52 protein-coding genes, 2 pseudogenes and 1 riboswitch (1 of these 55 running past the window's edge) are annotated in these 55,841 nt (G+C 63.2%); of the genes and pseudogenes, 32 read left to right on the top strand and 22 right to left on the bottom strand.

Going from position 1 to position 55,841, the window contains the following annotated elements; translation table 11 throughout:
* The 3 genes in view from prmC to murI are tightly spaced (each overlapping or abutting the next) and all read left to right on the top strand, a layout consistent with a single transcriptional unit that may run on beyond the window.
* A protein-coding gene (gene prmC, locus PFU01S_RS20120; protein WP_028688102.1) for a peptide chain release factor N(5)-glutamine methyltransferase crosses the window boundary here: on the top strand, nt 1-403 show its final stretch. The gene continues 428 nt to the left of window position 1, outside the view; the window shows 403 of its 831 coding nt (coding positions 429-831); its start codon lies off the left edge, out of view; its stop codon occupies nt 401-403.
* Entirely contained in the window at nt 397-1,152 is a 756-nt protein-coding gene (locus tag PFU01S_RS20115) for a molybdopterin-synthase adenylyltransferase MoeB (RefSeq protein WP_028688103.1), read from the top strand. The genes prmC and PFU01S_RS20115 overlap by 7 nt, the downstream gene beginning before the upstream one ends.
* A complete protein-coding gene (gene murI, locus PFU01S_RS20110) occupies nt 1,145-1,942 on the top strand; it encodes a glutamate racemase (RefSeq protein ID WP_027916621.1) in 798 nt (265 codons plus the stop codon). The genes PFU01S_RS20115 and murI overlap by 8 nt, the downstream gene beginning before the upstream one ends.
* Before the next feature lie 43 nt (nt 1,943-1,985).
* On the opposite strand, the gene PFU01S_RS20105 is transcribed toward murI, so the two are convergent.
* From PFU01S_RS20105 to PFU01S_RS20085, 5 genes and pseudogenes are all read right to left on the bottom strand, one after another.
* Nucleotides 1,986-2,687 (bottom strand): SDR family NAD(P)-dependent oxidoreductase, encoded by a 702-nt coding sequence (locus PFU01S_RS20105; RefSeq protein WP_033737269.1) that lies wholly within the window; start codon nt 2,685-2,687, stop codon nt 1,986-1,988.
* A gap of 21 nt (nt 2,688-2,708) precedes the next feature.
* Nucleotides 2,709-4,127, bottom strand: a complete 1,419-nt coding sequence (gene phrB / locus PFU01S_RS20100) for a deoxyribodipyrimidine photo-lyase (protein WP_027916619.1) — start codon at nt 4,125-4,127, stop codon at nt 2,709-2,711.
* Nucleotides 4,118-5,018: pseudogene (locus PFU01S_RS20095) on the bottom strand (MerR family transcriptional regulator). The gene phrB and the pseudogene PFU01S_RS20095 overlap by 10 nt, the downstream one beginning before the upstream one ends.
* Complete coding sequence (locus PFU01S_RS20090; RefSeq protein WP_027916618.1) at nt 5,008-5,976, bottom strand: YbgA family protein; 969 nt, start codon at nt 5,974-5,976, stop codon at nt 5,008-5,010. The pseudogene PFU01S_RS20095 and the gene PFU01S_RS20090 overlap by 11 nt, the downstream one beginning before the upstream one ends.
* 97 nt (nt 5,977-6,073) lie before the next feature.
* The gene (locus PFU01S_RS20085) at nt 6,074-7,060 is read right to left on the bottom strand and encodes an NAD(P)/FAD-dependent oxidoreductase (protein WP_027916617.1); all 987 of its coding nucleotides are present in this window, start codon (nt 7,058-7,060) and stop codon (nt 6,074-6,076) included.
* 187 nt (nt 7,061-7,247) lie between these two features.
* Here PFU01S_RS20085 and PFU01S_RS20080 point away from each other — a divergent pair, with 187 nt between their 5' ends.
* The gene (locus PFU01S_RS20080; RefSeq protein WP_027916616.1) at nt 7,248-8,153 is read left to right on the top strand and encodes a TIGR01777 family oxidoreductase; all 906 of its coding nucleotides are present in this window, start codon (nt 7,248-7,250) and stop codon (nt 8,151-8,153) included.
* A 13-nt stretch (nt 8,154-8,166) separates the two neighbouring features.
* Nucleotides 8,167-9,183: a ferrochelatase gene (hemH, locus tag PFU01S_RS20075; protein WP_028688105.1), complete on the top strand. Its 1,017-nt coding sequence runs from the start codon at nt 8,167-8,169 to the stop codon at nt 9,181-9,183.
* 55 nt (nt 9,184-9,238) lie between these two features.
* Here hemH and PFU01S_RS20070 read toward each other — a convergent pair whose 3' ends face one another.
* On the bottom strand, nt 9,239-10,513 hold the full coding sequence (locus PFU01S_RS20070; RefSeq protein WP_023534705.1) for a uracil-xanthine permease family protein: 1,275 nt from the start codon (nt 10,511-10,513) through the stop codon (nt 9,239-9,241).
* Between the two features lie 2 nt (nt 10,514-10,515).
* Nucleotides 10,516-11,154, bottom strand: a complete 639-nt coding sequence (upp, locus tag PFU01S_RS20065) for a uracil phosphoribosyltransferase (protein ID WP_027916614.1) — start codon at nt 11,152-11,154, stop codon at nt 10,516-10,518.
* A gap of 163 nt (nt 11,155-11,317) precedes the next feature.
* Here upp and PFU01S_RS20060 point away from each other — a divergent pair, with 163 nt between their 5' ends.
* From PFU01S_RS20060 to PFU01S_RS20050, 3 genes are all read left to right on the top strand, one after another.
* Nucleotides 11,318-11,875: a hypoxanthine-guanine phosphoribosyltransferase gene (locus tag PFU01S_RS20060; protein WP_027916613.1), complete on the top strand. Its 558-nt coding sequence runs from the start codon at nt 11,318-11,320 to the stop codon at nt 11,873-11,875.
* Nucleotides 11,876-11,939: 64 nt separating this feature from the next.
* Nucleotides 11,940-12,410, top strand: coding sequence for a hypothetical protein (locus tag PFU01S_RS20055; RefSeq protein ID WP_028688106.1), 471 nt, complete (start codon nt 11,940-11,942; stop codon nt 12,408-12,410).
* Nucleotides 12,411-12,477: 67 nt separating this feature from the next.
* Nucleotides 12,478-12,774: a PA4642 family protein gene (locus PFU01S_RS20050; protein WP_027916611.1), complete on the top strand. Its 297-nt coding sequence runs from the start codon at nt 12,478-12,480 to the stop codon at nt 12,772-12,774.
* 39 nt (nt 12,775-12,813) lie between these two features.
* On the opposite strand, the gene mqo is transcribed toward PFU01S_RS20050, so the two are convergent.
* Complete coding sequence (gene mqo / locus PFU01S_RS20045; protein ID WP_028688107.1) at nt 12,814-14,322, bottom strand: malate dehydrogenase (quinone); 1,509 nt, start codon at nt 14,320-14,322, stop codon at nt 12,814-12,816.
* 604 nt (nt 14,323-14,926) lie between these two features.
* On the bottom strand, nt 14,927-15,160 hold the full coding sequence (locus PFU01S_RS20040; protein ID WP_027916610.1) for a hypothetical protein: 234 nt from the start codon (nt 15,158-15,160) through the stop codon (nt 14,927-14,929).
* Nucleotides 15,161-15,326: 166 nt separating this feature from the next.
* Between PFU01S_RS20040 and PFU01S_RS20035 the strand changes: the two genes are divergently transcribed.
* Nucleotides 15,327-15,908 (top strand): YajG family lipoprotein, encoded by a 582-nt coding sequence (locus tag PFU01S_RS20035; protein ID WP_023534676.1) that lies wholly within the window; start codon nt 15,327-15,329, stop codon nt 15,906-15,908.
* Between the two features lie 67 nt (nt 15,909-15,975).
* Here PFU01S_RS20035 and PFU01S_RS20030 read toward each other — a convergent pair whose 3' ends face one another.
* Entirely contained in the window at nt 15,976-16,182 is a 207-nt protein-coding gene (locus tag PFU01S_RS20030; protein WP_027916609.1) for a hypothetical protein, read from the bottom strand.
* Nucleotides 16,183-16,342: 160 nt separating this feature from the next.
* Here PFU01S_RS20030 and PFU01S_RS20025 point away from each other — a divergent pair, with 160 nt between their 5' ends.
* Nucleotides 16,343-16,603, top strand: coding sequence for a hypothetical protein (locus PFU01S_RS20025; RefSeq protein ID WP_027916608.1), 261 nt, complete (start codon nt 16,343-16,345; stop codon nt 16,601-16,603).
* A gap of 59 nt (nt 16,604-16,662) precedes the next feature.
* Here the strand turns inward: PFU01S_RS20025 and PFU01S_RS20020 are convergent, their stop codons facing one another.
* A complete protein-coding gene (locus PFU01S_RS20020) occupies nt 16,663-17,829 on the bottom strand; it encodes a 1-acyl-sn-glycerol-3-phosphate acyltransferase (protein WP_027916607.1) in 1,167 nt (388 codons plus the stop codon).
* A 127-nt stretch (nt 17,830-17,956) separates the two neighbouring features.
* Between PFU01S_RS20020 and PFU01S_RS20015 the strand changes: the two genes are divergently transcribed.
* From PFU01S_RS20015 to PFU01S_RS20000, 4 genes are all read left to right on the top strand, one after another.
* Nucleotides 17,957-18,142 (top strand): CPXCG motif-containing cysteine-rich protein, encoded by a 186-nt coding sequence (locus PFU01S_RS20015; RefSeq protein ID WP_023534664.1) that lies wholly within the window; start codon nt 17,957-17,959, stop codon nt 18,140-18,142.
* The gene (locus PFU01S_RS20010) at nt 18,142-18,402 is read left to right on the top strand and encodes a putative signal transducing protein (protein ID WP_027916606.1); all 261 of its coding nucleotides are present in this window, start codon (nt 18,142-18,144) and stop codon (nt 18,400-18,402) included. The genes PFU01S_RS20015 and PFU01S_RS20010 overlap by 1 nt, the downstream gene beginning before the upstream one ends.
* Nucleotides 18,403-18,417: 15 nt before the next feature.
* The gene (locus PFU01S_RS20005) at nt 18,418-19,038 is read left to right on the top strand and encodes an SOS response-associated peptidase (protein WP_027916605.1); all 621 of its coding nucleotides are present in this window, start codon (nt 18,418-18,420) and stop codon (nt 19,036-19,038) included.
* Between the two features lie 124 nt (nt 19,039-19,162).
* Nucleotides 19,163-19,981, top strand: a complete 819-nt coding sequence (locus PFU01S_RS20000) for a M48 family metallopeptidase (protein WP_023534677.1) — start codon at nt 19,163-19,165, stop codon at nt 19,979-19,981.
* A gap of 58 nt (nt 19,982-20,039) precedes the next feature.
* Here the strand turns inward: PFU01S_RS20000 and PFU01S_RS19995 are convergent, their stop codons facing one another.
* From PFU01S_RS19995 to PFU01S_RS19985, 3 genes are all read right to left on the bottom strand, one after another.
* A complete protein-coding gene (locus tag PFU01S_RS19995; protein WP_023534668.1) occupies nt 20,040-20,624 on the bottom strand; it encodes a TMEM165/GDT1 family protein in 585 nt (194 codons plus the stop codon).
* Nucleotides 20,625-20,711: 87 nt separating this feature from the next.
* Nucleotides 20,712-20,852: riboswitch (yybP-ykoY riboswitch) on the bottom strand.
* 42 nt (nt 20,853-20,894) lie between these two features.
* Nucleotides 20,895-21,890, bottom strand: a complete 996-nt coding sequence (locus tag PFU01S_RS19990) for a methyltransferase (RefSeq protein ID WP_028688108.1) — start codon at nt 21,888-21,890, stop codon at nt 20,895-20,897.
* A gap of 50 nt (nt 21,891-21,940) precedes the next feature.
* Nucleotides 21,941-22,906, bottom strand: a complete 966-nt coding sequence (locus PFU01S_RS19985; RefSeq protein WP_028688109.1) for a 2-hydroxyacid dehydrogenase — start codon at nt 22,904-22,906, stop codon at nt 21,941-21,943.
* A 205-nt stretch (nt 22,907-23,111) separates the two neighbouring features.
* Between PFU01S_RS19985 and PFU01S_RS19980 the strand changes: the two genes are divergently transcribed.
* The 7 genes from PFU01S_RS19980 to PFU01S_RS19950 all read left to right on the top strand — a co-directional run bounded on the left by PFU01S_RS19980 (nt 23,112) and on the right by PFU01S_RS19950 (nt 34,660).
* Nucleotides 23,112-24,794: a fatty acid--CoA ligase gene (locus PFU01S_RS19980; protein WP_027916602.1), complete on the top strand. Its 1,683-nt coding sequence runs from the start codon at nt 23,112-23,114 to the stop codon at nt 24,792-24,794.
* Nucleotides 24,795-25,100: 306 nt separating this feature from the next.
* Nucleotides 25,101-26,987, top strand: a complete 1,887-nt coding sequence (locus PFU01S_RS19975; protein ID WP_028688110.1) for a DUF1302 domain-containing protein — start codon at nt 25,101-25,103, stop codon at nt 26,985-26,987.
* Between the two features lie 25 nt (nt 26,988-27,012).
* Nucleotides 27,013-28,377, top strand: a complete 1,365-nt coding sequence (locus PFU01S_RS19970; RefSeq protein WP_027916600.1) for a DUF1329 domain-containing protein — start codon at nt 27,013-27,015, stop codon at nt 28,375-28,377.
* A 270-nt stretch (nt 28,378-28,647) separates the two neighbouring features.
* Nucleotides 28,648-31,362, top strand: coding sequence for a winged helix-turn-helix domain-containing protein (locus PFU01S_RS19965; protein WP_028688111.1), 2,715 nt, complete (start codon nt 28,648-28,650; stop codon nt 31,360-31,362).
* Nucleotides 31,363-31,520: 158 nt separating this feature from the next.
* Entirely contained in the window at nt 31,521-33,128 is a 1,608-nt protein-coding gene (locus PFU01S_RS19960) for a tetratricopeptide repeat-containing response regulator (protein ID WP_028688112.1), read from the top strand.
* Complete coding sequence (locus tag PFU01S_RS19955; protein WP_027916597.1) at nt 33,125-33,817, top strand: sensor histidine kinase; 693 nt, start codon at nt 33,125-33,127, stop codon at nt 33,815-33,817. Before PFU01S_RS19960 ends, PFU01S_RS19955 begins: the two co-directional genes overlap by 4 nt.
* Nucleotides 33,818-33,943: 126 nt before the next feature.
* Complete coding sequence (locus tag PFU01S_RS19950) at nt 33,944-34,660, top strand: YiaD family glycine zipper/OmpA-like lipoprotein (protein ID WP_028688113.1); 717 nt, start codon at nt 33,944-33,946, stop codon at nt 34,658-34,660.
* 34 nt (nt 34,661-34,694) lie between these two features.
* On the opposite strand, the gene pta is transcribed toward PFU01S_RS19950, so the two are convergent.
* Both pta and PFU01S_RS19940 read right to left on the bottom strand, forming a co-directional pair.
* Nucleotides 34,695-36,782: a phosphate acetyltransferase gene (gene pta / locus PFU01S_RS19945; protein ID WP_027916595.1), complete on the bottom strand. Its 2,088-nt coding sequence runs from the start codon at nt 36,780-36,782 to the stop codon at nt 34,695-34,697.
* Between the two features lie 31 nt (nt 36,783-36,813).
* Nucleotides 36,814-37,116 (bottom strand): DUF3565 domain-containing protein, encoded by a 303-nt coding sequence (locus PFU01S_RS19940; RefSeq protein ID WP_027916594.1) that lies wholly within the window; start codon nt 37,114-37,116, stop codon nt 36,814-36,816.
* Here PFU01S_RS19940 and PFU01S_RS19935 point away from each other — a divergent pair.
* Both PFU01S_RS19935 and PFU01S_RS19930 read left to right on the top strand, forming a co-directional pair.
* A complete protein-coding gene (locus PFU01S_RS19935) occupies nt 37,115-37,600 on the top strand; it encodes an FKBP-type peptidyl-prolyl cis-trans isomerase (protein ID WP_027916593.1) in 486 nt (161 codons plus the stop codon). The genes PFU01S_RS19940 and PFU01S_RS19935 overlap by 2 nt on opposite strands.
* A gap of 145 nt (nt 37,601-37,745) precedes the next feature.
* Nucleotides 37,746-38,228 carry a glutathione peroxidase gene (locus PFU01S_RS19930; RefSeq protein ID WP_027916592.1) on the top strand — a complete coding sequence of 161 codons (483 nt, stop codon included), beginning with the start codon at nt 37,746-37,748 and terminating at the stop codon, nt 38,226-38,228.
* 38 nt (nt 38,229-38,266) lie between these two features.
* Here the strand turns inward: PFU01S_RS19930 and PFU01S_RS19925 are convergent, their stop codons facing one another.
* Nucleotides 38,267-39,457, bottom strand: a complete 1,191-nt coding sequence (locus PFU01S_RS19925) for a glycosyltransferase family 4 protein (protein ID WP_028688114.1) — start codon at nt 39,455-39,457, stop codon at nt 38,267-38,269.
* Nucleotides 39,458-39,591: 134 nt separating this feature from the next.
* Between PFU01S_RS19925 and PFU01S_RS23000 the strand changes: the two are divergent.
* Nucleotides 39,592-40,407: pseudogene (locus tag PFU01S_RS23000) on the top strand (PAS domain-containing protein); the annotation flags it as partial.
* A complete protein-coding gene (locus tag PFU01S_RS22995; protein ID WP_371920344.1) occupies nt 40,402-40,947 on the top strand; it encodes a methyl-accepting chemotaxis protein in 546 nt (181 codons plus the stop codon). The pseudogene PFU01S_RS23000 and the gene PFU01S_RS22995, both read left to right, overlap by 6 nt.
* 114 nt (nt 40,948-41,061) lie before the next feature.
* On the opposite strand, the gene PFU01S_RS19915 is transcribed toward PFU01S_RS22995, so the two are convergent.
* On the bottom strand, nt 41,062-41,277 hold the full coding sequence (locus PFU01S_RS19915) for a TIGR02450 family Trp-rich protein (RefSeq protein ID WP_028688116.1): 216 nt from the start codon (nt 41,275-41,277) through the stop codon (nt 41,062-41,064).
* A 43-nt stretch (nt 41,278-41,320) separates the two neighbouring features.
* On the bottom strand, nt 41,321-42,085 hold the full coding sequence (cysZ, locus tag PFU01S_RS19910) for a sulfate transporter CysZ (RefSeq protein WP_028688117.1): 765 nt from the start codon (nt 42,083-42,085) through the stop codon (nt 41,321-41,323).
* 288 nt (nt 42,086-42,373) lie between these two features.
* Between cysZ and trxB the strand changes: the two genes are divergently transcribed.
* On the top strand, nt 42,374-43,336 hold the full coding sequence (gene trxB / locus PFU01S_RS19905; protein WP_027916588.1) for a thioredoxin-disulfide reductase: 963 nt from the start codon (nt 42,374-42,376) through the stop codon (nt 43,334-43,336).
* 32 nt (nt 43,337-43,368) lie between these two features.
* Here trxB and nadC read toward each other — a convergent pair whose 3' ends face one another.
* The gene (gene nadC / locus PFU01S_RS19900) at nt 43,369-44,217 is read right to left on the bottom strand and encodes a carboxylating nicotinate-nucleotide diphosphorylase (RefSeq protein WP_028688118.1); all 849 of its coding nucleotides are present in this window, start codon (nt 44,215-44,217) and stop codon (nt 43,369-43,371) included.
* 241 nt (nt 44,218-44,458) lie between these two features.
* Between nadC and PFU01S_RS19895 the strand changes: the two genes are divergently transcribed.
* The 3 genes from PFU01S_RS19895 to ampE all read left to right on the top strand — a co-directional run bounded on the left by PFU01S_RS19895 (nt 44,459) and on the right by ampE (nt 48,094).
* Complete coding sequence (locus tag PFU01S_RS19895) at nt 44,459-46,612, top strand: DUF1631 domain-containing protein (RefSeq protein ID WP_028688119.1); 2,154 nt, start codon at nt 44,459-44,461, stop codon at nt 46,610-46,612.
* A 72-nt stretch (nt 46,613-46,684) separates the two neighbouring features.
* Nucleotides 46,685-47,251, top strand: a complete 567-nt coding sequence (gene ampD, locus PFU01S_RS19890) for a 1,6-anhydro-N-acetylmuramyl-L-alanine amidase AmpD (protein ID WP_027916585.1) — start codon at nt 46,685-46,687, stop codon at nt 47,249-47,251.
* A 3-nt stretch (nt 47,252-47,254) separates the two neighbouring features.
* Nucleotides 47,255-48,094, top strand: coding sequence for a regulatory signaling modulator protein AmpE (gene ampE / locus PFU01S_RS19885; RefSeq protein WP_027916584.1), 840 nt, complete (start codon nt 47,255-47,257; stop codon nt 48,092-48,094).
* A 24-nt stretch (nt 48,095-48,118) separates the two neighbouring features.
* Here the strand turns inward: ampE and PFU01S_RS19880 are convergent, their stop codons facing one another.
* Nucleotides 48,119-48,907, bottom strand: a complete 789-nt coding sequence (locus tag PFU01S_RS19880; protein ID WP_028688120.1) for a TatD family hydrolase — start codon at nt 48,905-48,907, stop codon at nt 48,119-48,121.
* Nucleotides 48,908-48,909: 2 nt separating this feature from the next.
* A complete protein-coding gene (gene cra / locus PFU01S_RS19875; protein ID WP_028688121.1) occupies nt 48,910-49,905 on the bottom strand; it encodes a catabolite repressor/activator in 996 nt (331 codons plus the stop codon).
* 284 nt (nt 49,906-50,189) lie between these two features.
* Between cra and ptsP the strand changes: the two genes are divergently transcribed.
* The 3 genes from ptsP to PFU01S_RS19860 are packed head-to-tail and all read left to right on the top strand — an operon-like array spanning nt 50,190 to nt 55,720.
* Complete coding sequence (ptsP, locus tag PFU01S_RS19870; protein WP_028688122.1) at nt 50,190-53,042, top strand: phosphoenolpyruvate--protein phosphotransferase; 2,853 nt, start codon at nt 50,190-50,192, stop codon at nt 53,040-53,042.
* Nucleotides 53,043-53,990 (top strand): 1-phosphofructokinase, encoded by a 948-nt coding sequence (pfkB, locus tag PFU01S_RS19865; RefSeq protein ID WP_028688123.1) that lies wholly within the window; start codon nt 53,043-53,045, stop codon nt 53,988-53,990. It begins immediately after the preceding gene.
* Entirely contained in the window at nt 53,987-55,720 is a 1,734-nt protein-coding gene (locus PFU01S_RS19860; RefSeq protein ID WP_028688124.1) for a PTS fructose-like transporter subunit IIB, read from the top strand. The genes pfkB and PFU01S_RS19860 overlap by 4 nt, the downstream gene beginning before the upstream one ends.
* Nucleotides 55,721-55,841 lie beyond the last annotated feature (121 nt).

Below are 55,841 nucleotides of genomic sequence, written 5' to 3'. Positions count from 1 at the left end.
GGCCGCCGCGTTGGCCGAGCGCAATCGCCAGCGGCTTGGCCTGGCCAACGTCCGCATCCAGGTCAGCCACTGGCTTGAGGGGCTTGCCGACGAGCGCTTCGACCTGATCGTCAGTAACCCGCCCTACATCGCGGCTTCAGACCCGCATCTGGTCGACGGTGACGTGCGCTTCGAGCCCAGCAGCGCGCTGGTAGCCGGGGTCGACGGTCTGGACGACCTGCGTGTCATCGCCGCCCAGGCGCCGAGCCACCTCAACCCTGGCGGTTGGCTTCTGCTCGAGCATGGTTACGACCAGGCTGATGCCGTACAGGCACTGCTGCGGGAAAACGCCTTTGTCGAGGTGGGCAGCCGCATCGACCTGGGCGGTCACCAGCGCATCACCTTGGGGCGCTTGCCATGCTGAGCGACCAGGAGCTGCTGCGCTACAGTCGGCAGGTATTGCTGTCCCAGATCGACATCGACGGCCAGCTGCGCCTCAAGCAGAGCAAGGCCCTGATCGTCGGACTCGGTGGCCTGGGCTCGCCTGTGGCGCTGTATCTGGCAGCTGCCGGCGTTGGCGAGCTGCACCTGGCGGATTTCGATACGGTCGACCTGACGAACCTGCAGCGCCAGGTCATCCATGACAGTGCCAGCGTGGGCATGAGCAAGGTCGACTCGGCCCTGCAACGTTTGCAGGCGATCAACCCGGAAATCGACCTGATCGCCCACCGCCAGGCGCTGGATGAAGACTCACTGGTCGCTGCCGTATCGGCAGTGGACCTGGTCCTGGACTGCTCGGATAACTTCGGTACACGTGAGGCGGTCAACGCGGCCTGCGTGGCGGCCGCGAAGCCCTTGGTCAGTGGCGCCGCAATACGCCTGGAAGGCCAGCTGTCGGTGTTCGACCCGCGCCGGGACTACAGCCCCTGCTATCACTGCCTGTATGGCCACGGCAGCGAGGCCGAGCTGACCTGCAGCGAGGCTGGCGTGATTGGCCCCTTGGTGGGGCTGGTGGGCAGCTTGCAGGCGCTGGAGGCCATGAAGCTGCTGGCCGGCTTTGGCGAACCCTTGGTAGGGCGACTGTTGCTGATCGACGCCTTGGGCACGCGCATCCGTGAGTTGCGGGTCAAACGCGACCCTGGCTGCGCGGTGTGTGGCGAGCGCGATGGCTGAGCGCGAGGGGCCGGTCGGGGTGATGGACTCCGGGGTGGGGGGGCTGTCAGTGCTTGCCGAGATTCGTCAACGCTTGCCCAACGAAACGCTCCACTACCTCGCGGATTGTGGCCATGTGCCGTACGGGGAAAAGTCCCCGGACTACATTCGTGAACGCTGCCGCCACATCGCCGCCTTCTTGCATCAACAAGGCGCCAAGGCCATGGTACTGGCCTGCAACACGGCTACCGTGGCTGCGGTGGCTGATCTGCGCGCGCACTATCCTCACTGGCTGATCGTGGGCATGGAGCCGGCGGTCAAGCCTGCCGCAGCGGCCACCCGTTCAGGGATAGTCGGCGTGCTGGCCACGACCGGAACCTTGCAAAGTGCCAAGTTCGCCGCCTTGCTCGATCGCTTTGCCAGCAACGTGCAGGTGATCACCCAGCCTTGCCCCGGGCTTGTCGAACTGATCGAAACGGGAGACCTGAACAGCCCGGTGTTACGCACGTTGCTGGGCAGGTACGTTGAACCGCTTCTGGCGGCGGGCTGCGATACCTTGATACTGGGCTGCACGCATTATCCGTTCTTGAAACCCTTGCTGGCTGAAACGGTGCCCTCCCACGTGGCCGTCATCGATACGGGCGCAGCCGTGGCGCGCCAACTCGAACGCCTGCTCGCGGGTGCTGATCTGCTGGCACCCGGCCCGGCTCGGCCAACGCGGTTCTGGACCAGCGGCGATCCACGCGCGTTGATGGATATCCTTCCGGTGCTGTGGCATACCTCTCAAGACGTGGAACGTTTCACGTCCTGAGCACGTTGCACTGCTTGACTGCACGGTGTGTTGAGCCTCGCAGCTAGTGCTGCGGCAGCGGCCAGAGATTCGACGGGTTCAGCGTCTCGAGCACCAGCTCAGGCTCACGTGCAGGCAAGCGCGCCAGAAGCTCCAGCGCCGCTGTGTCGGCGGTCCAGTCTTCAGGCACCGCGCTGGCAGCCGTCACAGGGTTTTTCAGGGACTGCGGCGCTACCACTGTCAGCGCTATGCCGTTGGCGAGCAACGATGAACGCTGCTCCCTTACCCACTGCACGGCGTTGTTCCAGCCGGCAGGAAACTGCGTCGGCGCGTAGAGCTGCGTGGCGGAGTAGCGGCTGAAAACCGCCATTATCTGGGGCGTATCGCCCTTGGCCAGCAAGGGCGTGGCGTACTCGAGGCAGTGCTGTGCCGCCTGAAGGTTGGTGGTGATCAGATGCTCGAACAACTCGCTGTCCGAGGTACCAGGGAGCAAGTAATCACAGGTGGCGGCATTCAGGATCAAGCCATCCAATGAGCCCCAGGCGTCGCCGATCATGCGGCCTGCCTCGTCAGCATCGGGCTGCTGATGTAATTGGCCTGGAAGCCGCAGCAAGCGATCGCCATGGTGCAAGCACAAGCGATCGAGTTCCTCGCTTGCACCTGCACTGGCGGCGACCCGCTGCCCATTAGCTAAAAGATTGCGGACCAGTGCCAAGCCCAGCCCATCCGTTGCGCCCGTAACCCAAAAACTGCGTGAGCCACCCACGGCATTGCCCTCTATACACGACTAGCGGGGCAACTCCTTGAAAGCCTGGAGCGCCCGCTGTCGACTACTGTGAAGATCGACGATAGGAGTGGGATAGAGGTTAGCATCAATCAAGCCGTGGCATTTTCCGGGGTCGTGGATATTTTTGTCGTCAATGCCCTGCAATTCAGGTACCCACTGACGAATGAAGCGGCCCTTGGGGTCAAAACGTTGGGACTGCGACACGGGGTTGAAGATCCTGAAGTAGGGGACCGAGTCGGTGCCGGTGGATGCGCTCCACTGCCAGCCGCCGTTGTTGGCCGCCAGATCGCCGTCGATCAGATGGCGCATGAAGTGACGTTCCCCCAGCCGCCAGTCGATCAACAGGTTCTTGCTCAGGAACATGGCGGTCAGCATGCGTAGCCGGTTGTGCATCCAGCCGGTGGCCAGCATCTGGCGCATGGCCGCATCGATGATCGGGAAGCCGGTTCGGCCCTGCTGCCAGGCTTCGAATTCCTTGGGTGCCTTACGCCACGGCAACGCCTCGGTGTGCGCACGGAAGGCACGATGCCGAGACACCTGGGGATAGCCCGTCAAGATGTGCTTGTAGAATTCGCGCCAGAGCAGCTCGTTGATCCAGGTCTGGACGCCGCTGCTGCCGCTGTCGAACTCGCCTCGGTTGTGGGCCAGCGCGGCATGCAGGCATTGGCGGGGTGAGATGACCCCCGCTGCAAGGTAGGCTGACAGCTGACTGGTGCCCTCGCGAGCAGGAAGATCACGCAACGTCTCGTAGTCGTCGATGACCTCGTCGGTGAATCGGGCAAGCCTTGCCTGAGCCTCCTGCTCGCCAGCAGGCCAATGCTTGCGCAGCGCGTCTGCGGGCTTTTCGAAGGGGTCGACATGGTGCGCAATCGGGTCGCTCTTGATTGATGTCGGGGCTTGACGTTTAACCGGTGAGGCCATTGAGGGCAGGCTGCGGTGCAAGTGTTCCAGGCAGTTTTTCTTGAATTGGCCGAACACCTGGAAGTAGCCGCCACTGCGGGTCAGCACCGTTCCGGGCCGGAACAGGAGCTGGTCGAGGTGGCTGTGAACCTGAACCTCGGAGGCTTCGAGCAATTGGCGCGTGGCCGTGTCGCGGCGGGCCTCGTTGATGCCGTATTCCTCGTTCCAGTGAACGCTCTGGACATGATGCTTCCGGCAGACGTCGAGCACAGCCTGAGGCGCATCATCCCAGGTGTCTATCGTGCGTATGAGCAATGGGATGTTGAGCGCATCAAGCGACTGGCGCACCTCGCGCAGGTTGCGTAGCCAGAAATCCACTTTGCAGGCCGCATCGTCATGGGCCTGCCATTGACCAGGGCTGATAAGCCACAGGGCCAGGGTTGGGCCACGTTCACTGGCGGCGCTCAGGGCGGTGTTGTCGGTAACGCGTAGGTCACTGCGAAGCCAGGTCAAATGCATGAAATCGGAATCTCTCCAGGCTGGCAGTCACAGGCCTTGCAGTAACTGCAAGGCCGCTTGAGGGGTATCGAAGGTGTGCAGGTGAGGCAGGTCGAGCGAGCCCAGTTGGGCCTGATGCAGCGCCAGCAAGGCTCCCCCGGCAAGGGTGGGCAGCTGCAGGTTCTGGAGCGTGCGCTGCAACGCGCGGGTGTCGATGCGCGGGCCGAGGTTCAGGAGCACCGCGCGCGGCTTCAAGGCCGCAGCTGCACTCTGCAACTGCGCACCGGCCACGGCTTGCTCGAGGATTTCCACCGCAAAGCCATTGCTGGTGAACAGCCATGCGCAGAGCCACAGGCCAGGGTCGAAGCCTCGGTCACTGTCTTCGGCAAGCAGAACCGGTGGGCCCTGTAGCAGCTGATTGTCGTGATACACCCGCGCGCCCAGTTTGCTGCGCAACCACGTATGGAAGAACACCTGCTCAAGCCGGGCGTTGAAGTAATTGCGCCAGCGCAGTTCCAGCAGGTCCAGCAAAGGCAGCAGCAACTGCTCGCATAACGTGACGGCAGGGTAGAGCGCCATGGCCTGGTTCAACTGATGATCCAGCGCCCGTTGCGACAAGTTGGCGATGGCTTCGAGCATCTGGAACTGACGGGTTTGCCAATCCCCGGTGGGTGGGGTGCTGAGTGGCTTGTCCAGCAAATCCCCCACCTGGCTGACCGATGCACCACGCTGCAACCAGGCCAGGATCGCTTCCACTCTCTCGACCTGTTCGACCGGGTACAGTCGATGCCCCTTGGGTGTGCGCTGTGGCTTGAGCAGCCCGTAGCGCCGCTCCCATGCGCGCAGGGTGACCGGGTTGACGCCCGTGCGCCGGGCCAGCTCACCAATTGGTAGAAGAATCTCAGACCGCATTACGTAGTCCCAGGCGTTCAGGATGAGGCTGCAAGTAGGCTTGTTGCAGCAGGTAGGGGTCAGGGTGGTTGCGCAGATGATGCTTGAGCAGGGTCAGCGGTACGATCAAAGGCACGACCCCTTGCTGGTACTGTCCGATCAACGTCTGCAGCTCGGCTTTGTCGGCAGGGGTCAGGGCGTTTTTGAAGTAGCCGCTCAGATGCTGCAACACATTGCCGTGTGTGCCACGGCTGGCACAGCGGCGCAAAGCCTGCATCAGCTCCGAGAAATAGCGCGGGGCGACAACGGCCGTATCGTCGTCCTTGCTCATGCTGCCGAGCATGCGCCCCAAGGTGCGATAAGCCTGCGGGTTGTTCGCCATCAGCAGGTACTTGTAGCGGGAGTGGAAAGCCAGCAGCGCATGGCGACTCAAGCCTTGCTCAAGCAGATGTTGCCAATCGGCGTACGCGTACACGCGGCTGATGAAGTTCTCGCGCAGCACAGGGTCGTGCAGGCGGCCTTCCTCTTCGACCGGCAGGTCTGGCCTTAGCTCGCAAAAAGCCTGCGCATAGGCGCCGCGACCGCGGTTGATGGCCGGGTGACCATTGTCCTGGTAGACCTTGACACGCTCAAGACCGCACGAGGGCGACTTCTGCATGAAGATGTAGCCGCAAACATCATCAAGTTCGGCGGCCATCTGTTTACCGTAATCACGCAGCGGACCCGTATAGTCCAGGTCAGGGTTGCGCGTGCCCACGACTTCAGGATGTTCAGGGTCGCCCACCAGCCGGATTGGATCGCGCGGTACACCCAGGCCAATGGCCATTTCTGGGCACACCGTCGTCCATTCGAAATGTTCTTCCAGTTGGGTGCGGCACAGGTCCGAGGACTTGTGCCCACCGTTGTAACGCACGTTATGCCCGGTCAGGCAGGCACTGATAGCGATGCGCGGCTTGTGGTGAACTGCAGGGTCGTGCATAGCTGCCTCCGTATACCTGTACAACTTATCAGTCATGTACAGGAATATTCCAGCACATAGTGGGTCCGGTGCGAACCCTTAAGGTGTAGATAGCCGATCAGTCCAAGTGTTCAAGTAAACGGCGCGCGGCCTCTTGTCCACTCAACCAGGCACCTTCCACCCGTCCGGACAGGCACCAGTCCCCGCAGGCATATAACCCTTGGTCGGCATCGGCCAGGGCGCCGAATTCGTGATGGCTGCCGGGGCGGGCGTACAACCAGCGGTGGGCCAGGGCAAACGCGGGCTCAGGCACGGCGCAACCGACCAGTTCGGCGAACTCGCCGCGCAGGTGCTCGACGACGTCGTCCTTGGACAGGTCGATGTGTTGTCGGCTCCAGTTGGAAGTGGCGTGCAGTACCCACGTGTCCAGCGTCTCGTCGCGCCCCGGCTTGCTGCGGTTGCGTGCCAGCCAGTCAAGGGGGCTTTCCTGGACGAAGCAGCCTTGCATGGGCGTATCCAGAGGGGCCTTAAAGCCCAGCGCCACCGCCCACGTCGGCTCCATCTGCACCCCGGCGGCCACGGCTGCGAGCTTTGGCGTGGCTGCCAGTAGGGGCGTTGCCTGTGGCGCCGGTACGGCAACCACCACACGGCGGAATGGACCATGGCTGCAGCCCTCGGTGTCCTGCAGGTGCCAGTAGTCCTTGCCGCGAAAGACCTCGGTAATACGGCAGGCGAAGCTAACGGTCATGTCCTTGAGCAGGCCGCGGGTGATGGCGCTCATGCGTGGCACGCCCACCCAGCGGGTCTGTTCATCGGGGGAGGGGGTGAGTGACCCGTCGCGGTAGTTGTACAGCTGTGGTTTCCACTGCGCCGCCCAGCCGGCGGCTACCCAGTGCTGCAGTTCTTCGACGAAGCGGCGGTCACGGGCGGTGAAATACTGCGCCCCCAAGTCCAGTGCACCGGCTTCGCTGCGTTTGCTGGCCATGCGCCCGCCGCTGCCATGGCCCTTGTCGAAAAGGTGCACGGTCTGCCCGGCGCTCTGCAGTGCCTGGGCGGCTGACAGGCCGGCAATGCCAGCCCCGATGATGGCAATAGGTATGGTCATGATGGCCTCTTAAAACCTTGCTATGCGCAGATTACGCTGTCAGGCAAACCTGTACAATCATAAAAATATGTATAAGTATATTCCGCAAGTAACGATTGGTTGGCCTATGTTTATCGGAGAGCATGGGCGCTAGAAAGTGCCTTGATGTTAAAAATAGACCACTGCCTTATTCCATGAGGACACTGCCATGCACATCCTGCTGACAGGCGGCACCGGATTGATAGGCCGGCACTTGTGCCGTCACTGGCTTGCTCAAGGGCATCGGCTCACCGTGTGGAGTCGACGTCCCGAGGCGGTGGCGACGCTTTGCGGCGACGGTGTCAGAGGCATTGCCGAGCTCAATGAACTGGAAGCGGCCGACCCCATTGATGCCGTGGTGAATCTGGCCGGTGCGCCGATTGCCGATCGACCCTGGACGGCCTCTCGGCGCAACCTGCTGTGGTCAAGCCGCATCGCCCTTACGGAGCAATTGCTGGCATGGCTGGGCAGGCGTGAGCAGCGTCCGGGCGTGCTGATCTCAGGTTCGGCCGTGGGATGGTACGGTGACGGCGGCGAACGTGAGTTGACCGAAGACGCCCCGCCGGTGGTCGAAGACTTCGCCAGCCAACTGTGCATCGCCTGGGAGGAAACGGCGTGCCGTGCACAAGCGCAGGGCATTCGGGTGGTGCTGGTGCGTACAGGGCTGGTGCTGGCCAGCGACGGCGGCTTCCTGTCTCGCCTGCGCTTGCCCTTCAAGTTGGGATTAGGTGGGCCGATAGGCAACGGTCGGCAGTGGATGCCCTGGATCCACATAGACGACCAGATCGCCCTGATTGATTTTCTCTTGCAGCGCACCGACGCCAGCGGCCCTTACAATGCCTGTGCACCTGAGCCTGTGCGTAACCGTGAATTTGCCAAGCAGCTGGGCAGGGCGCTGCACCGACCTGCCGTGATACCCCTGCCTGGGTTGCTGCTGAAAGCTGGCCTGGGCGAGATGTCGAACCTGCTGCTCGGTGGCCAGCGCGCCTACCCCACGCGGTTGCTGGCAGCCGGGTTCACGTTCCGCTTCAACGATCTGCAATCGGCGCTGGGCAATTTGTCCAGCCGCCTCTGACATAGGATGCTGCATGACCGATCACGCTTTGCTGCTGGTCAACCTGGGTTCACCGGCCTCCACGTCGGTAGCCGATGTTCGCCGCTACCTCAATCAGTTTCTCATGGACCCCTATGTGGTCGACTTGCCCTGGCCCATCCGGCGCCTGTTGGTGTCGTTGATACTGATCAAGCGTCCCGAGCAGTCCGCCCACGCCTATGCCTCGATCTGGTGGGACGAGGGCTCGCCGCTGGTGGTGCTTACCCGTCGCCTGCAAGCGGCCATGGTCGATCACTGGCCTCACGGGCCGGTTGAAATCGCCATGCGCTACGGTGAGCCAGCCTTGCCCCAGGTACTGGAGCGGCTTGCGGCGCAGGGTATACGCAAGGTCACCCTGGCGCCCCTGTACCCACAATTTGCCGACAGCACAGTAACGACCGTCGTGGAGCTCGCCCGGCAGACCATCACCGAGCAGCGACTGCCGCTGCAGATGCGCGTGCTGCAACCGTTCTACGATGATCCAGACTACATCGACGCATTGGTCGCCAGTGCCCGGCCCTATTTGGAGCAGGACTATGACCACCTGCTGCTCAGCTTCCATGGCTTGCCCGAACGCCATTTGAAGAAACTCTTCCCCAGCGGTACGAAGCATGACCTGCGAGCGCCCGAGTGCTGCGAAGGTGCCAGCGCCCAAGTGCGTGCCGTGTGTTACCGCGGGCAGTGCCTGGCTACGGCCAGGGCGTTCGCGACGAAGCTGGGCATACCAGCGGGCAAGTGGTCGGTCTCCTTCCAGTCGCGGCTGGGCCGGGACAAGTGGATCGAACCCTATACCGAAGCGCGGCTGGACGAACTCGCCCAGGCCGGGGTGAAGAAGTTGCTGGTGATGTGCCCGGCCTTCGTGGCCGACTGCATCGAGACGCTCGAGGAAATCGGCATGCGCGGCAGCGAGCAATTCGTCGAAGCCGGTGGTCAGGAGCTGGTGCTGGTGCCCTGCATGAACGAACACCCGGAATGGGTGAGGGTGCTGGCCAAGCTCTGCGAAAACGCTTGATGGCCCGCCTGGTCTGGCCCCGTCGAGGACGGCGCCAGACCAGGCGACTCAGGCGTCAAGGCAACTGATCATCCTGCTGCTTGTGCTTCCAGGCATCGTTGCCTGGCAGGATGAGGTTGAGCGCGATCGCCACGATGGCGCACAACGCGATGCCCTTCAGGCCCCAGTCGTCGGGACCGTCACCGCTGCCGACCAGCACGCCGCCGATACCGAATACCAGGGTCACCGACACGATCACCAGGTTCCGCGCTTCGGCGAGGTCGACCTTGTGGCGGATCATGGTATTGAGCCCGACGGCTGCGATCGAGCCGAACAGCAGACAGAGGATGCCACCCATCACAGGCACCGGAATGCTCTGCAGCAGGGCGCCGAACTTGCCGATGAAGGCCAGGGTGATGGCGAACACCGCAGCCCAGGTCATGATCTTCGGGTTGTAGTTCTTGGTCAGCATCACCGCGCCGGTCACCTCGGCGTAGGTGGTGTTGGGCGGTCCGCCGAACAGGCCGGCTGCCGTCGTGGCGATGCCGTCACCCAGCAGCGTGCGGTGCAGGCCCGGTGTCTTCAGGTAGTCCCGTCCCGTCACGCTGCCCACCGCGATGACCCCGCCGATATGCTCGATGGCCGGCGCCAAGGCCACGGGCACGATGAACAGGATGGCCTGCCAGTTGAAGGCAGGGGCGGTGAAGTTGGGCAATTCCAGCCAGGGCGCCGCTGCAATCTTCGCCGTGTCGACCACCCCGAAAGCGAATGACAGGGCAAAACCCACCAGCACGCCGGCGATGATTGGCACCAGGCGGAAGATGCCTTTGCCGAACACGGCCACGATCAGCGTCGTCAGCAGGGCCGGCATGGAAATCAGCATGGCGGTGCTGTAGGGCAGCAGCACGCTACCATCGCCAGCCTTGCCCATCGCCATGTTGGCCGCGATCGGTGCCATGGCCAGGCCGATGGAGATGATCACCGGGCCGATCACCACCGGGGGCAGCATACGGTCGATGAAGCCTGTGCCCTTGATCTTCACCATCAGGCCCATGAAGGTGTAGACGAACCCGGCGGCCATGACGCCACCCATGGTTTCTGCCAGACCGAACTGGCCCTTGGCGAGAATGATCGGGGTGATGAAGGCAAAGCTCGATGCCAGGAAAACCGGCACCTGACGCCCGGTCACCAGCTGAAACAGCAAGGTGCCAAGGCCTGCGGTGAACAGCGCGACGTTAGGGTCCAGGCCGGTAATCAAGGGCATCAGCACCAGTGCGCCAAATGCCACGAAGAGCATCTGCGCGCCTGAAACGACCTGACGCCAGAGCGGGTCGTTGTAGCCGTCCTGCATGGTCAGGCGTCCTTTTGCTTGGTGCCGAAGATCTTGTCGCCGGCATCACCCAGGCCTGGGACGATGTAGCCATGTTCGTTCAGGCGCTGGTCGATGGAGGCCGTGTAGATCTGCACATCCGGGTGGGCCTTGTGTACCACGTCAATGCCCTCTGGGGCAGCAACCAGGACCATGGCGCGGATTTCCCGGCAACCGGCCTTTTTCAGCAGGTCGATGGTGGCGACCATCGAGGCGCCGGTGGCCAGCATCGGATCGATGATCAGTGCCAGGCGCTGGTTGATGTCCGGCGCGAGCTTTTCCAGGTAAGTGTGGGCCTCAAGCGTCTCTTCGTTGCGGGCCACGCCCACCGCGCTGACCTTGGCACCCGGCACCAGGCTGAGCACGCCGTCGAGCATGCCGATGCCTGCGCGCAGGATTGGCACGACCGTGATCTTCTTGCCGGCGATCTTTTCCACGGCAACCTTGCCGCACCAGCCGTCGATTTCGTAGGTTTCCAGTGGCAGGTCCTGGGTGGCCTCATACGTCAACAGGGCGCCGACTTCCTGGGCAAGTTCGCGAAAATTCTTGGTGCTGATATCAGCACGGCGCATCAGGCCGAGCTTGTGGCGGATCAGCGGATGGCGGATCTCACGAGTGGGCATAGGGGGGGCTCCGAAAGGCGGGCAAAAAAACCGCGCTAGATTAATCTATTCAGCCTGTGCTGTCGTCTGATCATTTTGCACGTTAGTCCATAAACGCTTGATCTGTGACGAGCGGATGCGTACCTTTGCCCGCTTTTCCAAAATGCACCTCCTGGAGAGCGCCATGTCCGCCGATCTCGAGCATATCCGTCAAGTCATGCGTGAAGCAGACTGCCTGTACACCGAAGCCGAAGTCGAAGCGGCCATCGCCAAGGTCGGCGAGCAGATCTGCCAAGAACTGCACGACAAGAACCCCGTGGTGTTCTGCGTGATGAACGGCGGCCTGATCTTTGCTGGCAAGCTGTTGACCCACCTGCAGTTCCCGCTGGAAGCCTCGTACCTGCACGCCACCCGTTACCGCAACCAGACCAGTGGCGGCGAGCTGTTCTGGAAGGCCAAGCCGGAAGTCTCGTTCATCGACCGCGATGTGCTGATTGTCGATGACATTCTCGACGAGGGCCACACCCTCAGCGCTATCATCGACTTCTGCAAGCATGCCGGCGCCCGCGCCGTGCACACGGCCGTGCTGATCGACAAGGACCACGACCGCAAGGCCAGCCCGGACCTCAAGGCCAACTACGTGGGCTTGCCGTGCATCGATCGTTACATCTTCGGCTATGGCATGGACTACAAGGGCTACTGGCGCAACGCCAACGGCATCTTCGCCGTCAAAGGGCTCTGAGCGCAGCCTGCCTGCCGCCCGCGTGCAGCATGCTAGAGTGCTCCTTCAAGCCAAGGAGCCTCACATGCGTGCGTTCATCCCGTTCCTGCTGGCAGTCAGCCTGCCCCTGGCTGCCGCGCCGATGCACAGCCAATTCTTGCCGCCCGACGACCAGTCCCTGCGCCAGGCAGCGCCCACCGCCCAGCAGCTCCTTCAGGTCACCGACTACACCGTGGTGGTCGGCGCCCAGCGCCAATCGGACCAGCAACCCATTCCGATCACCTCTTCCTTGCAGGTGCGCCTCAAAGGCAAGCCTCTGAGCAAGGCGGCCAGCATCACCCAGGTGCTGCTGACCTTCGACGGCGAGGCGGCCAAGAGCCTGAAAAAGCCGCTGTACGACGAGAAGACACGCACGCTGAGCTTGAATTACCCGCTCAGCGATTACCGGGTCATCATGGACCTGCTGCGCAACGAGACCCTGTATGTGCAGTTTCTCACCTATGCCAACGGGCACATCTGGGCGGACCTGCACACCGGCACCGTACGTACGCGTTGAGGCTCGCGCGCGGCGGAAGGTACACTGCCGCCTTTTGAACATCGTGATGGTCCAGTTGGAGTCGGCAATGCGTAAAGACAAGAAACAGGTAATCGGTGACGAAATCAGCGACGACTACATCAAGGCGTTTCTCCAGTTCGAGCCCGCCGATGAGGTCACCTCGCCCTCGCTGCACAAGCTGGTAAAGGCTTACCGCGGCTTGCGCGTGGATGACTTCCGGCGTTTCGTTGGCTTCTTCGTCGAAGCAGGCTTGGACCTCGATGGCAAGGACGAGCACGGCAAGACGTTCGCCGAGCAGATCGCCGATCAGCGCAATGGCGAGGAGTACATCGAAATCATCGAAAACGCCCGCTCACGGGCATGAAAAAACGCCCCGAGGGGCGTTTTTCATTGGCCGGGCGGCTTAGGCGTAATGCTTGGCTGCCGGGCTGCTTTGCACCAGATCCAGTGCCGCATCGTTGTCGGCGCTGATCTTCTGGTAAAGCGCAGCGTCGGTGGCCAGGGTCTTCTCGCGCGCCGGGAAGATCTCCTTGAGCTTGGCTGCCCAGGCACCTTTTGCCTGCTCCGGGAAGCAGCGCTCGATCAGTTCCAGCATGATCGAGACCGTCACCGAAGCACCGGGCGATGCGCCCAGCAGCGCTGCCAAGCTGCCGTCCTCGGCAGACACCAACTCGGTACCGAACTGTAGAACGCCGCCTTTCTTCGGGTCCTTCTTGATGATCTGCACACGCTGGCCAGCCACTTCCAGGCGCCAGTCTTCGGCCTTGGCCTCGGGGTAGAAGCGGCGCAGGGATTCCAGGCGCTGCTCCATCGACTGCATCACCTCACTGACCAGGTACTTGGTCAGGTCCATGTTGTCTCGGGCCACCGCCAGCATCGGGCCAAGGTTGCCCAGGCGTACCGACAGGGGCAGGTCCAGCAGCGAACCGTGCTTGAGGAACTTGGTGGTAAAGCCGGCATACGGCCCGAACAGCAGGGATTTCTTGCCGTCGACCACGCGCGTGTCCAGGTGCGGCACGGACATGGGCGGCGCGCCAACGGCGGCCTGGCTGTAGACCTTGGCCTGATGCTGACTGACGATTTCCGGATTGTCGCAACGCAGCCACTGGCCACTGACCGGGAAGCCGCCAAAGCCCTTGCTTTCGGGGATGCCGGAGGCCTGCAGCAGCGGCAGGGCAGCGCCGCCGGCGCCGAGAAACACGAAGCGGGCGTCCACTTCGCGGCTGCCGCCGCTGTTGACGTCCTTGATGCTGACCGTCCAGCCGGCGCCGTTGCGACGCAGGCCCACGACCTTCTTGCAATACTTGACCTGCGCGTCGGGCGCGTCGCCCAGCAACTTGAGCAGTTTGTTGGTCAGGGCCCCGAAATTGACGTCGGTCCCCTTGAGCACCCGGGTGGCGGCAATGTGCTGGTCAGCCGGGCGGCCCGGCATCATCAGCGGCATCCACTCGTTCATCACGGCCTTGTCGTCGGTGTACTCCATCTCGGCAAAGGCGTGATGCTGCTTGAGCAGTTCATAGCGCTTTTTCAGGAAGGCGATGCCCTTGTCACCCTCGACGTAGCTCAGGTGCGGTACCGGGTTGATGAACGCCCGCGCCGGGCCGAAGTTGCCTTTCTTGCTCAAGTAGGCCCAGAACTGGCGAGACACCTCGAACTGGGTATTGATGTGCACGGCCTTCTTGATGTCGATGCTGCCATCAGCGGCCTGGGGCGTGTAGTTCAGCTCGCACAAGCCGGCGTGGCCGGTGCCTGCGTTGTTCCAGGGGTTGGAACTCTCTGCGGCCCCGGAATCCATCGCCTCGACCACTTCGAGTTTCAGGGTCGGGTCGAGCTCCTTGAGCAGTACGGCCAGGGTGGCACTCATGATACCTGCGCCTACCAGTACTACATCAACCGATTCGTTCTGCGCCATTTAACGCGTCTCCACAATCTACAGCTACCTAATTGACAGCACAGGATCACCGGGTTCTCCAGGATCGCCATGTCCGACTTTTCGCAGTTCATGCAACGTCCGCGGACACCGCCAACCAGTCTTTGGGTTCGCCTATTGAACCCTGTTTGCCCCAGGTGCGGCAATTCGACTTATGGTCAACGACCGTCGGATGCGCTACGCAAGCCGCTCAGACACGCATCCAGCTTGGGGCCATTTGCCGCCTGTTCAGGGCTGTAGGGGACACACCTGCCGCTTTTGCACATGCCAGATTGTTCATTTGCTCGCCACACTCTTGTGAAGTAGTGAAAACCGTTTTTTCACGCTCTTTTGGAGACGTGAACCTCAAAAGGGGACTGCGCGATGGCAACCCACAGGTTCTTTGCAGTGTGACGGCCATGGAAGCAGGCACGACAGCCGATGCAAGACCTGAGTGGAAGGCTCTCTGTGGGCGAGGCGGGTAGATTTGCCGTGGTCAGACGGCGGATGCGGGGCCCGATCAGGAGACGTCCTTATAATCGGGGGGAGATTATAGCGATGTCGCAGCCAGAAATGTCGCCATTTCGCGGTTTTATTGCGGGGTTTTTCAGGCAGCCAGGATGCGTTGGTGCCAACGACGACTTGTCGGCTTGCAAACCCGGGCATCGTCCGGCAGTGCATGACCCAGCCAGGCAAGCTGCACCTCTTGCACCTGCACCCAGCCATCGCCCTCGGGTGCTTGCGAGCAATGCTTGAAGGCCAGGCACGTGCCATTCGCGTCGAGCAGGGCGTAGGCGGTGTGGCGAGGAGCAGGCAACAGCAGGTGCAAAAGCGAGGCCATGGCAGATGTCCTGTGCAGGTGAACGTGCTGCCACCTTAAGTGTCGCCGGTTAAGCGTTTGTGACAACCCCGGGCCTACCGGGCGCAAGCGGTGCAAGCCGCTTGTAGCCAGGCCCTTGCCGCTGGGTATACTGTGCGCCATCGCCGCATTTTCTGGAGAATCGCGCATGTTGCAACGACTGTTGTTCGGTTTGATCACCGTAGCCAGCCTCAGCCTGGTCGGTTGTGCCCACAGCCCGCAACAACTCAATCCGCAGCCCAAGCTCACGGCGCAACTCACCCCGGTGGGGCAGGGCCAGCCGGTGGTGGTGCGAGTGGTAGACGGCAGGCCTTCACCGTCGCTGGGCACCCGCGGTGGCATGTACCCGGAAACCAGCACCATCAGTGTCAGCGGCAACCAGGTGGTGCCCAAGCTGCAGGCCCAGGCCGAGGCTGCCGTGCGCCTGCTGGGCTTCACGCCCACCACCGCAGGCAACGCGCCCCAGTTGACCGTTACCCTGGCCGAGCTGAAGTACCAGTCGCCCAAGGACAAGCTGTACGTGACCGAAGCCACCATTGGCGCTACCTTCCGTGCTGACGTCGCCAACAACGGCCGCCGCTACACCGGTCGCTATGGCGCTTCGCTGGATCAGCGCTTTGGCATGGCGCCAAACCAGGACACCAACACCCAGTTGGTCAGCGATGTGTTGAGCGACGCACTGACCCGGTTGTTCAAGGACCCAAGCATCGGTCAGGTGCTGGCGCAGTAACGTTCAATGCTTCACTCAAACCGCTGCCCGGTGACGGCCAGCGGTTTTTTCATGCCGCGTGCCGGTATCATGCCGTCGCGATGCGCAGGTCCAGCAGGCTGATCCCGGTCTGGGTGTCCACCTCGGGCCAGTGCTCATGGGCATGCCCGCCCAAGGCGCAGTAGACCAGCCATTGGCGGTCTTGGACATTGATGGCCAAACCATCGATGAGCGCCTGTTGCTCATCACTCTGGGCAACGAGGTAGAGGCGGTCCTGGTTTTCGGCATGCAGCATGAACGAGCTCCGGTTCGAGGAAGGACGACAGGGTGGCCTGTTCTGATGACGAACCGATGACAGATGAAATTAAATGACACCCGGTCGCCGCCGTGCAGGCAGTGCCAGGTGGCTTGGGTAGAATGCTGGCTTTTGTTCAGGTCTACGCCGAGGTAACGCGATGTCCATGCACATGCTCTGGGGGCTGATTGCCGCCCATCCCACCAAGCTCATCAATGTGCTGGCCTTGCTGCTGACGTGTCCGGGCGGCCTGCTGTTGCACAGCGCCAGGCGTGAGGCGGCCGATGCACGGCTAGGGTTGGGGGCGCAGCCGAGGACGTTTGCGCGATTCGCTGGGTGGGTGCCCAGGCAGCGCTACAGCCTGGGCTTCGCCTGCCTGGCCATTGCGCTGGTGCTGTCGTGGGTCAGCACCTGGGCCTGAGCACAATCGGGGGCTAAGGCCGAACGCGAGGCTCGCGTTCAACAGCGCCCCCTTGATGCTCAAGCAAGCGGTGCCTGCTGCCTGACCTGATACTGATTGCGCACCGGCGTCGCGTATTGCAACACCAGGTAAGGCCGCTGCTCTTCAGGGCAGGCATCCAGACGGCGCTGCCATTCTTCCTTGGCCTTGGCCAGTTCATCGGCTGGGAACACCTGCTCGGCGCTTGGCACCTGCAGCGTGTCATCCTGCTCGGCCCACATCGCATAGGCCAGGTAATGCACGGGGAACAGTCGATAACCGCCGAGGATCTGCCGGTCGATTTCCGCTGCCAGCTGCTTGGTGTCCTCGTAGTACTGGGTCACTGGCGGTGCAAAGTTGATGTGCACGCGGCCCTTGTAGCCGGTAATGCCCTTGGCGATGCTGTGATCGTCCTCTCCCGGCGCCTTCTGGTAAGTACCGGTGGTGGCGCGGATGTACAACTCACGGGCCTTGGCCTGGTCGCAGGGGTCGTATTCGTAGCTGATCGATACCGGCGTCAGGTTCAGGCTCTGGATGACCGCGCCGAATGCCTCGTCCTTGCGGCTCATGTGGAACATCTTGAGGATGGCCGAATCGGTGCGGTCGTCGCCATCCTTGGCCCGGCCTTCGGCCTGGGCGATCCAGATGGAGGTGCTGTCGTTGATGATGGAGTGACTGATATAGGCCGACAGTAGCTGGTAGGCGGCCAGTTTCTCGCGACGGCCGGTGATCGAGCGGTGCACGATGAAGCTCTTGTTGAGCCGCATGAGGTCGCTGACGAAGGGTTTTTGCAGCAGGTTGTCGCCGATGGCGATGCGCGGGGTGGGCAGGCCGGCGTGGTACACCGCGTAGTTGACGAATGCCGGGTCCATGACGATGTCACGGTGATTGGCCAGGAACAGATAAGCCGTGCCGGCCTTGAGCTGCTCCACACCCGAATAGGTCACGCCATCGGTGGCGCGGTCGATGGTGCGATCAACGTAGTGCTCGACCTTGTCCTGCAGGGTCGATACACAGGTCACGCCAGCGAACTCCTGGCGCAGGCGCCGGGCGATCAGCGGTTTCAGCAGCCAGCCAAAGGCACCGGCTGCGCGCGGGAAGCGGAAATGAGTCAGGATATCGAGGAATGCCGGGTCGCTGAGCAAGCGTGCCAGAACTCCAGGGACCTCAGCGTCGTCGTATGGTCGGATGGCATCGAATTCGCCCATCATGCTCTCTTGTTGGAAACGGCTAGGGTAATAATGAAGTACGGGCAGGCTCCGAAAAACGGCTCGGACGCACGTGGCCCTGTAAACAGAGCGGCAATTATACGCATAACTCGTCGTGGAGGCCCTGATGCTGGAAACAGAGTTCTACGATTGCCCTTATTGTGGCGAACGGGTGGAAACCTACGTCGATCTGTCCGGCGGCGATCAGGTCTACACCGAAGACTGTCAGGTGTGCTGCCGGCCGATCGTGTTCGTGCTGCAGGTGCATGACGACGAATGGATGCTCGATGTCAGACGTGAGGACGATGCGTGATGAGGCGTATCTACGAACCTGAAAGCCTGCTCGAGGCTGAGATGCTGGCCGGTATGCTTGCCAGCGAAGGGGTGCAGGCGCACCTGGTGGGCCGCGATCTTGTCGGGGCGACCGGCGAATTGCCTCTGCACGGTCTGCTGGGCTTGTCGGTGGCCGATGAGCAGGCCGAATACGCACGGCAGTTGATCGATGCGTACAATGACGCCCAGCCACTGGTTGGCGACGAGCCGGAGAGCTTCCCCGGTACCTTGATCTGCTAGGTTCAGAATTACCTCATGTGTGGACGTTACGCCCTGTTCCGCTGGTCCCAGGCATTGGCCAACCTGCCTGGCTTTCCCGCCGGGCAACCCGCCCAGTGGAATATTTCGCCCGGCAATACTGTCCTTATCCAGCGCCAGCTGGATGGGCAGCTGCAAGTGGCCAAGGCACGCTGGGGGCTGACGCCGCCGTGGCTCACCGACCTTTCCCGCACTCCTGCGCACGCCCGCGCCGAAACGCTGGCCGAGCAGCCGATGTTTCGCGAAGCGTTTCGCCAACGACGCTGCCTGATACCGGCCAACGGGTTCTATGAGTGGCGGGGCAGTGTGCGCAAACGGCCCTTCTGGCTGACCCCGGGGGAGGGGGCATCGCTGTATTTCGCCGCTGTGTGGGAGGCTTATGCCGTACAGGAGCAGGTCTGGCTCAGTTGCGCCGTGGTCACCCAGGCGGCGATGAACCAACGCAGGCCCCTGATTCTGGATGAGGCAGGGCAGGCTGCCTGGCTGGATCCGCAAACGCCGCTGATCCGTTTGCAGGAATTGCTGGCCAGCCCCTCGGTGACGTTGCGCGAGCGGGCACTGGCGCCTTTCGTGAACGACCCGAAACTGGACGCTCCCGAGTGCCTCACCCCGGCCTGAGTGCCTGTCCATGCTTTGTGGCGCGCCGCGCAGAGGGCACGGGTGTGCAAAATCTTCCCTGCGGCTATGGCGGCCTACCCATGAGTCATCCTAGGATACGGCGCATGTAAAAAGGAGTGTTTCCATGCGTAAGTCTTTTGTCATCAGCCTATTGAGCGCTGGCATCCTGCTCGCCGGCTGCCAAGGGGTGAACACCACCAGCGGCGGTGCAGTGGGCGTTGAGCGCAAGCAGTACATGTTCAGCATGCTGTCGCCGGACGAGGTCAACACGATGTACGCCCAGTCGTACCAACAGACCCTGGGCGAGGCGTCCAGCAAAGGCTTGCTCGACAAATCCAGTGCCGATGCCAGGCGCGTACAGGCCATTGCCAACCGATTGATTGCCCAAGCGCCCCAGTTCCGGCCGGACGCTGCGCAGTGGAAGTGGGAGGTCAACGTGATCAAGAGCGATGAGCTCAATGCCAACTGCGGACCAGGCGGCAAGATCATCGTCTACACGGGCCTGATCGATCAGCTCAAGCTCAACGACGCCGAGATCGCGGCCGTCGTGGGTCACGAAATCGCCCACGCCTTGCGCGAGCACAGCCGTGAAGCCATGTCCAAGGCCTACGGCGTGGAAATGGCGCGCCAGGGGGCCGGCGCCATCTTCGGCCTGGGTCAGGACAGCATGGCGCTGGCCGACACCGTGGTGAACTACGCCATGACCTTGCCCAACAGCCGGGCCAACGAGAACGAAGCAGACCTGATCGGTCTTGAGCTCTCGGCACGTGCAGGCTACGACCCGAACGCGGCCATTACCCTGTGGAACAAGATGAGCAAGGCCTCGGAAGGGGCGCCACCGGAGTTCATGAGTACGCACCCGGCCTCGGCCAGCCGTATTGCCGCCTTGCAGGCAGCCATTCCCAAAGTCATGCCACTGTATCAGGCAGCGGCCAAGCCCTGAGGCCGGCTGCAAGTGGGCAAGCTGGCGCCATGAAGGCGCCGGTCTGCCCGCCGGTGCGTCAACCCACCCAACCGCTGGCCTTCATGGCCGTGTAGACCGCAACGATCGCGAGCACGAAGAACGCGGCGGCCGCCAGGCGGCGAATCAGCGTCAGCGGCAGTTTGTCGGCGGCGAAATTACCCGCCAGCACCACGGGCACGTTGGCGATCAGCATGCCCAGCGTGGTACCGACGATGACCATGATCAGGTGTGGGTACTGCGCAGCCAGCATGACCGTGGCGACCTGGGTCTTGTCCCCGATCTCGGCAAGGAAGAACGCGATCAGCGTGGTCAGGAACGGCCCGAAGCGGCGCGCAGGGTTTTCGTCGTCGTCCATTTTGTCCGGCACCAGCGTCCACAGGGCCGTGGCGGTGAAGCTGGCGGCCAGGATCCAATGCAGCGCAGCGTCGCTGAAGAAACTGCCGAACCAGGCGCCCACGGCACCTGCTGCGGCATGGTTGGCCAGCGTGGCCGCGACGATGCCGGCAATGATGGGCCAGGGCTTGCGAAAGCGGGCAGCGAGGATGAGCGCGAGCAGCTGCGTCTTGTCGCCGATTTCGGCCAGGGCAACGATTGCGGTGGGGACCAGCAGAGATTCCAGCATCAGGATTCCTACGGGGGCGGGTCGACACGGCTATGACACGTACGACCTCCCCGCCCCGGGTAAGGTGTGCGTGTCATAGGTCTTGTCAAACCCCGGGCCTGTCTGTGCAGGCCTGGCCATGCAGGTTTGCATGGTGGGTCGCACGCGCCATGGTCTGTGGACCAAGTATGTTGACGCGTACCGGGCGAGCGTGGCGCTCGCGGGAGACTACTCCCCTAGGACGGTGCGGATTCTGCCTAGGCGAAACGGTTTCGGCAAGCGCTGTTTTTATCAGCGTGTTGCCTGGTAGATCCTGAACCCGTCGGCTTCCTCCAGGACCTGACAGTTGCCCAACGCTGCTTCGATGATCGGTTTGTAGCGCAGGAAGGTGTTGGCTACCAAGCGTATTTGGCCGCCTTTTCGCAGATGAACGGCAGATTTTTGCAGCAATTTCTCCGATGCTTGGTAATCGGTATGGACCCCGGTGTGAAACGGTGGGTTGCTCAGTATCACGTCCAGGTCCAAAGGTGCTGCATCGATACCGTCACCTTGCACGACGTCGGCTTCCAGGCCGTTGGCCGCCAGGGTCAGACGGCTGGCGGCCACGGCGAAGGCATCCACATCGAGCATCGTTACCCGGCTGTCTGGGTAGCGCCGTTTCACTGCCGTCCCCAGCACGCCAGCGCCGCAGCCGAAGTCCAGCACATGACCTTCGGGCAGCGCCTCCAGGTGGCGCAGCAGCACCGCCGTGCCTCGGTCGAGGCGGCCGTGGCTGAAGACCCCAGGCAGGCTCACCACCTGCAAGGGACCCTCTGGCAGAGCCAGCTCGAACTGCTTGGCCAACGTGTGCAGCGCGACTGCCTCCGGCGCCTGCTCGATGCTGACTTGCCACAGTTGGCAGTGCCGGGCGCTGTCGAGTTTGCGCGGCTTGCCCAATGCCTGGAGGTGCCGTGCGACGCTTTCGATCCCCCCGCGCTTTTCACCCACCACGTACAACGTGCCGCCTTGCAGGCGTGCGGCCAGGGTGGTGAGCAGGTAGGCCGCCAGCTCGCGCGACTTGGGAAGAAACAGCACGGCAGTGGGCACGTCCACCGCTGGAGGCTCCACCGCGCAATGGCAGCGGCCGGCAAAGCGGCTTTCGAGCAGGGCGTGATCGCCTGCGTGCCAGGTCCAGGCATGAGCCTGGGGCAGTTGAGCCAACAGGCCATCGGCTGGGGCCCCTGCAATCAGCAGCGGGCCCTGGAACAGCTCTGCCTGGCGGAGCAACACTTCACTGCGCGGGTCCATGGACGACGCCTCCGAAAAATCGCGCAGTGTAGCAGAGCCGCGCTTGCGCCTCAGCCGACCACGCGGCGTGCCTGCCCGGCAAAGTACGCCTGGGCGTTTTCCGCCAGTTGGCCCACGATCCGCTGGCGCGCCTCGACCGCGCCCCAGGCGCTGTGAGGGGTAACGATCAGGCGCTCGATGCCAGGTTCGAGCAGGGGGTTGCCGTCAACCGGAGGCTCGACGCTCAATACGTCGGTTGCAGCCCCGCCCAGGTGGCCGCTGCGCAATGCATCGGCCAGCGCCTGTTCATCGATCAGCCCGCCACGGGCGGTATTGACCACCAGTGCACCGGGCTTGAGCAAGGCCAGCTCGCGCTCGCCGATCATGTGCCGGGTGTGCTCATTCAGGGGGCAATGCAAGGTCAGGGCGTCGACCTGTGGCAGCAGTTCATCCAGGGGCAGGCGGTCGGCACGGCTCGGCCGGCCTGGAATCTGCCCGCTCAGCACGCGCATGCCGAAGGCTTCGGCCAGGCGCGCCACTGCACCGCCCAGTTCGCCATGGCCCAGCAAGCCGAGGGTCTTGCCCTCCAGCTCGACGATTGGATAGTCCAACAGGCAGAACTGGCTAGCTTTGGCCCATCGCCCCTCGGCCACCGCCTGGTTGTAATCACACAGGCGCGTGGCCAGCGCCAGCAGCAGGCCCAGGGTGTGCTGGGCCACCGAAGGTGTGCCGTAGCCCTGGCAGTTGCAGACCGTGATGCCTTGCGCCCGTGCGGCAGCCAGGTCGACGTTGTTGTTGCCGGTGGCGGCCACCAGGATCAGCTTGAGCTGTGGGTTCGCTTCGAGGCAGGCGGCGTCGAGCACCACCTTGTTACTGATCACCGCAACAGCACCTTGAAGACGTTCCGCCACCTGTTCTGGCGTCGTGGCAGCGAACAGCGCCAGTGAATCGAACGACTGATGCAGCGGTGTCAGGTCCAGGTCGCCCAGGTCCAGGGAGTCGTGGTCGAGAAAAACGGCGTGGCGCGAGCTGGGCATAGATGGGCTCCGGTTACAGAGAAGGGGGGATGAAGGTCTGGTTGACGCCTGTGGGCCAGTGTCCAGCCCCTGCTTGCCGCCCGTCAACGCCTGGCGCCTCAGGCTGCATTGGCCAAATCATTCCTTCGGCTGATTTGACCGGCGCAGTCGCACACTACAGTGACGCCACGCCTTGCAAGCCCTCGCCTCAATAAAAGGGATATTTATGCTGCAGACCCGTCTCCTCAAGCCAGCCGACGACGCCTATGCCTACCCCCTGCTGATCAAACGCCTGCTGATGTCGGCCAGCCGCTACGAAAAAACCCGTGAGATCGTCTACCGGGACCAGGTGCGGCTGACCTACGCCCAGTTGAACCAGCGCATCGCGCAGTTGGCCAACGTGCTGAGCGAAGCTGGGGTCAAGGCCGGTGATACCGTGGCAGTGATGGACTGGGACAGCCACCGCTACCTTGAGTGTATGTTCGCCATCCCGATGATCGGGGCGGTGGTGCATACCATCAACGTGCGCCTCTCGCCCGACCAGATTCTTTACACCATGAATCATGCCGAAGACCGGCTGGTGCTGGTCAACAGCGACTTCATCGAGTTGTACCAGTCCATTGCCGGCCAGCTGACCACGGTCGAGCGCACCGTGCTGCTGACCGATGGGGCGGACACCCAGGCGGCCTTGCCTAACCTGGTCGGCGAGTATGAACAGCTGTTGGCTGGCGCGAGCACGCAGTACGATTTCCCCGACTTCGACGAACACTCGGTCGCCACCACCTTCTACACCACAGGCACCACGGGCAACCCCAAGGGGGTGTATTTCACCCATCGGCAACTGGTCCTGCATACGCTGGCCGAAGCCTCGGTCATGGGCAGCATTGACAGTGTGCGGCTGCTGGGTAGCGATGACGTGTACATGCCCATCACCCCCATGTTCCACGTACATGCCTGGGGTATTCCGTACGTTGCGACCATGCTGGGCGTCAAGCAGGTGTACCCGGGGCGTTACGAGCCCGAGATGCTGCTCAAGCTGTGGCGCGAAGAGCGGGTCACCTTCTCCCACTGCGTGCCCACCATCCTGCAGATGCTGCTCAACTGCCCTCACGGCAAAGGTGTGGATTTCGGCGGTTGGAAAATCATCATCGGCGGCAGTGCGCTGAACCGTTCGCTCTACGATGCGGCCTACGCCCGCGGCATTCAGCTGACAGCGGCCTATGGCATGTCCGAGACGTGCCCGTTGATCAGTGCCGCGCACCTCAACGACGAGCTGCAGGCCGGCACCGAAGATGAGCGCATCAGTTACCGCATCAAGGCCGGTGTACCGGTGCCGCTGGTGGAGGCGGCCATCATCGATGCACAAGGGCGTTTCCTGCCCGCCGACGGTGAAAGCCAGGGTGAACTGGTGCTGCGCGCGCCATGGTTGACGCAGGGCTATTTCAAAGAGCCGGAAAAGAGCCAGGCCTTGTGGGAGAACGGCTGGCTGCACACCGGCGACGTCGCCACGCTCGACAGCATGGGTTTCATCGACATCCGCGATCGCATCAAGGATGTGATCAAGACCGGCGGCGAATGGCTGTCTTCGCTGGATTTGGAAGACATGATCAGCGCGCATCCGGCTGTGCGGGAAGTGGCGGTGGTCGGGGCTGCCGACCCGCAGTGGGGCGAGCGCCCCTTTGCCCTGGTAGTGGTGCGCGAAGGCCAGGCGATCGACGCCAAGGCACTCAAGGAGCACCTCAAGCCGTTCGTGGAGCAAGGGCGCATCAACAAGTGGGCCATCCCCAGTCAGGTCGCCCTTGTTACTGAAATTCCCAAGACCAGTGTCGGCAAGCTCGACAAGAAACGCATCCGCCAGGACATTATCGAGTGGCAGGCCGGTAACAGTGCCTTCCTGTCCACCCTGTGAAAGCGGGCATGCGGCAATCTGTCCCGGGCCAACCCGCATGCCAGAGCGGTGCAGTGCTTGCCAAATTGCGCAAATGCGCCATTCTTCGGCACGGCCGGGGCGCAGTCGGAGCACACAGCACCGCCCTGGCGGCACGGAGCGCAAATCACACTTTAGAGGGATCGAGCGCCTGTGCCTTGCTGGCTATAGTCGGGGCCAGGGGCTTTCGGGAGGGGAGGGTGAGCAGGCGCAGGCTTGCACACCGGTCGTTCGGGCCGTTCCTTGAAGCACCACTGCCATAACAAAAAAGAACATGGAGTAGCGTCGATGAAATCTGCAAACCCGTTCTGGCGCAGGGCCAGGTTGCCCATGGCTGTAAGCCTGGCGTCCACCCTTGCCAGTCCCGCTTTCGCGGTCAGTTTCAACATCGGTGAAATCGAAGGCCAGTTCGACTCGTCGCTCTCCATCGGCGCCAGTTGGTCCACGGCCAACCCCAACCGCAACCTGATCGGGGTCAACAACGGCGGCAAGGGCCTTTCGCAAACGTCCGACGACGGCCACCTCAACTTCAAGAAGGGCGAGACCTTCTCCAAGATCTTCAAGGGCATCCACGACCTGGAGCTCAAGTACGGCGATACCGGCATCTTCGTGCGCGGCAAGTACTGGTACGACTTCGAACTCAAGGACGAGGGCCGGCGGTTCAAGGACATCAGCGACTCCAACCGCAAGGAAGGGGCCAAGTCCTCGGGTGCCGAGCTGCTCGACGCCTTCGTCTACCACAACTACTCCATCGGCGATCAGCCGGGCTCGGTGCGCCTGGGCAAGCAAGTGGTCAGCTGGGGCGAGAGCACCTTCATCGGCAGCGGCATCAATGCCATCAACCCGATCGACGTGTCGGCGTTTCGCCGGCCTGGGGCCGAGATCAAGGAAGGCCTGATTCCGGTCAACATGTTCTATGTGTCCCAGAGCCTGACCGACAACCTGTCGGCCGAGGCCTTCTACCAGCTCGAGTGGGACCAGACCGTCGTCGACAACTGCGGCACCTTCTTCTCACAGCCAGACATCATTGCCGACGGCTGCACCGACAACCTGCGCGTGCTCAACAGCAGCCGTACCGTGCCTGCCGCCGCTCGCCAGTTCCTGGCCACCCGCGGCGTCAACATCAACGAAGAAGGGGTGATGGTGCGCCGTGGCGGCGACCGCGATGCCCGTGACAGCGGTCAGTTCGGTGTGGCCATGCGCTACATGTTCGAACCGCTGGACACCGAGTTTGGCGCCTACTTCATGAACTACCACAGCCGTGCGCCGATCTTCAGCGCAACCGGCGCATCGCCTTCGGTCTTCTCCGCCATCCCGACCCTTCCAGCGCAGTTGCGTGCACTGGCACCGTTGATCGTGGCTGGCAACTCCAAGTACTTCGTCGAGTACCCCGAAGACATTCGCCTGTATGGCCTGAGCTTCTCCACCACGCTGCCCACCGGCACCGCCTGGAGCGGTGAGATCAGCTACCGCCCCAACGCACCTGTGCAGCTCAACACCACCGACATCCTGTTCGCCGGTGTGCGCCCGCTGGGCGGCGCCTTGAGCAACGCGTCGCTGCTCGATGGCGTGCCTGGTCAGGACCTGCATGGCTACCGGCGCAAGGAAGTCACTCAGTTCCAGACCACCCTGACCCACTTCTTCGACCAGGTGATGGGCGCCAGCCGCATGACCGTGGTAGGCGAGCTGGGCGTGACCCATGTGGGCGGCCTGGAAAGCGCCTACGACACACGCTACGGCCGCGATCCGGTGTTCGGCCCTGGCCCGTTGCCCGCCACCGGTGGGGCCAATACCTGCCAGGCGCTCAACACCAGCACCATTGCTGGCGCAGGTGCCGGTGCCTCGACGGCCAACCTGAACCGCAAGTGCGAGAACGACGGCTACACCACCAGCACCTCGTGGGGCTACCGCGCCCGGGTCATCTGGGACTACAACGATGTGTTCGCAGGCGTCAACCTCAAGCCGAGCGTGGCCTGGTCTCATGACGTCTCCGGTTACTCGCCAGGCCCAGGCGGCAACTTCGAGGAGGGCCGCAAGGCCGTCAGCCTGGGGCTCGATGCCGAGTACCAGAACACCTACACCGCCAGCCTGTCGTACACCAATTTCTTCGACGGCAAGTACAGCACCGTGGATGACCGCGACTTCCTCGCCCTCAGCTTCGGCGTGAACTTCTAAGCATACGGATCCAGGACGACACGACATGAACAACACCAGAAGTCTGCTGCAAGCCGGTGTGCTGGGCCTGTCCCTGCTGGCAACCAGCGTGATGGCGGCAGTACCGGCCGGCGAAGCGGCCAAATTGGGCAACACCCTGACCCCGATGGGCGCAGAAAAGGCCGGCAACGCCGATGGCTCCATCGGGCCCTGGCAGCCGCTTTCGAAGACGGCCGGCAGCGTCGATGGCAAAGGCTTCCTCGCCGACCCCTACGGTACCGAGCAACCGCTGTTCACCATCACCGCGCAGAACGCCGACCAGTACAAGGACAAACTGTCTCCAGGCCAGATGGCCATGCTCAAGCGCTACCCGGACACCTACAAGTTGCCTGTCTACAAGACGCACCGTGGGTCAACGGTACCGGCCGAGGTGTTTGCTGCAATCAAGGAAAACGCCACCCAGGCAACCCTGGTGGAAGGTGGTAACGGCCTGAACAACTTCCGCACGGCAGTGCCGTTCCCCATCCCACAGAATGGGCTGGAAGTGATCTGGAACCACATCACTCGCTACCGCGGTGGCAGTGTGAGCCGCCAGGTCATCCAGGCGACCCCGCAGCAGAATGGTTCCTTCAACCCGGTGTCTTTCTCTGATCAGTTCGTGTTCCGTGATCGGATGAAAGACTACGACCCCAACAATCCAGGCAACATCCTGTTCTACTTCAAGCAGGAAGTGACCGCGCCGGCACGCCTTGCAGGCACCGTGCTGCTCGTTCACGAAACCCTCGACCAGGTCAAGGAACCGCGCAAGGCATGGATCTACAACGCCGGCCAACGCCGCGTACGTCAGGCGCCGCAGGTGTCGTACGACGGCCCGGGGACGGCTGCCGACGGCCTGCGCACCTCCGATAACCTGGACATGTTCAACGGCGCTCCGGACCGCTATGACTGGAAGCTCGAAGGTAAAAAGGAGCTGTACATCGCCTCCAACGCCTTCAAGCTCGACGACCCGAAGCTCAAGTACGCCGACATCATCAAGGCAGGGCACATCAACCAGGACCTGGCCCGCTACGAGCTGCGCCGCGTCTGGCATGTGGTGGCCACACTCAAGCCCGGCCAGCGACATATCTACGCCAAGCGTGATTTCTACATCGACGAAGACACCTGGCAAGCTGCCGTGATCGACCAGTATGACGGGCGCAACCAGCTGTGGCGCGTCTCTGAAGCCCATTCGCAGCCGTACTACAACGTCGAGGTACCATGGATCACCCTGGAAGCCATCTATGACCTGCAATCGGGGCGCTACCTGGCCTTGGGCATGAAGAACGAAGAAAAGCGTGCCTACAACTTCAACTTTACTGCCAGCAAGGCCGACTTCCAGCCTGCGGCCCTGCGTCAGTCGGGCATCCGCTGACAGCGAAGCCATAAAATGATGGGGCCACGCTCGGTGGCCCCATCGCGCCCATGCAAGGGTGCCAGTCCCAGTAGATGCGCCAGGCCGGTGCGATAAACCGTCTGAATACCCCGCCAAAGCCCCCATCCCAGCCTGCGTCGACCGGCGCTGTTGCTTTTTGTCGTAGTCTTTTTCCGACGCAGTCTCCCCGCCAACTTCAAATGCAGGGCGTTAACCGCTAGTCTCGCAACCACCCTTACGCCGTATTTTTCCACCCAGAACGAGCCGGCCATGACAGATCTGTCCCGTACGCATGGATGCACCAGCCAGGCCGTGGGCCTGATGGACGAGCATTTCTTTCGACCGCCCTTGCCCGACGGCCATGTCCCGCGTCAGCGTCTGTGCCAGCGCCTGCAAGCCGGGCTGGGCGGGCGGTTGCTGCTGATCAGTGCGCCCGCGGGCTTCGGCAAGAGTTCACTGGCCATCGAGTTCTGCGAGACGCTGCCTGCCCACTGGCGCACGCTGTGGTTGGGCTTGAGCCAGCGAGATGCCGATCCCGGGCGCTTTCTGGAGCGTCTGCTCGACGGGTTGCAGCAGCACTGCCCAGCCATGGATGGGCAGGCGATGGCGCTGTTGAAGATGCGCCAGCGCCACCAGCCGTTCGCGTTCGAGCCGTGGCTTGGCACGGTGCTTGACGCGTTGGCGCTGAACCTGCGCAGTGAGTCGCCCTTGCTGGTGGTGCTGGACGACTACCACCTTGCCCAGGGGCCCGTCCTGGACCACTGCCTGCAATTCTTCCTGAACCACTTGCCCGCAGGCCTTGTGTTGCTGGTGACCAGTCGTCAGCGCCCGGACTGGCACCTGGCACGCCTTCGCCTCTGCCGGCAATTGGCCGAACTGAACGAGCAGGACCTGCGACTGACCGCCGAGGAGTCGCTGGCGGTGCTGGGGCGCAGGCCCACTGGCCTGCGTGGCCAAGCGCTGGACAACCTCATCCAGCGCAGCGATGGCTGGGTGGCCGGGCTGCGTTTCTGGCAGTTGGCCGCCAGCGAGTCGAGCGATGAAAACGTTCTGCCCCAGGCGTTGCACGGTGGCGAAGGCCTGATCCGCGATTATCTGCTCGAAGAAGTGATCGACATACTGCCTGCGCCTGTGCAGCGCTTTCTCGACGAGACGGCGTGCCTGGAACGCTTCTGCGCGCCTCTATGCGACGCGGTACGGCTGCAACAGGACAGCAACGCGATCCTGGATTTTCTGCAATCGCACCAGGTGTTTCTGGTGCCCCTGGATGAGCATGGCCGGTGGTTTCGCTACCACCACCTGTTCTCCGATCTGCTTCGCAGCCGCCAGGCACGCGAGCCTTTGACCGAGCGGCACCTGCGTGCCTCTTGCTGGTTCCAGGCCCAAGGCTTGCTGGATGAGGCGGTGGAGCAGGCGTTGCGCGGGGGCGACCTGAACGCGGCGGCCGACCTCGTGCAAAGCCTGTCCGAAGAGCAGTTGCTGGCCGAGCAGAACGTCGCCATGTTGCTGCGTTGGAAAATGGACCTGCCTGACAGCCTGCTGGTCAGCACACCGCGCCTGATCGTGTTGTACAGCTGGGCCCTTGGCCTGGCGTGCCAGCTCGACGCTGCCGAGGAACTGGCAAGCCATCTGGGGCGCTTTCTGCCGGCGCCTTCTGCCACTGCCCAGAAGTCCATGCTCGCCCAGTGGCTGGCACTGAGCGGCGTGATCGCCAGAGGCCGAGGCGATCGTGAACGCACCCTGACTTGCTGCACCGAAGCACTGCAGAGCCTGCCCTGCAAACGGTATGGCCAGCGCCTGGTGTGCCTGTCGACATTGTCGAACCTGGCAATCGCCGAGGGCGACTTCTGGCGTGCGCGCGGTTGGAACCGAGAAGCGCTGGAGCTGGCGCAGCGCGTGGGCAACCCATTGTTCGAGGCCTTGGCCCACTATGACAGGGCCCGGGTATTGCACGCCCGAGGCGAGGTTGTGCGAGCACTGGGCGAAGTGCGCGAAGGGCTACAGCGTTTGCACGGGTTGTCCGCACAGCGGTTGTATGCGATCCGGGCGCGGCTGACCTTGTACGAAGGGTATCTGCTGGTCGCACACCTGTGCCCGGAGCAGGGGCTTGCTCGGCTGCGTGGTGGCCTGGGCGAGGCACGTGCCTGCCGCGACATCAGTGTGCTCATCGGTCATTGCGTGATTGCCATGCTCGACGGCCGGGAAGGGCGCTTTGCCGAGGCGTTCACGGAACTCGCCGAAGCCGAACGTCTGATGCATATCTGGGATGTGCCCCCGGTGTACTACCTGGCGATGATCACCCTGGTCAAATGCGAGCTCTGGCTCGCGCAAGGGCGCATGGATCTCGCCGAATCCTGGCTGTCGCGCCTGGGGCAGACCTACGGCGGCGCGCAGGCGGCACTGGCGCCCGAATTTCACCCGTTGTTGCCCTGCCATGTCGCTTTGCAGCAAGCCGCGCTCGACCGCATTCAGGGGCGTGAAGCAGAGGCGGCGCGCAACCTTGAACAGCTTGCCGAGCGCGGCCAGGGTTGTGGGGGCATGATGCTGATGGTCAGCGCCTTGTGCCCCTTGATCGCCTTGCACCTGGATCAGGGGCATCAGGCGCAGGCAGCACGCTTGCTGCCGACACTGCTGCAGGCGGCCAGGGGCGGTGTGTTGCAGCCGTTTCAGGAGCTGCTGCAACGCTACCCGCAGTGGCTGCGCGATCAGGTCCAGAGCAGCGAAAACTGTCCGGTTAGGGCCCAGTTGCTTGAGCGCCTGCCCGGCTTGCCATGCACCAGCGCCAGTGCTGATGCGCTCAGTAGCCGCGAGCGGGCAGTGCTGGAGCTGATCGCCCAGGGCTGGTCGAACCAGCAGATCAGCGAGCGGCTGTTCATTTCGCTGCACACGGTCAAGACGCACGCCAGCCACATCAACAGCAAGCTGGGGGTCGAGCGCCGCACCCAAGCCGTGGCCAGGGCCAAGGCGCTTGGCTTGCTGGAGTGAGAGTGGCAGGGCGTGCGGCGGGTAGCTAAAATGCTGGCCTGATGCCATCTTGCAAGTGGCGCGTACACCTCGCTTATCTTTTCCGACCGCCTGCCGATACAGCGTTCGGTGGTTCGCCTCGTGCCATCTTTCCATTTCTTCCAGGGCAGGTCGTGTTGATGCTGCAGTTCGGGCAAAAGAGTTTTCTGATTGTTGACGACTTCACCGACTTTCGCACGTCGACCCGCTCCATGCTGCGCGAGCTGGGCGTTCGCGACGTGGACACCGCCGACAGTGGCGAGCAGGCGCTGCGCATGTGCGCCCAGAAGCGTTATGACTGCATCCTGCAAGACTTTCACTTGGGCGATGGCAAGAAAAACGGCCAGCAGGTGCTCGAAGACCTGATCATCGACAAGCACATCAGCCACGAATGCGTGTTCATCATGGTCACCGCCGAAAGCAGCCAGGCCATTGTGCTCAGCGCCATCGAGCACGAGCCCGACGCCTACCTGACCAAGCCCTTCAACCGGGTAGGCCTTGCCCAGCGGGTGGAAAAACTCTACCAACGCAAGGCACTGCTAAAGCCGATCCTCCAGGCGCTGGACCGCAATCGCCCTGGTGAAGTGCTGGCAGCCTGCGCCGAGCTGTGCAAGCGCGACCCGCGCCTGGCGCCGCTGTGCCTGCGCTACCGGGCCGATGCGCTGCGCAACCTCAACCGCTTCGAAGAACTCGAGAAGTTTCTCAAGGCCATTCTCGCCAGCCGCCCGCAGCCCTGGGTGTACGCGGCATTGGGCAGCTTGATGCACAAGCGCGGGCAGCTTGCCCAGGCCCAGGCCGTCTACGAGCAGGCGCTCAAGGCCTTCCCGATCATGCCCAGTCTCTACGATGGCATGGCCGATGTGCTGGAGGCGCAAGGCGAAACCAAGCGCGCCCAAGGGCTGTTGGAGGAGGCCGTGCGCCTCTCGCCGTTATCGGTTCGGCGCCAATCGAAGCTGGGCAAGCTGGCGTTGGCCAACGAAGACTTCGACAGCGCGTCCAAGGCGTTCCGGCATGCCGTGAATCAAGGGCAGAGCTCACGCTACAAGGATGCCGAGAATAACCTGGGCCTGGTGCAGGCGTTGATGAGCCGCAATGCAGGCTTTGGCCTGGACGCGCGCACCCGGGTCGAGATCAACACCACGCTCAGCGAGGTGGCCAAGGAAAACCCGGAAGACCAGGGCCTTCAGGTGCGTGCCCGCATGATGAAAGCTGCCAGCCTGCAGCAGGCCGGTGACCCGGAGACCGCTGCCAAGCTGACGGACCAGGCCGTCCAGCGCCTGGAAAAGATGAACCAGTTCTTCTCGGTCGATGCGGCCCTGACCGTTGCTCGGCAATTACAGGCATCGGGGCAGGATGGCGCGGCCATCGGCGTGCTCAGAAGCTGTGTGGAGAGTTATGGCGACGACCCCAAGGTCATGGAACGAGTAGGCCAGCTGACGGATGACCCCAGCGTGCTGAACGCCATTACCGAAGCCGTCACGCTCAATCGTCAGGGCGTGCGCAGTTACCAGGGAGGTCAGCTCGGCGAGGCGTTGCAGCTGTTCCGTAAAGCGTTGGGCCTGCAGCCCAGGAACATCAGTATCGCCCTCAATACCGCCCAGGCGCTGCTGCGCATTGGCGGAGAGAATCCTCAGCCTGCGATCATGCAGGAGTGCCGCGACGCCTTGACGAGCGTGGCCGGTATCCCCGCCAGCGATAATCGCTATGACCGCTACCGCAAACTCCATACCCGGGTGTTCGGCGCATGAATCTTGATAATCAGGGGCTGGATTTTTCCACGGTGATCGCCTCCACCGTGCACGACCTGAAAAATTCGCTCTCGGCACTGATCCAGTCCCACAGCCAGTGGGTCCAGCGCTTGCCTGAAGAGCTGCGCGGTGGCGCGGAACAGGGGGTGATGGAACATGAGTTCCGACACCTCAATGGCATGCTGGTGCAGTTGCTGGGCTTGTACAAGCTCGGCGTTAATCAACTGCCGGTGTGCCCGGACTACCACGAACTCGACGACTTCATCGAAGCGCAGTTGGCGGCCCATGAAGAAGTGCTGCAACACAATGCCATCGAGGCGAACTGGCGCATCGATACCGATAATCCCCTGGGCTTCTTCGACCGCGAACTGGTGGCCTCGGTGGTGACCAACGTCATCACCAATGCCACGCGGTTCGCCGAAAAGGCCCTGCTGATTACCATCGAAGAGGCAGACAACCAACTGGTCATCTGCATCAACGATGACGGGCCCGGCTACCCGGCGCGCATGATCGAACGGCAACAGGAATACATCCAGGGCATCGACTCCACCAGTGGTAGCACGGGCCTTGGCTTGTATTTCGCTGCGCGTATTGCGGCCTTGCATGAAAGCGGCGGCGTGCAGGGTCGCATCGACATCTCCAACGGGGGTGCGCTTGGAGGCGGCCTATTCCGGTTGTACTTGCCCTGAGGAGTGAGCAGGGCGGTGCAGAAATGCGCAGGCGGGTGCGGAATTTTCACCCGGCAAGACACTCCAAGCCTGACATAGAGCCGTTCCAGACCTACGGCCTACATGATCAATACGAGGAGCTTGCCCATGTTCACCATGCGTCGCCTGATTATCGTCGCAACCACTGCTGCCCTGATGACCGGCTGTGCGGGGCAGAACCCCTATGAGAACCAGGGGCAAGATGGCGGCGGCATGAGCAAGACCGCCAAGTACGGTGGCCTGGGTGCCCTGGCCGGTGCCGTGGCCGGCGCCGCGATCGATCACAACCACCGTGGCAAGGGCGCACTGATCGGTGCTGCGGCCATTGGCGCCGCGGCGGCCGGCTACGGCTACTACGCCGACAAGCAGGAAGCCGAACTGCGCGCGAAAATGGCCAACACCGGTGTCGAGGTTCAGCGCCAGGGCGATCAGATCAAACTGATCATGCCCGGCAACATCACCTTCGCCACTGACTCGGCCAACATCTCGCCAAGTTTCTACGCGCCGTTGAACAACCTGGCCGGCTCGTTCAAGCAGTTCAACCAGAACAACATCGAAGTGGTGGGCTTCACCGACAGCACCGGTAGCCGCCAGCACAACATGGACCTGTCCCAGCGCCGTGCCCAGGCAGTCAGCAGCTACCTGACCTCCCAGGGTGTGGACGCCTCGCGGGTCACCGTGCGTGGCATGGGCCCGGATCAACCCATCGCCAGCAACGCCGATGCCAATGGCCGCGCGCAGAATCGCCGCGTGGAAGTGAACCTCAAGCCTATCCCTGGCCAGCAATACGACCAGCAGCAAGGCCAGGTTCAGCAGTATCCCTGACCGAGTTGGGGGGGCGCTTGATGGCCCCCCGCATTCAGCGCACTTCGCTCGCCTGGATGGCGGTCAGGGCAATGGTGTGCACGATGTCATCGACCTGCGCCCCGCGCGGTAGATCGTTCACTGGCTTGCGCAGCCCCTGCAGCATGGGCCCTAGGCTCACGCCGTCGGTGCTGCGCTGCACCGCCTTGTGCGTGGTATTGCCGGTGTTCAGGTCCGGAAACACGAACACCGTGGCGCGGCCGGCCACCTGACTGCCCGGCGCCAGGTCGCGTGCAACGGCAGGGTTCACGGCCGCATCGTATTGCAGCGGCCCGTCGATCATCAGTTGCTCGCCGCCATCCCTGGCCATGCGTGTGGCCTCGCGCACCTTTTCCACTTCCTCGTCGCTTGCCGAATCGCTCGAATAGCTGATCATCGCTACCCGTGGCGTGATACCGAAGGTGAGCGCCGATGCAGCGCTCTGGCGCGCGATCTCGGCGAGTTCGGCGGCATTGGGGTGGGGGTTCATCACGCAGTCGCCGTAGACCAGCACTTGGTCCGGGAACAACATGAAGAAGACCGAAGAGACCAGGCTGGCGCCCGGTGCGGTCTTGATCAACTGCAATGCAGGGCGGATGGTGTTGGCCGTCGAGTGCACCAGGCCCGAGACCAGGCCATCGACTTCATCCAGGGCTAGCATCATGGTGCCGATGACCACCGGGTCTTCGAGCTGTTGCTCGGCCATCGGTGCGTTGAGGTTCTTGCTTTTGCGCAGCGCCACCATGGGCTCGACATAGCGCTGGCGGATCAGGTCCGGGTCCAAAACTTCCAACCCTTCGGGCAGGGTGATGCCCTGTGCGCGGGCCACGGCATCGACCGCTTCAGGCTTGGCGAGCAGCACGCAGCGGGCAATGCCGCGAGCCTGGCAGATGGCCGCTGCCTGCACCAGCAGCGGCTCGGCACCTTCGGGCAGGACGATACGTTTGTTGGCCTGCTGCGCGCGCTGGATCAGTTGATAGCGGAACACGGCTGGCGACAGGCGCATCTCGCGCGGCGCACCGCAGCGCTGGCTCAACCAGGCACCGTCGAGGTGGCTGGCCACGAAGTCGGTGATGAACTCGGCACGCTCGCGGTCATCGACCGGGATTTCCCGGTTCAGGGCATTGAGCTGGTTTGCGGTGTCGTAGGACCCTGTGCTGACCGACAGGATCGGCAACCCGGCCTGCAGCGCTCCGCGGCACAGCCCCAGAATACGCGCATCGGGCTTGCTGTCGCTGGTCAGCAGCAGGCCTGCCAACGGCACGCCGTTGATGGCTGCCAGGCTCACGGCAAGGATGATGTCGTCGCGATCGCCGGGCGTCACCACCAAGGTCCCGGATGTCAGCAGCGGCACGGTGTTGGCCACCGTGCGGGCGCAGATGATGATCTTGGTCATGCGCCGCTGTTCGTAGTCACCGGCATTGAGGACCTGGGCCCCGAGCAGCTCTGCCACATCGCGCGTGCGCGGGGCGTTGAGCTCTGGTTGATAGGGAATGCAGCCGATCAAGCGGAAGTCATCGCCGCGCAGCAGCGGCGAGTGCTCACGCAGGCGCGTCGAGAATTGCTCCATGCTCTGGTCGGTGCGCACCTTGTTCAGAATCACGCCCAGCACCTTGGGGTCGCGCGGACCTCCGAACAGCTGGGCCTGTAGCTCGACCCTGCCGGACAGTTCACTGAGCACTTCCTGTTCGGCGGCAGATACCAGGATCACTTCGGCATCCAGGCTCTTGGCAAGGTGCAGGTTGACGCGTGCTGCGTAGCTGGCGTGACGGGTAGGGACCATGCCCTCGACCACGACCACGTCGTTGCCCACACACGCCTGCTGGTACAAGCGAACGATCGACTCGAGCAGTTCGTCCAGCTGGCCATCGCCCAGCATCCGTTCGACCTGGGCAAGGCTCAACGGCGTCGGCGGCATGATGCCATGGGTACGTGCGATCAGCTCGGTGGAGCGCTCCGGGCCGGTGTCGCCTGGGTGGGGCTGGGCAACAGGCTTGAAGAAGCCCACTTTCAGGCCGGCGCGCTCCAGCGTGCGCACAAGGCCCAGGCTGATGGACGTAAGGCCGACGCCAAAGTCGGTTGGTGCGATGAAAAAAGTCTGCATGCGTGCTTCTCGAAATAAGCGGTGCAAGGGATCAGCGATCAAGGGTAGCGCTATCGGGACCCTGTGCGCACCAACCGCACGGGAACGCCTGGCCGATGCGCTGCGCACGCTGTTCGGGGTCGAGCACCCAAGGGCGCAGTTGCCAGGGCGGCACGTGGCGCAGGTGCTGGGTGTGGCCACAGCTCAACTGGACGAACCAGTGGCCTTCGGCATCCTGGGAAAAACCGATGATCCGACTGATGGACATGGGCGGATCCAGGCGAGGTTCGCAATCGGGCGATGGCTTGGTTACACTTGTGCGTTCTACATTCTTTTGCAAAAGGTCTTGCCCCATGCTGATCGCCGCCAACAAGGCTGTCTCCATCGACTATACCCTGACTAACGACGCCGGGGAGACCATCGACAGCTCCGCCGGTGGCGCGCCGCTGGTTTACCTGCAAGGTGCCGGCAACATCATCCCAGGCCTGGAAAAGGCCCTGGAAGGCAAGCAGGCCGGCGACGAGCTGACCGTTTCCATCGAGCCTGAAGACGCCTACGGCGAATACCTGGCCGAGCTGGTCAGCACCCTGAACCGCAGCCTGTTCGAAGGCGTCGACGAGCTGGAAGTGGGCATGCAGTTCCACGCATCGGCCCCCGATGGCCAGATGCAGATCGTGACCATCCGTGACGTGGACGGCGACGACGTGACCGTCGATGGCAACCACCCACTGGCCGGCCAGCGCCTGAACTTCCAGGTCAAGGTCGTTAACGTGCGTGACGCCAGCGAAGAAGAAATTGCTCACCGTCACATCCACGGTGAAGGTGGCCATCACCACTGATCTTTCTGCGCTAAGCTCAGAAAGTCGCCAGGCGTTCGGGCAAGCCGCCCTGCCTTCCCAAGGAAGGCGACGGCTTGAACGAACGCCTTTTTAGTGGGCGCAATTTGCCCAGGTGCCGTCGGCGACCTGAAAAGGGGATTACAGCATGAGTGCATTTCACGACCTGAAGTTGAACGCGCTTGACGGTGGCGATCTGTCCTTGAAACCGTACAAGGGGCAGGTAGTGCTGGTGGTCAACGTGGCCTCCAAGTGCGGCCTGACACCTCAGTACGCGGCGCTTGAGCAGCTCTACCAAACGTACAAGGACAAAGGTTTCACGGTCCTTGGCCTGCCCTGCAATCAGTTCGCAGGGCAGGAGCCGGGCAGCGAAGCGCAGATCCAGGCGTTCTGCCGCGTGAACTATGGCGTGAGCTTTCCGCTGAGCGCCAAGCTCGATGTGAATGGGCCCCAGCGTCACTCGATGTATCGCCTTCTGGCGGGCGAGGGCGCGGAGTTTCCGGGGGACATCACCTGGAATTTCGAGAAATTCCTGGTGGGCAAGGACGGGCGGGTATTGGCGCGCTTCTCCCCACGCACGGCGCCGGATGATCCTGCGGTGGTCCAGGCCATCGAGAAGGCCCTTGGCTAATCACGCACCGGGTGCTCGCCTTGGCCGCGGCGGTGGCTTCACAGCGGCGGCAGTGGCTGCATCGAGGTAGCTTGGCGCCCATGAGTGCTCAGTGAGGCGCTGAGCAGGTGCGCTTCGAACTGATCGACGATTTTCGACCACCCCTGATGGCTGGCATGCTGCCGCGCATTGAGCCTCACCCGCCGCAGGGTCTCGCTGTCTTGCAGCAGCCAGCAAGCAGCATCGATGAATGCTGCCACGTCGCCTGGCATGGCCAGCGCACCATTGTGGCCATGGCCGATGTGCTGCGCGGCCGTTGCCTGGTCATAAGCGACCACCGCCAACCCTGACGCCATGGCTTCGAGCACCACATTGCCAAACGTCTCGGTCAGGCTCGGAAACAGAAACAGATCACTGCTGGCATAGTGCTCGGCCAGTTGTTCACCTCGCTGGACCCCGCATAAGACAGCCTCGGGGACCTGCTGCAGCAGCTTCCCCCGCAGTGGCCCGTCCCCCACCAGGATCAGGCGTAATCTTCGCTGTGGCAGAGCCCGCTGCAGAGCTTCGAAACAGCTTTGCAAAAGCCCCAGGTTTTTCTCCGGTGCCAACCGTCCCACATGCAGGACGGCGATATCATCGTGGCCCAGCCCCCAGCGTTCGCGCAGCGCCTGGCTGCGACGAGCTGGGTTGAACAGCTCCGCATCTACGCCGCGCTCCATGTGCACCAGCCGCTCGAAGCCGCGGCGTTCGAGCCAACGCTGTTGGTTCAAGCTGGGCACGAGGGTCAAGACGGCCCGGTGATGAAACCAGCGCAGGTAAAGGCTTAGCAGGCGTGCTACCACGCCCATGCCGTATTGCCCTGAAGGGTGCGCAACGTGGGTATGCAATCCGCTGACAACGGCGATCCCTAACCGCCGAGCGGTGCGCAATGCGCTCAGCCCCACGGGGCCTTCAGTGGCGATGTAGATGACATCAGGCCGTTGCCGGCGCCAGTGCCTTGTTAGCGTATGCAGGGAGACCCCGCCGCGTTGCAACCCCGGGTAGCCGGGCAGTGGCCAGTCGCGCCACAGTCTCACGCCAGGGTTGTGGCTCGAAGCCTGCTCCCCTGGCTGGCGGGGGCGGACGACGCTGACCTGATGGCCACGCAGGCGCAGCCCTTCGCTCAGGTTCAAAAGAATGCAGGCCACGCCGTTGATGTGCGGGGCGAAGGTGTCGCTGACCAGGCAGATGTGCAGAGCAGGTGTGTTCATGAACTGACTATCCACTTGCTGCATTGCCGGGGTATGACGGCGAGGTGACGCCTGCATGATACATGGCTCACGACGGCCGATGACGCGCACGAATATTCATCGCGGCTGCACTCAAGAGGCGCAGTTCCCCGCCGATGCAGTTGCATTCGCCCCCACGCTCCAGGAGAGCGGTGATGTTCAACAACAAGCTCAAGCAAGAAATCCGGCAGTTGCGTGAAGAACTGATGATCATCGACCAGATCAAGAGCAGCCTTGACAGCGAAATGCTGGTGCTGCAACTCGATCCGGCCGGTCGGATCGAACTGGTCAATGGCAATTTCGAAACCGAGATGCTGTATAGGGCCGACCAATTGCTTGGGCGCAACATCGAAGACATCGTGCCTGCCCACGTCAAGTCGCTGGATTTTCACCAGCGCATGAAAAATGCCATCAGCCGGGGCGAGCATTTCAATGGCGCGTTTCGCCTGCTGCGCGGGGACGGCCAGGAAGCCTGGCTGCGTACGATCCTGCAACCTGTGAAGGGTAGCGACGGGCGCATCAAGTATTTCACCCTGCATTCGAGCGACCTGACCCGCACCATCGTCACCTCCCGCGAGCACGAGAGCCTGATCAAGGCGTTGATGCGCTCGACGGCGGTCATCGAGTTCGACCTCGATGGCATGATCCTGACCGCCAACGAACGCTTCCTGTCGGCAGTGGGGTACCGGCTGGATCAAATCCGTGGCAAGCACCACCGTATGTTCTGCGAACCTGCCGAGGTCAATGCACCGGGCTACCAGGCATTCTGGGACAAGCTTCGTCGCGGTGAATACATTGCCGAGCGCTTTCGGCGGATCGATGCTCACGGCCGGGTAATCTGGCTGGAAGCGTCCTACAACCCGATCTTCAACGCCCACGATGAGCTCTACAAAGTGGTCAAGTTCGCCACGGTCATCACCGAACAGGTGAACCAGGAGCAAGCAGTGGCCCAGGCGGCGGACGTTGCCTACAACACCTCGCGGGAAACGGACACCAGCGCCCGCCGGGCCACCGAGGTGGTCGGGCAGAGCGTCAGCGTCATGCGCGGGCTGGAAGCCTCGATGCTTCAGGCTGCCGAAGGTATCCAGGCGCTGGACACCCAGTCGCGGGTCATTGGTTCGATCATCAAGACCATCAGCGATATCGCCGGGCAGACCAACCTGCTGGCGCTCAACGCCGCCATCGAAGCCGCCCGCGCTGGCGAGCAGGGGCGGGGCTTTGCGGTGGTGGCCGATGAGGTGCGTCAGCTGGCCTCGCGCACCAGTACAGCTACCGAGGAAATAGCCCGTGTGGTGCAGCAAAACGAGCAGTTGGCCCAGGCTGCGGTATCGATCATCGACACCAGCAAGCGTCAGGCCGAAGAAGGCCGCGCGCTGGCGGACCAGACCGGAAGCGTGATCGAGGAAATCCAGGAAGGGGCCAGGCGGGTGGTGGATGTGGTGGGGCAGTTCTCCAGCCGCCTGGGGCAGTGATGCTGGTTAGTTTTGCAGGCCAGTGGTGACCCTGAGCCAAGCAACACGCAGCGGTCTGCTTGGACAAGTACGGGGTCAGCCGCTGCCTGAAAGGCACGCGGCCGGTTCACGCGCTCATCGCCAACCCATCGCCCACACCTGGGCGTCGCGCAGCACCCGCCAATCCAGCCACTCGCTGCGCCCACTGTGCACCGCCTGCAGTTCCACGCGCAGCAGCACGCCCGCTTCGTCATGCTCCAGGTCGGTGACCAGGAAGTGCTTTTCACGGTTTATCGGCTGCGTTGCGGTCCATTTCGACAGCTTGAGTTTGGCGGGGCTGAAGCGGTTCATGGTCTGCTCCTGTAGATGGGGTAGGGTTACGCCTGGGGCAGGCTCAGGCCCGATGCGCAGGGGTGTTCACGACACGTGCATTGCCGTTCTCGCGCACCCAGAACAACGTCGCCCCCGCCACCGCCGCCGGCATCATCACCACATTCACCCCCGGGATCAGCAACGCCAGGTAGGTCACCCCGCCAAAGCCCAGGGACTGCCAGCGCTTCTCCCGCAGCCAGGCGAGCATGTCTTGCCAGCTCATCTTGTTGTTGTCGGCCGGGTAGTCGATGTACTGGATGGCCATCATCCATACGCCGAAAACCAGCCAAAGCGGCGCGGCGACCACGTTGACCACCGGGATCAACGACAGGATGAACAAGGCGGTGGCGCGTGGCAGGAAGTAGCCGAGCTTGCGCATTTCGCGGCCCAGTGTGCGGGGGATCATCGCCAGCAGCTCTGCCCAGCTGAAGGCTGGGAAATGATCGTCGCCGCGCACCACCACTTCCACCTTTTCAGCCAAGAAGCCATTGAACGGTGCCGCGATGATGTTGGCCACCAGGGTGAAGGTGAAGAACACCATCAACACCAGCAGCACCACGAACAAGGGCCAGAGGATGTAGGTCAGGAAGCTCAGCCAGCTTGGCAGCGTGGGCACCAGCGCGTCCAGCCACTGGCTGAACTGGTGGCCGGCAAAATAGATGAGACCACCGAACAGCAGCAGGTTGATGGTCAGCGGCAGCAGCACGAACAAGCGCAGGCCAGGGCTCAGGATCAGCTTCAGGCCTTCGCGCAGGTACTGCGGCCCGGAAAGAACGGGGGCTTGCATGTATCACTCCGCAGAAAAGGTAGTCGGCAGACATTACCGAGTTTCGGGGTGATGCGGAAGCTGCGCCATCTGGGTGAAACCGGCCGTAACAAAAGCCAAGGTTCGACCCTGCCAACGCAAAGACGCGCATAGACGATGGCTATGAGGTGGATTGTCTAAGGATATTTCCTTACTCTTTGCCACCTCGCTACAGTGCGCTCATATTTCAGCGTCACAGGCCTGCCCGTGGTGCAGGCCCTACTTCATTTGCACAGCTGGCTCTTACAGCCCGCTCGACAGGAGTTCGACATGTCCGAAGCACGTCATTCGCGCGTCATCATTCTGGGCTCCGGCCCTGCCGGTTACAGCGCAGCGGTCTACGCGGCCCGTGCCAACCTCAAGCCGCTGCTGATCACTGGCATGCAGGCCGGTGGCCAGTTGACCACCACCACCGAAGTCGACAACTGGCCGGGCGACCCGCACGGCCTGACCGGCCCTGCACTGATGCAACGCATGCAGGAACACGCCGAGCGTTTCGAAACTGAAATCGTCTTCGACCACATCAACGCCGTAGACCTGGCCAACAAGCCGTTCACGTTGACCGGCGACAGCGGCACCTACACCTGTGACGCCCTGATCGTGGCCACTGGTGCCAGCGCTCGTTACCTGGGCCTGCCGTCGGAAGAAGCGTTCATGGGCAAGGGTGTATCGGCCTGCGCCACCTGCGATGGCTTCTTCTACCGCAATAAGCCGGTCGCGGTGGTTGGCGGCGGCAACACGGCCGTTGAAGAGGCGCTGTACCTGGCCAACATCGCCAGCAAGGTAACCCTGGTGCACCGCCGCGATACCTTCCGCGCCGAGAAGATCCTGATCGACAAGCTGCATGCCCGCGTTGCCGAAGGCAAGATCGAGCTCAAGCTGAACGCTACCCTGGATGAAGTCCTGGGCGACAACATGGGCGTGACCGGCGCGCGCTTGAAGAACAACGATGGCAGCAGCGACGAGATCAAGGTAGACGGCGTGTTCATCGCCATCGGCCACACCCCGAATACCTCGCTGTTCGAAGGCCAGCTGACCCTCAAGGACGGCTACCTGGTGGTCAGCGGCGGCCGTGAAGGCAACGCCACTGCCACCAACGTCGCGGGCGTATTCGCCGCAGGTGACGTGGCCGACCATGTCTACCGTCAGGCCATCACCTCGGCCGGTGCGGGCTGCATGGCTGCGCTGGACGTCGAGCGCTACCTGGACGGCCTGGCCAACGCCTCGTTCTGATCTTTCGATCGGGGCCGCCTGGCGGCCCCGTGTTACAAGCTAAGGCGCATCGACAGGTCGACCGCTCGCACATCCTTGGTCATCGAACCTATCGAGATGTAATCCACACCGGTTTCGGCAATGGCCCGCAGGGTCGTTTCGCTGACGCCGCCGCTGGCCTCCAGCTTCGCCTTGCCGGCTGTTATGCCGACGGCTTGCTTCATCTCATCGAGCGTCAGCTCATCGAGCATGATGATGTCGGCGCCAGCGCTCAGCGCCTGATGCAATTCCTCCAGGCTTTCCACCTCGATTTCCACCGGCTTGCCGGGGGCGATGCGGTGGGCGGCGTGTACCGCTTCAGCGACGCCACCACAGGCTGCAATATGGTTTTCCTTGATCAGGAAAGCGTCATACAGGCCTATGCGGTGGTTGTAGCAGCCGCCACAGGTCACTGCGTATTTTTGCGCCAGGCGCAAGCCAGGCAAAGTCTTGCGGGTGTCCAGCAACCGTACCTGCGTGCCTTCGACCAGATCCGCCAATGTGCGCGCACGCGTGGCAACCCCGGACAGCATCTGCAGGAAATTGAGCGCACTGCGCTCGCCGCTGAGCAGCGCCCGCGCCGGGCCTTCCAGATGAAACAGCGGCTGGTTGGGCTGGGCGCGATCGCCGTCGACCACCTGCCAGTGCACGGCTACGCGTGGGTCGAGTTGACGAAACACCGCATCGACCCAAGCCGTACCGGCTACCACACACCCTTCGCGAGTAATGATCGTTGCCTTGGCCAGCCGCTCGGCCGGGATGAGCTGGGCGGTGATGTCGCCGCTACCGATGTCCTCCAGCAACGCGCGGCGCACGTTGGCTTCGATTTCGGCGGTGAGGTCGGCAAGGCGTAGGTTAGGCATGGTTGGCTCCACAAGCGAGATGCCCGCGATTATAGGGCAGGGCGCAGGTGTGTACAGCCGGTGGTCGGTTGCCATGACGCAGCGGGTTGAGCAACCACTGCCTATTCAGGGTCAAGACTTACCAAGGGAAACGTATCTGGCAGTAAAAGGAATTATTCCCGATAATGCTGTCTGATATTTGGCGTCATGCTATTGGCGAAATCGGCCGTGTCTGGGCCCGACACCCTGCAAGGAGTACAGGATGCACAAAGAGGGCAAGGTAGTGCCCTTGGCGGCGGCTGAACATGGACGGCGCACGCCCCCTTCGAGTCTGCCCATTGCGCTGCTGCAAGTGCGCGATCAGGCCGCCTTGCAGCTGCGTCAGGGTTTGCAGGCGCTGTTCGACAATGCCGACGATACGCTGTTCGAAATGGCGGACAAGGCCGCTGACCGGTTCGCTCAGCACCTGTATTTCGAAGCCATGCGCGACTTGCGGCTCAAACGCAAGAGCATCGAGCGGCTGTTTCTCGATACCGTCCATGAAGCCTTCGCGCGCTTGGTCGAGCCTGAGCCTGAACGTGCCCCGGCAACCATCGTTCACGCCTTGTCTTCTACCCCCGGTCAGTCCGAGCGCGCAGCAGCGGTGGAAGCGATGGTTGCCAGAGTGAAGGCCCGTGATGGGGTCGCCTTGCAGCAGTTGGGTCTGCGCCTGCAGACGCTGCTCGAACGTCATGTGCCTGAGCAGTGCAACCCCCTGAACCCTATTGCCCTGTGCCGCTGCTTTCTCGAAGCCGGGCAAAGCCTGGGTGTAGGGCCGCGCGTAAAGCTGGTGCTGCTCAAGCTGTTCGAACGGTACGTGCTGTGCGACGCGCAAGTCATCTATGGCGAAGCCAACAGGGTACTGATTGCGGCAGGTGTGCTGGGGCAGCTGCCACCGACGCCTTGCCGACGAGCTGGAGACAGTTGCTTGCTGGCGGAGCCGGACGAGCGTTCCTATCATGAGCCTGAAGCGGCCGACGATACCGCAGGCGAGGCCTTGTTCGCCTCCCTGCAGCCGCTTCTGCGATCGACACGTGGGGTGTTGGCGCCTCGCCTGGGCGCACCGGCCGGCGCCCAGCAGGTCAGCAGGGCCGATCTGCTGCGGTTGCTTTCACATCTGCAGCACTATGTGCCGGAGCCCGGCGCGGCTGATGACTTCGTCCTTGGCCAGCAACTGGAGCAGTTGCTGCTGACCATCAGCGTGCGTAGCGGTACCCGCCGCTTCATTGGCGGTGACGACGAAGACATGATCAACCTGATCGAGCAGGTGTTCAGGTTCATTGCAAGTGATGACAATCTGCCCATTTGCCTGCGAGCAGTGCTGGCGCGCCTGCAGATCCCGCTGCTCAAGGTGGCGCTGCTGGACAGGGGGCTGCTCAGCCGCGCCAGCCATCCCGCCCGACGGCTGCTCAACGAATTGGCGGCGGCGGGGCTCGGCTGCGACCCGCGCGAGCAAGGGCAGGGTGATGCCTTGCAACTGCGCGCAGAACATGTGGTTCAGCGCTTGCTCATCGATTTTGCCGAAGACTCGCGTCTGTTCGGTGAGCTGCTCGAGGACTTTCTCGGGCAGACCCAGCATGAACGGCGGCGTACCGAGCTGTTCGAGCAGCGCACTCGGGACGCCGAAGAAGGGCGGGCCAATGCCTCGCTCGCCAGGCGACAGGTGCAACAGGTGCTCAGCCAGCGTCTGCGCGGACGTGTGTGGCCGCAGGCAGTGGTACAGATGCTGAGCAACAACTGGAGCCAGGTCATGATGCTGGCCTGGCTCAGGCACGGAGAAACCTCTCTGGGCTGGCGCAATGCTCTGCAGACCCTCGATACGTTGCTGGCCAGTGTGATGCCATCGCTTGCGCCGCAGGTCCTGATGCATCAGGTACCACCGTTGCTCAAGTCACTGCGCGATGGGCTGGCCAGTGTTGGCACCGATTCGCTGGTGACCCGTGAATTTTTCCGCAAACTCCAACAACTGCACCTACGTGCTTATGCAGGTGACGCCGAGATAGACGAGGACGACATCCTGGTTACCCAGGACATCCTGGTGACGTTGGCCGAAGAGGCAGACGGGCCTGGGCTGCAACCGGCCGGTGAGCAGGGCAAGGTCTCGCAGAAGGTGCAACGCTTGCGCATGGGCACCTGGATTGAAGTGTCCGATGACGGTGGCATCCAGCGCTGCAAGTTAGTGGCTCGCCTGGACAGCTGCGACAAGCTCGTCTTTGCCAATCGCAGCGGCATGAAAGTGCGGGAGTGGAGTGGCGCCGGCCTTGACCAGGCCCTGGAAGCCGGCACTGTCCGCGTACTGGATGACGGCCCTTTATTCGAGCGCGCCCTGGAAGCGGTCATAGAGACTTTACGCAGGAGCGGGCAGGCCGCCTTGTGACGATTACCGTGTCAACGACAGCGGCGGCAGGGCATACTGACGCTCTGTGCAGCACTTTTCAGGACAGGCCCCATGCAATTGGACCGTGCCACTGGCTGGTTCCACGGAGACGGAATCACCCACTGCCCCTCACCGAATTTCAATGTTCGCCCGCAAGGTGAGCACATTTCTCTGCTGGTGCTTCACAACATCAGCTTGCCGCCGGCCAACTTCGGCGGCGGTTACGTCCAGGCGTTCTTCCAGAACCGGCTCGATCCGAACGCACACCCCTATTTCGCCACCATCGAGCACCTGAAGGTATCTGCGCACCTGTTCATCGAGCGTGGAGGCGCGGTGACCCAGTTCGTCTCGTTGCACGACCGCGCCTGGCATGCGGGCGTCTCCTGTTTCGACGGCCGTGAGGGATGCAACGACTTCTCGATCGGCATCGAGCTCGAGGGCACTGACCAGATACCCTATACCGAGGCGCAGTACCTGACCCTCGACCGCTTGACGCGTCACATCCGTAAGGCCTGGCCGGCCATTACCCCCGAGCGTATTCAAGGGCACAGCGACATCGCCCCCCAGCGCAAGACCGACCCCGGCCCTGCCTTCGACTGGGAGCGGTACCGCCAGGCGTTACAGCGCAATGAGGGCTGAAGTATGAGTTTTCTGGTATTGATCCTGGTGCTGTGGTTCGAGAAGTTTTCGGGCTTGCGCCATCTGGTCCAGCGTGACGGTTTCTTCCTTGGCGAACTGGCGCGCCTTGAGCGCAGAGGTGGGCTGCCTGCAGGGTGGGTGCTGGCCGCTGTGGTGCTGGCGCCGGTGGTGGTGCTGTCACTGCTGTTGCATGTGCTTGAGCCCGTTGCCTACGGCCTGCTGGCCTTGCCAGTGCATCTTCTGGTGCTGGTCTATAGCCTGGGGCGTGGCGATGCCAAGGCTTCCCTCGGGCCTTTGCGTGACGCCTGGCACAGGGGCGATGAACAGGCCGCGCTGCACGTGGCCGCACGTGACCTGGGGGTCGTGGCCGATGGGCCCCGCAGCCTGCGCGAACGCCTGCAAAGCAGGCTGCTGTGGGAGGCCTATCAGGGCTTTTTCGCCGTCATCTTTTGGTACTTCCTGCTGGGCCCGGCCGTCGCGCTAGCTTACCGCCTTCTGGCGTTGTGCCAAGCGCACAGTCAGCGACCCGCACTCCAGCAACGTGCCGAGCAGCTTCGCCATCTCATGGACTGGGTGCCGGTCAGGGTGGTGGCATTGAGCTTTGCTTTGGTCGGCAACTTCGTCGCCGTTGCCCGCGAAATGTTGCACGAACTGTTGAACTGGCATATCAGCGCCGCGCACCTGGTGGCCCGCATCGGGCGCATTGCAGATGACGGCAGTCATGCCGGCACTGCCGGCGACAATGAAGGTGGGGCGCGGCGCCTGGACAGCCTGTGGGACCTGGTGCTGCGTTGTGGAGTGCTGTGGTATGCCGCTTTCGCGTTGTGGACCGTGTTGGCCTGACCACGTAGGCCGGGCCTGTGCGAGTCAGCCCAGGGCTTGCCAACCAAACAGCTCGCAGGCGTTGCGCGTGCTCGCTTCGGCCAATTGCTCGACGGGCACGCCCATCGACTCGGCCAGCGAGTGTGCGATGTCTGGCAGGTGCTCGGGGCTGTTGCGCACCCCAGGATGCATGACCGGCGCCATGTCCGGTGCGTCGGTCTCCAGCACCACGCTGTCGAGCGGTAAGCGGGCAACCGTACGGCGCAGCCGCACGGCCTGGGGCCAGGTCGCCGCGCCGCCCAGCCCAAGCCGAAAGCCTAGCTTGATGTACTCACGTGCCTCTTCGTAACTGCCGGCGAACGCATGGATGATACCCGCCCGCATCGGCCTGTAGCGCTTGAGGGCGGCAATCACCTGGGCGTGGCTGCGGCGTACGTGCAGCAGGGCCGGTAACTGGAAATCGCACGCCATTTGCAACTGTGCCTCGAACAACCGTTGCTGACGGACCTTGTCCAGTTCAGGCAGGTAGTAATCCAGTCCGAACTCGCCCACCGCACACAGACGGCCGTCGCCACGCAAGCGCTCCAACCAGGCGCGCAACTGCTTGATGTGGCTGGGTTGATGCTCTTCAAGATAGACCGGGTGCAGGCCAAGCGCCGCCGCCAGGCGCGAGTCGCTGCAGGCCAAATCCCATACCCGCTGAAAGTTGGCCTGATGAACCCCCAGCACCACCATTCGCTCGACGCCTCGCGCGCTCGCGCGGGCCATCAGGCTCGGGCGGTCAGCGTCGAAGTCGGGGAAGTCCAGGTGCGTGTGGGTGTCGATCAGGCGCAGGTTCATGGCGTGTCGATTCGCTGCTTGAAGGTACGCGCTACCGCATGCACGCCGGGTTCATAGCGTTTGTCTTCGATTGCGGCAAGTGCCAGCTCCAGTGCCTTGGCGGCCATGTCACCATGACGCTGGGCCATGGCATTGACCGGCAGCGGCAAGAAATCGAGCAGTTGGTTGTCGCCGAAAGTGCCCAGCTGCAACCGGCGCGATTCGATGGGCTGGGCGTGCAGCGCGTCGAACACCCCCTGCAGGAGCACGTACGAGGTGGTGATCAAGGCATCGGGCAGGTGGCCCAGCTCATCGATCAATTGCTGCATGAGCCGCTGCCCGCACTCTCGGCTGAACGCTTCGCCCTGGTAGCGGCGCACCTCACCGGCAAAGCCCTGCAGTGCATCGTCGAAACCACCGGCGCGGGCCTGGCTGACCGACAGTTCAGGGCGTGCGCCGATCAGGGCGATGCTGCTTGGCGCGGTGCTCAACAGGCTGGCCGCCAGACGACGACTGGCATCATGGTCATCGCTGATCACCGAGCAAAAATACCGGGGGTCCAGACCGCGGTCGATGGCGATGACCGGCAGGCCCTTGTCTTGTAGCTCGCGGTAGCTCTGGTCTTGCGGCGGTAGGCAGCTGGCGACGAACAAGGCATCGCAGCGGCGTGCCCGGAACAGCTGCTGCAACTGGCGTTCGCTGTCGGGCTGGTCGTCACTGCTGGCGATCAGCAACTGATAGCCCCGGGCCCGGGCGCCTTGCTCAAGGCGCTTGGCAATACGCGCATAGCTGGGGTTCTCAAGGTCCGGGAGAATGAAGCCGAGCGTACGGGTGTGCCTGCTGCGCAAACCAGCGGCCTGGGGGTTGGGCGTGAAGCCATGGGCCTGCACCACCGCCTGCACGCGCTCCACGGTGCTGTTGCTGATGCGTTGCTGTTCGGCCTTGCCATTGATGACGTAACTGGCGGTGGTGACGGACACACCGGCCAGACGGGCGATATCGCTGAGTTTCACCGAGTTTTCCTTGTTATGACCAAAGCTGGCTGTGGGCGATGACCAGGCAGTTTGACCCTGATACCCCAGCGAGCGCAGGCGACCATTGTCGCAATTGTCCGACAGGATGGGGCTTTTTCATCGGCAGATTATCGAGTAACGTGGCCGCCTGGTCAGATTAAACGTTTCAGCCTCCTGATTTTCTGCATCTGCTGCCCACTGTGCAAGGCGGTTGAACTGGCCATTTCCGTGAATTTCACAACAATACTCCAGTACCCATCCGGGAACTGCAAAGGGAGAAGGTCATGCTCGAGCTCGCCAAGGAGCAGATAGCCATGGGCCAGACGGCCCCCGACAAGGCGCACGCATTGCGCCTGCTGGCGGATCGCCTGGTCGCCGACGGACTGGTCGCCGAGGGCTACCTGCAAGGGTTGCAGGACCGCGAGGCGCAAGGTTCCACGTTCCTTGGCCAGGGCATCGCCATCCCTCACGGTACGCCGCAGACCCGCGACCTGGTGCACACCACAGGCGTGCGTCTGTTGCAGTTCCCCGAGGGTGTGGACTGGGGCGATGGGCAGATTGTGTACTTGGCCATTGGTATCGCTGCGCGCTCTGACGAGCACTTGCGCCTGCTGCAATTACTGACCCGCGCCCTGGGCGAAACCGATCTGGCCGAGGCCCTGCGCCGTGCGGGCTCGGCCGAGGCCTTGCTCAAACTGCTGCAGGGTGCACCGCAGGAGTTGGCGCTCGATGCGCAGTTGGTCGCCTTGAACCTTCCAGCCGAAGATTTCGATGAGCTGGCCTGGCGCGGTGCGCGCTTGTTGCAGCGCGCCAACTGCGTGGACAGCGGCTTTGCTGCCGTACTGCAACAGGCAGAGCCGCTGCCGCTGGGAGAGGGTTTGTGGTGGCTGCACAGCGAACGTCAGGTTCGCCAGCCAGGCCTGGCCTTCGTCACCCCGGCACAACCTGTGCGCTACCGCGATCAACCCCTGACGGGTCTGTTCTGCCTGGCCAGCCTGGGGGCTGCCCACCAGGCCTTGCTCGAACGGTTGTGCGAAGTGTTGATCGAAGGCCGTGGGCAGATGCTTTACCAGGCCACCAGCAGCCGCGCCGTGCTCGAAGTGCTCGGCGGCGAGGCGCCTGCCGACTGGCCGAGCGCGCGCATCCTGCTGGCCAACGCCCACGGCCTGCATGCTCGCCCAGCCAAGGTGCTGGCGCAGCTGGCCAAACGTTTCGAGGGCGACATTCGCGTCCGCGTGGTCGACAGCGGTCAGCCTGGCGTGTCGGTGAAAAGCCTGAGCAAGCTGTTGAGCCTTGGCGCGCGCCGCGGCCAGGAACTAGAGCTGGTGGCCGAGCCTGCTATCGCCGCCGATGCCCTGCCTGCGTTGCTGGCAGCCATCGAGCAGGGTTTGGGTGAGGAGGTGGAAGCGCTGCCGCTTGTTGCAGAGGCCCCTGCGCAGCCAGCAGTCGAAACGGCGAAGGCGCCGGCGGCCGGCAGCCGCGTGCAGGGTGTGGGCGCTGCCCCAGGTATCGCATGCGGCCCTGCCCACGTTGTGACCGAACGCACGTTCGACTACCCGCTGCGCGGCGAGTCGTACGATCAGGAACGATACAAACTGACCCAGGCCGTGGCTACCGTCAGTGCCGACCTTCAGGTGCTGGTGCAGCGCAGCGACGCGGCCATCGGCGAGATTTTCGTCACCCATCAGGAAATGCTGGCCGACCCGGCCCTGACCGACGACGTCGAGCAGCGCCTGGCCCAAGGGGAAAGTGCCGCCGCCGCGTGGATGGCGGTGATCGAATCAGCGGCCAGCCAGCAAGAAGCGCTGCACGACGCGTTGCTGGCCGAACGGGCCGCTGACCTGCGCGATGTGGGTCGCCGCGTATTGGCCCAGCTGTGCGGCGTCCAGACGCAGAGCGAGCCTGACCAACCTTACGTGCTGGTGATGAGCGAGGTTGGACCCTCCGATGTCGCCAGGCTCGACCCGGCGCGGGTTGCCGGTATTGTTACAGCCCAGGGTGGCGCCACCGCGCACAGCGCCATCGTCGCCCGGGCGCTGGGTATTCCTGCCGTAGTCGGAGCAGGCCCCGGCGTGCTGCTGCTCGAGAATGGCACACCGCTGCTGCTCGACGGCCAACGCGGTGTGGTCAACGTCGCGCCGCCAGCCGAAGAGCTGCAGCGTGCCCTGGCCGAGCGTGACGTGCGCGAGCAGCGTCTGCAAGCCGCCTGGGCCAACCGTTTCGACCCGGCAGTGACCCGTGATGGCCATGCCATTGAGGTCTTCGCCAACATCGGTGAAAGCAGCGGTATCGACAAGGTGGTGGAGCAGGGGGCCGAAGGCGTCGGCCTGTTGCGCACCGAACTGATTTTCATGGCCCACTCTCAGGCGCCGGATGTGGCCACCCAAGAAGCCGAGTACCGCCGCGTGCTCGATGGCCTGGACGGGCGCCCGCTGGTGGTGCGAACCCTGGACGTAGGCGGCGACAAACCGCTGCCGTACTGGCCGATCGCCGCAGAAGAGAACCCGTTCCTCGGCGTGCGCGGCGTGCGTCTGACCCTGCAGCGCCCGCAGGTGATGGAAGACCAACTGCGGGCCCTGCTGCGCGCCGCCGATCAACGCCCTTTGCGCATCATGTTCCCCATGGTCGGGCAGATGCACGAGTGGCGCGAGGCCCGTGCGATGGTCGAGCGCCTGCGCACGGAAATACCCGTGGCAGACCTGCAGGTGGGCATCATGGTCGAGGTGCCCTCGGCAGCCCTGCTGGCGCCGCAACTGGCGCGCGAGGTGGACTTCTTCAGCATCGGCACCAATGACCTGACCCAATACACCCTGGCCATCGACCGTGGCCACCCCAGCCTGTCCGCCCAGGCCGATGGGCTGCACCCTGCGGTCCTCAGCCTGATCGACATGACGGTGCGCGCCGCCCACGCCCATGGCAAGTGGGTGGGAGTGTGCGGCGAACTGGCGGCTGACCCGCAGGCCGTCGCGGTGCTGCTGGGGCTTGAAGTGGACGAGCTGAGCGTGGCATCGCGCAGCGTTGCCGAAGTCAAGGCCCTGGTGCGCCAGGCCGATTCCCGTACAGCCCGCGCCTTGGCGCGTGAGGCCTTGCAACAAGACAGCGCCGCCGCGGTTCGCGCGCTGGTGGAGCGTTATTGAATGGCCAAGATCCTGACCCTGACCCTTAACCCCGCCGTGGACATCACCATCGGGCTCGACAGCCTGCGCCCCGGTCACGTCAACCGCAGCCAGGCCCAGCACAGTCACGCGGCTGGCAAGGGCCTGAACGTCGCCCAGGTGCTGGCCGACCTGGGCCATAGCGTGACCGTCAGTGGCTTTCTCGGGCAGGACAACCTGCCGGCGTTCGAAGCGCTGATCGACTGGCGCGGCTTCTGCGATTGCTTCGTGCGCGTGCCTGGGGAAACCCGCAGCAACCTCAAGCTGGTCGAGGCCGATGGCCGCGTCACCGACATCAACGGTTTGGGCCCGGAAGTGGACGCGGCCGCTTGCGATGCCTTGCTGCGCCTGTTGCGCCAGCACGCGCCGGGGCACGATGCCGTGGTCGTTGCTGGCAGCCTGCCACGCGGGATCAGCCCTCAATGGTTTGGTGACTTGCTCGATGAACTCAAGGCGATGGGTTTGAAAGTGGCGCTCGACACCAGCGGCCAAGCGCTGCGCGTCGGTCTGCAAAGCCTGCCCTGGCTGGTCAAGCCCAATACCGAAGAATTGGGCGAAGCCCTGGGCACGCCCGTGGACGATGCCGGCCAACAGCGACGGGCTGCCCGCCAGCTACTGGACGAGGGCGTCGAGCACGTGGTGGTCTCAGCCGGCGAGCACGGGGTGCGCTGGTTCGCCCGTGACTTCACCCTGGTGGCGGTACCGCCCAAGGTGAACGTGGCCAGCACGGTCGGTGCCGGGGACTCCCTCGTGGCCGGCATGGTTCACGGGCTGTTGCAGGGTGAAGCCGCGTCGCGCACCTTGGCCCGCGCCACCGCCATCGCCGCACAGGCCGTCACCCAGGTGGGTTTCGGCATCAATGACCATGACCAGTTGGCCCGCCTGCAAGCCGCCGTGAGCCTGACAGAACAACAAGAGGGTTGCCAATGAACATTGTCATTCTCACCGCCTGCCCCAATGGCCAGGTATCGAGCCTACTCAGCGCTCGCCTGCTGGCGGCTGCGGCCCAGCGCCGTGGCTGGACCACCCAGGTCGAGGTGCAGGATGCCGAGCATCCCGAACGACAGCTCGACGCAGCACAGATCGCTGCCGCCGACTGGGTGCTGGTGGTCAGCACCGGCCCGGTGGACCTGAGCCGTTTTGTCGGCAAGCGTGTGTACCAGAGCACGCCGTCCCAGGCATTGGCTGACCGCGAAGGCTTTCTCGACGAAGCAGCCGCCAATGCGCAGCCGCTGACGGCCGTAGCACCGGATGTCGCTACCCGCGATGAAGTGCGCATCGTTGCAGTCACTGCGTGCCCGACTGGCGTCGCCCACACCTTCATGGCGGCCGAAGCCCTGCAACAGGCCGCGCAGCAGATGGGCTACCAGCTCACCGTTGAAACCCAAGGCTCGGTCGGGGCACGCAACCCGCTTTCGGCCGAAGCCATCGCAGCGGCCGACGTGGTGCTGCTGGCCGCTGACATCGAGGTGCCCGCCGCGCGCTTTGCGGGCAAGCGCATCTACCGCTGCGGTACTGGCATTGCGCTCAAGCAGGCCCGCGCCACCCTGGACAAGGCGCTGGCCGAAGCCAAGGTGGAGGAGGGTGGGGCTGCTTCGGCCAGCGCCGCCGCCAGCAAGGGCGAAAAGACCGGCGTCTACAAGCACCTGCTGACCGGTGTCTCGTTCATGCTGCCCATGGTCGTGGCCGGGGGCCTGCTGATCGCCTTGTCGTTCGTGTTCGGCATCGAAGCTTACAAGGAAGCGGGGACGCTACCGGCTGCGCTGATGCAGATCGGCGGCGAAGCGGCGTTCAAACTGATGGTGCCACTGCTGGCAGGCTATATCGCCTGGTCCATCGCTGATCGGCCAGGGTTGGCCCCAGGCATGATCGGCGGTCTGCTGGCCAGCACCCTGGGCGCCGGCTTCATTGGCGGCATCGTGGCAGGCTTTCTGGCCGGCTACAGCGCCAAGGCCATTGCCCGCTGGGCGAAGCTGCCCACCAGCCTGGAGGCGCTCAAACCGATCCTGATCATTCCTTTGCTGGCGAGCCTGTTCACCGGGCTGGTGATGATCTACGTGGTGGGGCAGCCCGTGGCGGCCATGCTTGAAGGCCTTACGCGGTTTCTCGACAGCATGGGCACTACCAACGCGATCCTGCTGGGGCTGCTGCTCGGTGGCATGATGTGCATCGACCTCGGCGGGCCGATCAACAAGGCCGCCTATGCGTTCTCGGTAGGGTTGCTGGCCTCTTCGAGCTATGCCCCGATGGCGGCCACCATGGCCGCTGGCATGGTGCCGCCGATCGGCCTGGGCCTTGCCACGTTCCTGGCCAGGCGCAAATTCGCCCAGAGCGAGCGGGAGGCAGGCAAGGCAGCGTTGGCGCTGGGGCTGTGCTTCATTTCCGAAGGGGCCATTCCATTCGCCGCCAAGGACCCGCTTCGAGTGATCCCGGCGAGCCTGGCAGGGGGCGCGCTGACCGGAGCGTTGTCCATGTACTTTGGTTGCAAGCTCATGGCGCCACACGGTGGCCTGTTCGTTCTGCTGATCCCGAACGCCATCAACCATGCCGCGTTGTACCTGTTGGCGATTGTCGCAGGCAGCTTGCTGACGGCGGTGGTGTATGCGCTGATCAAGAAGAATGAAAACGTCGAGTTGATGGTGGCGCCGGCCAAGGGGTAGGGTTGCTCAGCGGCAAGACTTCTCGGCTACGGATGCCGTTCATCGGGCTTGCTGGCTTGCACATGAAGTGCAAGGCGATCCGATGAATACGTCAACTCCGACATTACGCGATCACTGTGGG

Source organism: Pseudomonas fulva NBRC 16637 = DSM 17717 (genome assembly GCF_000730565.1).
In the GTDB taxonomy this organism is placed as follows: domain Bacteria; phylum Pseudomonadota; class Gammaproteobacteria; order Pseudomonadales; family Pseudomonadaceae; genus Aquipseudomonas; species Aquipseudomonas fulva.
This window is presented reverse-complemented; position numbering and strand designations above follow the sequence as displayed.

Bases quoted from the DNA above. Each gene is read 5' to 3' on its own strand.
- murI (WP_027916621.1), top strand. From the start codon at position 1,145: ATGGCTGAGCGCGAGGGGCCGGTCGGGGTGATGGACTCCGGGGTGGGG.
- ampD (WP_027916585.1), top strand. From the start codon at position 46,685: ATGCAATTGGACCGTGCCACTGGCTGGTTCCACGGAGACGGAATCACC.
- PFU01S_RS19955 (WP_027916597.1), top strand. From the start codon at position 33,125: ATGAATCTTGATAATCAGGGGCTGGATTTTTCCACGGTGATCGCCTCC.
- hemH (WP_028688105.1), top strand. From the start codon at position 8,167: ATGACCGATCACGCTTTGCTGCTGGTCAACCTGGGTTCACCGGCCTCC.
- PFU01S_RS19995 (WP_023534668.1), bottom strand. From the start codon at position 20,624: ATGCTGGAATCTCTGCTGGTCCCCACCGCAATCGTTGCCCTGGCCGAA.
- PFU01S_RS20070 (WP_023534705.1), bottom strand. From the start codon at position 10,513: ATGCAGGACGGCTACAACGACCCGCTCTGGCGTCAGGTCGTTTCAGGC.
- PFU01S_RS20115 (WP_028688103.1), top strand. From the start codon at position 397: ATGCTGAGCGACCAGGAGCTGCTGCGCTACAGTCGGCAGGTATTGCTG.
- PFU01S_RS19960 (WP_028688112.1), top strand. From the start codon at position 31,521: ATGCTGCAGTTCGGGCAAAAGAGTTTTCTGATTGTTGACGACTTCACC.
- pta (WP_027916595.1), bottom strand. From the start codon at position 36,782: ATGCAGACTTTTTTCATCGCACCAACCGACTTTGGCGTCGGCCTTACG.
- PFU01S_RS20005 (WP_027916605.1), top strand. From the start codon at position 18,418: ATGTGTGGACGTTACGCCCTGTTCCGCTGGTCCCAGGCATTGGCCAAC.
- PFU01S_RS19980 (WP_027916602.1), top strand. From the start codon at position 23,112: ATGCTGCAGACCCGTCTCCTCAAGCCAGCCGACGACGCCTATGCCTAC.
- PFU01S_RS19925 (WP_028688114.1), bottom strand. From the start codon at position 39,457: ATGAACACACCTGCTCTGCACATCTGCCTGGTCAGCGACACCTTCGCC.
- PFU01S_RS19950 (WP_028688113.1), top strand. From the start codon at position 33,944: ATGTTCACCATGCGTCGCCTGATTATCGTCGCAACCACTGCTGCCCTG.
- PFU01S_RS19990 (WP_028688108.1), bottom strand. From the start codon at position 21,890: ATGGACCCGCGCAGTGAAGTGTTGCTCCGCCAGGCAGAGCTGTTCCAG.
- PFU01S_RS19985 (WP_028688109.1), bottom strand. From the start codon at position 22,906: ATGCCCAGCTCGCGCCACGCCGTTTTTCTCGACCACGACTCCCTGGAC.
- PFU01S_RS20055 (WP_028688106.1), top strand. From the start codon at position 11,940: ATGCGTGCGTTCATCCCGTTCCTGCTGGCAGTCAGCCTGCCCCTGGCT.
- PFU01S_RS19940 (WP_027916594.1), bottom strand. From the start codon at position 37,116: ATGGGGCAAGACCTTTTGCAAAAGAATGTAGAACGCACAAGTGTAACC.
- PFU01S_RS19895 (WP_028688119.1), top strand. From the start codon at position 44,459: ATGCACAAAGAGGGCAAGGTAGTGCCCTTGGCGGCGGCTGAACATGGA.
- phrB (WP_027916619.1), bottom strand. From the start codon at position 4,127: ATGCATTTGACCTGGCTTCGCAGTGACCTACGCGTTACCGACAACACC.
- PFU01S_RS20040 (WP_027916610.1), bottom strand. From the start codon at position 15,160: ATGGCCTCGCTTTTGCACCTGCTGTTGCCTGCTCCTCGCCACACCGCC.
- PFU01S_RS20085 (WP_027916617.1), bottom strand. From the start codon at position 7,060: ATGACCATACCTATTGCCATCATCGGGGCTGGCATTGCCGGCCTGTCA.
- trxB (WP_027916588.1), top strand. From the start codon at position 42,374: ATGTCCGAAGCACGTCATTCGCGCGTCATCATTCTGGGCTCCGGCCCT.
- PFU01S_RS20050 (WP_027916611.1), top strand. From the start codon at position 12,478: ATGCGTAAAGACAAGAAACAGGTAATCGGTGACGAAATCAGCGACGAC.
- PFU01S_RS20025 (WP_027916608.1), top strand. From the start codon at position 16,343: ATGTCCATGCACATGCTCTGGGGGCTGATTGCCGCCCATCCCACCAAG.
- PFU01S_RS20020 (WP_027916607.1), bottom strand. From the start codon at position 17,829: ATGGGCGAATTCGATGCCATCCGACCATACGACGACGCTGAGGTCCCT.
- PFU01S_RS19975 (WP_028688110.1), top strand. From the start codon at position 25,101: ATGAAATCTGCAAACCCGTTCTGGCGCAGGGCCAGGTTGCCCATGGCT.
- upp (WP_027916614.1), bottom strand. From the start codon at position 11,154: ATGCCCACTCGTGAGATCCGCCATCCGCTGATCCGCCACAAGCTCGGC.
- PFU01S_RS19935 (WP_027916593.1), top strand. From the start codon at position 37,115: ATGCTGATCGCCGCCAACAAGGCTGTCTCCATCGACTATACCCTGACT.
- PFU01S_RS20035 (WP_023534676.1), top strand. From the start codon at position 15,327: ATGTTGCAACGACTGTTGTTCGGTTTGATCACCGTAGCCAGCCTCAGC.
- ptsP (WP_028688122.1), top strand. From the start codon at position 50,190: ATGCTCGAGCTCGCCAAGGAGCAGATAGCCATGGGCCAGACGGCCCCC.
- PFU01S_RS19915 (WP_028688116.1), bottom strand. From the start codon at position 41,277: ATGAACCGCTTCAGCCCCGCCAAACTCAAGCTGTCGAAATGGACCGCA.
- ampE (WP_027916584.1), top strand. From the start codon at position 47,255: ATGAGTTTTCTGGTATTGATCCTGGTGCTGTGGTTCGAGAAGTTTTCG.
- PFU01S_RS20090 (WP_027916618.1), bottom strand. From the start codon at position 5,976: ATGCACGACCCTGCAGTTCACCACAAGCCGCGCATCGCTATCAGTGCC.
- PFU01S_RS20080 (WP_027916616.1), top strand. From the start codon at position 7,248: ATGCACATCCTGCTGACAGGCGGCACCGGATTGATAGGCCGGCACTTG.
- PFU01S_RS19965 (WP_028688111.1), top strand. From the start codon at position 28,648: ATGACAGATCTGTCCCGTACGCATGGATGCACCAGCCAGGCCGTGGGC.
- PFU01S_RS20000 (WP_023534677.1), top strand. From the start codon at position 19,163: ATGCGTAAGTCTTTTGTCATCAGCCTATTGAGCGCTGGCATCCTGCTC.
- PFU01S_RS20060 (WP_027916613.1), top strand. From the start codon at position 11,318: ATGTCCGCCGATCTCGAGCATATCCGTCAAGTCATGCGTGAAGCAGAC.
- mqo (WP_028688107.1), bottom strand. From the start codon at position 14,322: ATGGCGCAGAACGAATCGGTTGATGTAGTACTGGTAGGCGCAGGTATC.
- PFU01S_RS19860 (WP_028688124.1), top strand. From the start codon at position 53,987: ATGAACATTGTCATTCTCACCGCCTGCCCCAATGGCCAGGTATCGAGC.
- pfkB (WP_028688123.1), top strand. From the start codon at position 53,043: ATGGCCAAGATCCTGACCCTGACCCTTAACCCCGCCGTGGACATCACC.
- PFU01S_RS20010 (WP_027916606.1), top strand. From the start codon at position 18,142: ATGAGGCGTATCTACGAACCTGAAAGCCTGCTCGAGGCTGAGATGCTG.
- PFU01S_RS19970 (WP_027916600.1), top strand. From the start codon at position 27,013: ATGAACAACACCAGAAGTCTGCTGCAAGCCGGTGTGCTGGGCCTGTCC.
- PFU01S_RS20015 (WP_023534664.1), top strand. From the start codon at position 17,957: ATGCTGGAAACAGAGTTCTACGATTGCCCTTATTGTGGCGAACGGGTG.
- cysZ (WP_028688117.1), bottom strand. From the start codon at position 42,085: ATGCAAGCCCCCGTTCTTTCCGGGCCGCAGTACCTGCGCGAAGGCCTG.
- PFU01S_RS19930 (WP_027916592.1), top strand. From the start codon at position 37,746: ATGAGTGCATTTCACGACCTGAAGTTGAACGCGCTTGACGGTGGCGAT.
- nadC (WP_028688118.1), bottom strand. From the start codon at position 44,217: ATGCCTAACCTACGCCTTGCCGACCTCACCGCCGAAATCGAAGCCAAC.
- PFU01S_RS20030 (WP_027916609.1), bottom strand. From the start codon at position 16,182: ATGCTGCATGCCGAAAACCAGGACCGCCTCTACCTCGTTGCCCAGAGT.